The sequence below is a fragment of the Halodesulfurarchaeum sp. genome (assembly GCF_036626455.1).
Classification (GTDB): Archaea; Halobacteriota; Halobacteria; order Halobacteriales; family Halobacteriaceae; genus Halodesulfurarchaeum.
Genome location: NZ_JAZKRK010000004.1, coordinates 54,989 through 100,139, shown reverse-complemented (window position 1 = coordinate 100,139; position 45,151 = coordinate 54,989). Strand labels below are relative to the sequence as shown.

The 45,151-nt window shown below is 62.0% G+C and carries 49 protein-coding genes and 1 tRNA gene (1 of these 50 only partly in view); 26 read left to right on the top strand and 24 right to left on the bottom strand.

The window, feature by feature from the left end:
- Positions 1-215 precede the first annotated feature (215 nt).
- Both arcD and V5A26_RS02640 read left to right on the top strand, forming a co-directional pair.
- Positions 216-1,682: an arginine/ornithine antiporter ArcD gene (gene arcD / locus V5A26_RS02645; protein WP_332320827.1), complete on the top strand. Its 1,467-nt coding sequence runs from the start codon at positions 216-218 to the stop codon at positions 1,680-1,682.
- A 506-nt stretch (positions 1,683-2,188) separates the two neighbouring features.
- Complete coding sequence (locus tag V5A26_RS02640; RefSeq protein WP_332320826.1) at positions 2,189-2,818, top strand: hypothetical protein; 630 nt, start codon at positions 2,189-2,191, stop codon at positions 2,816-2,818.
- Between the two features lie 75 nt (positions 2,819-2,893).
- Here V5A26_RS02640 and V5A26_RS02635 read toward each other — a convergent pair whose 3' ends face one another.
- The 3 genes from V5A26_RS02635 to V5A26_RS02625 form a co-directional block, all read right to left on the bottom strand.
- Positions 2,894-5,194 (bottom strand): heavy metal translocating P-type ATPase, encoded by a 2,301-nt coding sequence (locus V5A26_RS02635; protein WP_332320831.1) that lies wholly within the window; start codon positions 5,192-5,194, stop codon positions 2,894-2,896.
- 100 nt (positions 5,195-5,294) lie between these two features.
- Complete coding sequence (locus V5A26_RS02630; RefSeq protein ID WP_332320825.1) at positions 5,295-6,041, bottom strand: helix-turn-helix domain-containing protein; 747 nt, start codon at positions 6,039-6,041, stop codon at positions 5,295-5,297.
- A gap of 197 nt (positions 6,042-6,238) precedes the next feature.
- On the bottom strand, positions 6,239-7,486 hold the full coding sequence (locus tag V5A26_RS02625) for a tRNA (N(6)-L-threonylcarbamoyladenosine(37)-C(2))-methylthiotransferase (protein ID WP_332320824.1): 1,248 nt from the start codon (positions 7,484-7,486) through the stop codon (positions 6,239-6,241).
- Positions 7,487-7,670: 184 nt separating this feature from the next.
- On the opposite strand from V5A26_RS02625, the gene V5A26_RS02620 reads away from it, so the two are divergent.
- On the top strand, positions 7,671-7,901 hold the full coding sequence (locus V5A26_RS02620; RefSeq protein WP_332320823.1) for a FeoA family protein: 231 nt from the start codon (positions 7,671-7,673) through the stop codon (positions 7,899-7,901).
- Positions 7,898-9,778, top strand: coding sequence for a ferrous iron transport protein B (gene feoB, locus V5A26_RS02615; RefSeq protein WP_332320822.1), 1,881 nt, complete (start codon positions 7,898-7,900; stop codon positions 9,776-9,778). Before V5A26_RS02620 ends, feoB begins: the two co-directional genes overlap by 4 nt.
- 160 nt (positions 9,779-9,938) lie before the next feature.
- Here the strand turns inward: feoB and deoC are convergent, their stop codons facing one another.
- Positions 9,939-10,577: a deoxyribose-phosphate aldolase gene (deoC, locus tag V5A26_RS02610; RefSeq protein WP_332320821.1), complete on the bottom strand. Its 639-nt coding sequence runs from the start codon at positions 10,575-10,577 to the stop codon at positions 9,939-9,941.
- An 87-nt stretch (positions 10,578-10,664) separates the two neighbouring features.
- On the opposite strand from deoC, the gene V5A26_RS02605 reads away from it, so the two are divergent.
- From V5A26_RS02605 to V5A26_RS02585, 5 genes are read left to right on the top strand one after another with little or no spacing between them, the layout of a single operon-like run.
- On the top strand, positions 10,665-11,612 hold the full coding sequence (locus tag V5A26_RS02605) for a ribose 1,5-bisphosphate isomerase (protein ID WP_332320820.1): 948 nt from the start codon (positions 10,665-10,667) through the stop codon (positions 11,610-11,612).
- A gap of 47 nt (positions 11,613-11,659) precedes the next feature.
- A complete protein-coding gene (locus V5A26_RS02600; RefSeq protein ID WP_332320819.1) occupies positions 11,660-12,478 on the top strand; it encodes a DUF63 family protein in 819 nt (272 codons plus the stop codon).
- Between the two features lie 24 nt (positions 12,479-12,502).
- Positions 12,503-13,453 (top strand): carbohydrate kinase family protein, encoded by a 951-nt coding sequence (locus V5A26_RS02595; RefSeq protein WP_332320818.1) that lies wholly within the window; start codon positions 12,503-12,505, stop codon positions 13,451-13,453.
- 39 nt (positions 13,454-13,492) lie between these two features.
- Complete coding sequence (locus tag V5A26_RS02590; RefSeq protein ID WP_332320817.1) at positions 13,493-14,221, top strand: nucleoside phosphorylase; 729 nt, start codon at positions 13,493-13,495, stop codon at positions 14,219-14,221.
- A gap of 49 nt (positions 14,222-14,270) precedes the next feature.
- On the top strand, positions 14,271-14,543 hold the full coding sequence (locus V5A26_RS02585) for a ubiquitin-like small modifier protein 1 (RefSeq protein ID WP_332320816.1): 273 nt from the start codon (positions 14,271-14,273) through the stop codon (positions 14,541-14,543).
- A gap of 8 nt (positions 14,544-14,551) precedes the next feature.
- On the opposite strand, the gene V5A26_RS02580 is transcribed toward V5A26_RS02585, so the two are convergent.
- Genes V5A26_RS02580 through V5A26_RS02570 form a run of 3 tightly spaced genes read right to left on the bottom strand, consistent with a single transcriptional unit; the run spans position 14,552 to position 17,399 of the window.
- A complete protein-coding gene (locus tag V5A26_RS02580; RefSeq protein ID WP_332320815.1) occupies positions 14,552-15,460 on the bottom strand; it encodes a GNAT family N-acetyltransferase in 909 nt (302 codons plus the stop codon).
- The gene (gene gatD / locus V5A26_RS02575) at positions 15,457-16,698 is read right to left on the bottom strand and encodes a Glu-tRNA(Gln) amidotransferase subunit GatD (RefSeq protein ID WP_332320814.1); all 1,242 of its coding nucleotides are present in this window, start codon (positions 16,696-16,698) and stop codon (positions 15,457-15,459) included. Before gatD ends, V5A26_RS02580 begins: the two co-directional genes overlap by 4 nt.
- Before the next feature lie 35 nt (positions 16,699-16,733).
- Positions 16,734-17,399 carry an ArsR family transcriptional regulator gene (locus V5A26_RS02570; protein WP_332320813.1) on the bottom strand — a complete coding sequence of 222 codons (666 nt, stop codon included), beginning with the start codon at positions 17,397-17,399 and terminating at the stop codon, positions 16,734-16,736.
- 88 nt (positions 17,400-17,487) lie between these two features.
- On the opposite strand from V5A26_RS02570, the gene V5A26_RS02565 reads away from it, so the two are divergent.
- A complete protein-coding gene (locus V5A26_RS02565) occupies positions 17,488-17,826 on the top strand; it encodes a DUF5802 family protein (protein WP_332320812.1) in 339 nt (112 codons plus the stop codon).
- Positions 17,827-17,920: 94 nt separating this feature from the next.
- Positions 17,921-18,337: a peptide-methionine (R)-S-oxide reductase MsrB gene (gene msrB / locus V5A26_RS02560; protein WP_332320811.1), complete on the top strand. Its 417-nt coding sequence runs from the start codon at positions 17,921-17,923 to the stop codon at positions 18,335-18,337.
- Positions 18,338-18,597: 260 nt separating this feature from the next.
- On the opposite strand, the gene V5A26_RS02555 is transcribed toward msrB, so the two are convergent.
- Entirely contained in the window at positions 18,598-19,560 is a 963-nt protein-coding gene (locus V5A26_RS02555) for a transcriptional regulator (RefSeq protein ID WP_332320810.1), read from the bottom strand.
- Between the two features lie 133 nt (positions 19,561-19,693).
- Here V5A26_RS02555 and V5A26_RS02550 point away from each other — a divergent pair, with 133 nt between their 5' ends.
- Positions 19,694-20,953, top strand: coding sequence for a tRNA(Ile)(2)-agmatinylcytidine synthase (locus V5A26_RS02550; RefSeq protein ID WP_332320809.1), 1,260 nt, complete (start codon positions 19,694-19,696; stop codon positions 20,951-20,953).
- Between the two features lie 200 nt (positions 20,954-21,153).
- Positions 21,154-21,339, top strand: coding sequence for a DUF7511 domain-containing protein (locus V5A26_RS02545; protein WP_332320808.1), 186 nt, complete (start codon positions 21,154-21,156; stop codon positions 21,337-21,339).
- A 21-nt stretch (positions 21,340-21,360) separates the two neighbouring features.
- Here V5A26_RS02545 and V5A26_RS02540 read toward each other — a convergent pair whose 3' ends face one another.
- From V5A26_RS02540 to V5A26_RS02530, 3 genes are all read right to left on the bottom strand, one after another.
- Complete coding sequence (locus V5A26_RS02540) at positions 21,361-22,446, bottom strand: threonine synthase (protein ID WP_332320807.1); 1,086 nt, start codon at positions 22,444-22,446, stop codon at positions 21,361-21,363.
- Positions 22,446-23,399 (bottom strand): succinylglutamate desuccinylase/aspartoacylase family protein, encoded by a 954-nt coding sequence (locus V5A26_RS02535; protein WP_332322199.1) that lies wholly within the window; start codon positions 23,397-23,399, stop codon positions 22,446-22,448. The genes V5A26_RS02540 and V5A26_RS02535 overlap by 1 nt, the downstream gene beginning before the upstream one ends.
- A gap of 70 nt (positions 23,400-23,469) precedes the next feature.
- Positions 23,470-24,678, bottom strand: coding sequence for a potassium channel family protein (locus V5A26_RS02530; RefSeq protein WP_332320805.1), 1,209 nt, complete (start codon positions 24,676-24,678; stop codon positions 23,470-23,472).
- Between the two features lie 194 nt (positions 24,679-24,872).
- Here V5A26_RS02530 and citZ point away from each other — a divergent pair, with 194 nt between their 5' ends.
- From citZ to thsB, 6 genes are all read left to right on the top strand, one after another.
- Positions 24,873-26,024: a citrate synthase gene (citZ, locus tag V5A26_RS02525; RefSeq protein ID WP_332320804.1), complete on the top strand. Its 1,152-nt coding sequence runs from the start codon at positions 24,873-24,875 to the stop codon at positions 26,022-26,024.
- A gap of 402 nt (positions 26,025-26,426) precedes the next feature.
- The gene (gene ilvA, locus V5A26_RS02520; RefSeq protein WP_332320803.1) at positions 26,427-27,638 is read left to right on the top strand and encodes a threonine ammonia-lyase; all 1,212 of its coding nucleotides are present in this window, start codon (positions 26,427-26,429) and stop codon (positions 27,636-27,638) included.
- Positions 27,639-27,698: 60 nt separating this feature from the next.
- A complete protein-coding gene (locus V5A26_RS02515) occupies positions 27,699-28,076 on the top strand; it encodes a Rid family detoxifying hydrolase (protein WP_332320802.1) in 378 nt (125 codons plus the stop codon).
- Between the two features lie 14 nt (positions 28,077-28,090).
- Positions 28,091-28,294 (top strand): hypothetical protein, encoded by a 204-nt coding sequence (locus V5A26_RS02510; RefSeq protein WP_332320801.1) that lies wholly within the window; start codon positions 28,091-28,093, stop codon positions 28,292-28,294.
- 27 nt (positions 28,295-28,321) lie between these two features.
- A tRNA-Ser gene (locus V5A26_RS02505) sits at positions 28,322-28,403 on the top strand.
- A gap of 146 nt (positions 28,404-28,549) precedes the next feature.
- On the top strand, positions 28,550-30,229 hold the full coding sequence (gene thsB / locus V5A26_RS02500) for a thermosome subunit beta (protein ID WP_332320800.1): 1,680 nt from the start codon (positions 28,550-28,552) through the stop codon (positions 30,227-30,229).
- A gap of 349 nt (positions 30,230-30,578) precedes the next feature.
- On the opposite strand, the gene lrp is transcribed toward thsB, so the two are convergent.
- Positions 30,579-31,043 carry an HTH-type transcriptional regulator Lrp gene (gene lrp, locus V5A26_RS02495; RefSeq protein WP_332320799.1) on the bottom strand — a complete coding sequence of 155 codons (465 nt, stop codon included), beginning with the start codon at positions 31,041-31,043 and terminating at the stop codon, positions 30,579-30,581.
- Positions 31,044-31,167: 124 nt separating this feature from the next.
- On the opposite strand from lrp, the gene glnA reads away from it, so the two are divergent.
- Positions 31,168-32,541: a type I glutamate--ammonia ligase gene (gene glnA / locus V5A26_RS02490; protein WP_332320798.1), complete on the top strand. Its 1,374-nt coding sequence runs from the start codon at positions 31,168-31,170 to the stop codon at positions 32,539-32,541.
- 54 nt (positions 32,542-32,595) lie between these two features.
- Positions 32,596-33,027, top strand: a complete 432-nt coding sequence (locus V5A26_RS02485; RefSeq protein WP_332320797.1) for a DUF5788 family protein — start codon at positions 32,596-32,598, stop codon at positions 33,025-33,027.
- 9 nt (positions 33,028-33,036) lie between these two features.
- On the opposite strand, the gene V5A26_RS02480 is transcribed toward V5A26_RS02485, so the two are convergent.
- The 3 genes from V5A26_RS02480 to V5A26_RS02470 form a co-directional block, all read right to left on the bottom strand.
- Positions 33,037-33,612 carry a phosphatase PAP2 family protein gene (locus tag V5A26_RS02480; RefSeq protein ID WP_332320796.1) on the bottom strand — a complete coding sequence of 192 codons (576 nt, stop codon included), beginning with the start codon at positions 33,610-33,612 and terminating at the stop codon, positions 33,037-33,039.
- Complete coding sequence (locus V5A26_RS02475; RefSeq protein ID WP_332320795.1) at positions 33,609-34,796, bottom strand: YihY/virulence factor BrkB family protein; 1,188 nt, start codon at positions 34,794-34,796, stop codon at positions 33,609-33,611. The genes V5A26_RS02480 and V5A26_RS02475 overlap by 4 nt, the downstream gene beginning before the upstream one ends.
- A gap of 128 nt (positions 34,797-34,924) precedes the next feature.
- Positions 34,925-36,040 carry a tRNA (guanine(26)-N(2))-dimethyltransferase gene (locus tag V5A26_RS02470; RefSeq protein ID WP_332320794.1) on the bottom strand — a complete coding sequence of 372 codons (1,116 nt, stop codon included), beginning with the start codon at positions 36,038-36,040 and terminating at the stop codon, positions 34,925-34,927.
- Positions 36,041-36,119: 79 nt separating this feature from the next.
- On the opposite strand from V5A26_RS02470, the gene V5A26_RS02465 reads away from it, so the two are divergent.
- Positions 36,120-36,467, top strand: coding sequence for a hypothetical protein (locus tag V5A26_RS02465; RefSeq protein ID WP_332320793.1), 348 nt, complete (start codon positions 36,120-36,122; stop codon positions 36,465-36,467).
- Between the two features lie 12 nt (positions 36,468-36,479).
- Here V5A26_RS02465 and hisH read toward each other — a convergent pair whose 3' ends face one another.
- The 4 genes from hisH to V5A26_RS02445 all read right to left on the bottom strand — a co-directional run bounded on the left by hisH (position 36,480) and on the right by V5A26_RS02445 (position 38,623).
- Positions 36,480-37,136 (bottom strand): imidazole glycerol phosphate synthase subunit HisH, encoded by a 657-nt coding sequence (gene hisH, locus V5A26_RS02460; RefSeq protein ID WP_332320792.1) that lies wholly within the window; start codon positions 37,134-37,136, stop codon positions 36,480-36,482.
- Between the two features lie 102 nt (positions 37,137-37,238).
- Positions 37,239-37,796, bottom strand: coding sequence for a uracil-DNA glycosylase (locus V5A26_RS02455; protein ID WP_332320791.1), 558 nt, complete (start codon positions 37,794-37,796; stop codon positions 37,239-37,241).
- Positions 37,797-37,875: 79 nt separating this feature from the next.
- On the bottom strand, positions 37,876-38,442 hold the full coding sequence (locus V5A26_RS02450; RefSeq protein WP_332320790.1) for an endonuclease dU: 567 nt from the start codon (positions 38,440-38,442) through the stop codon (positions 37,876-37,878).
- Between the two features lie 4 nt (positions 38,443-38,446).
- Positions 38,447-38,623 carry a DUF5786 family protein gene (locus tag V5A26_RS02445; protein ID WP_332320789.1) on the bottom strand — a complete coding sequence of 59 codons (177 nt, stop codon included), beginning with the start codon at positions 38,621-38,623 and terminating at the stop codon, positions 38,447-38,449.
- A 95-nt stretch (positions 38,624-38,718) separates the two neighbouring features.
- Here V5A26_RS02445 and V5A26_RS02440 point away from each other — a divergent pair, with 95 nt between their 5' ends.
- Together V5A26_RS02440 and V5A26_RS02435 are read left to right on the top strand one after the other, a co-directional pair.
- Positions 38,719-39,327 (top strand): MBL fold metallo-hydrolase, encoded by a 609-nt coding sequence (locus tag V5A26_RS02440; RefSeq protein ID WP_332320788.1) that lies wholly within the window; start codon positions 38,719-38,721, stop codon positions 39,325-39,327.
- A gap of 73 nt (positions 39,328-39,400) precedes the next feature.
- On the top strand, positions 39,401-39,931 hold the full coding sequence (locus tag V5A26_RS02435) for a GNAT family N-acetyltransferase (protein ID WP_332320787.1): 531 nt from the start codon (positions 39,401-39,403) through the stop codon (positions 39,929-39,931).
- Here V5A26_RS02435 and V5A26_RS02430 read toward each other — a convergent pair whose 3' ends face one another.
- Together V5A26_RS02430 and V5A26_RS02425 are read right to left on the bottom strand one after the other, a co-directional pair.
- On the bottom strand, positions 39,932-40,081 hold the full coding sequence (locus tag V5A26_RS02430; RefSeq protein WP_332320786.1) for a 50S ribosomal protein L40e: 150 nt from the start codon (positions 40,079-40,081) through the stop codon (positions 39,932-39,934).
- A gap of 85 nt (positions 40,082-40,166) precedes the next feature.
- Positions 40,167-40,661, bottom strand: a complete 495-nt coding sequence (locus V5A26_RS02425; RefSeq protein ID WP_332320785.1) for a DUF367 family protein — start codon at positions 40,659-40,661, stop codon at positions 40,167-40,169.
- Positions 40,662-40,754: 93 nt separating this feature from the next.
- Between V5A26_RS02425 and V5A26_RS02420 the strand changes: the two genes are divergently transcribed.
- Entirely contained in the window at positions 40,755-41,108 is a 354-nt protein-coding gene (locus tag V5A26_RS02420) for a nuclear transport factor 2 family protein (protein ID WP_332320784.1), read from the top strand.
- 3 nt (positions 41,109-41,111) lie between these two features.
- On the opposite strand, the gene serS is transcribed toward V5A26_RS02420, so the two are convergent.
- On the bottom strand, positions 41,112-42,494 hold the full coding sequence (gene serS / locus V5A26_RS02415) for a serine--tRNA ligase (protein ID WP_332320783.1): 1,383 nt from the start codon (positions 42,492-42,494) through the stop codon (positions 41,112-41,114).
- A gap of 213 nt (positions 42,495-42,707) precedes the next feature.
- Here serS and V5A26_RS02410 point away from each other — a divergent pair, with 213 nt between their 5' ends.
- Positions 42,708-44,333, top strand: coding sequence for a sensor histidine kinase (locus tag V5A26_RS02410; RefSeq protein ID WP_332320782.1), 1,626 nt, complete (start codon positions 42,708-42,710; stop codon positions 44,331-44,333).
- Here V5A26_RS02410 and V5A26_RS02405 read toward each other — a convergent pair.
- Both V5A26_RS02405 and V5A26_RS02400 read right to left on the bottom strand, forming a co-directional pair.
- Positions 44,327-44,971, bottom strand: a complete 645-nt coding sequence (locus V5A26_RS02405) for a hypothetical protein (RefSeq protein WP_332320781.1) — start codon at positions 44,969-44,971, stop codon at positions 44,327-44,329. The genes V5A26_RS02410 and V5A26_RS02405 overlap by 7 nt on opposite strands.
- A gap of 131 nt (positions 44,972-45,102) precedes the next feature.
- Positions 45,103-45,151: the end of a hypothetical protein gene (locus V5A26_RS02400; RefSeq protein WP_332320780.1), read on the bottom strand. 173 nt of this gene lie beyond the right edge of the window; 49 of the gene's 222 nt are visible here — the last part of the coding sequence; its start codon lies beyond the right edge, outside the window; its stop codon occupies positions 45,103-45,105.

Below are 45,151 nucleotides of genomic sequence, written 5' to 3'. Positions count from 1 at the left end.
GGTGGCCGTGACAGACAACGGCCCGGGTATTCCAGATCCCGAACCGATCCGGCGGCAAATGAAACCGGAATCGGAACCGAAATCCAGCTCCGATTCCCCACTCCGGCGGTGGGAGCAGCAGGGACATAGCCGATCCTCTCGATTGTTATCACCCACCAATACGGATCGATTTCTTAAACCCTATTTAGGGGAGTCTGTATGTCGCAATCGTTCAGATGCCAGTGGAGTTTACGCCGAAGACGTATGCCGAGATGCCCGAGGAGAAGCAACTCAACCTCGTCGAGGCGCTCATTCCCGTCATGGGAATGATCCTGTTCCTCGCCGTGGGAATGATTTACCTGGAGCTCGACCCCCAGATTCCGCTCCTGTGGGGGATCGTCTTTGCGGGGCTGCTGGGCCGCTATTACTTCTCATACACATGGGCGGAACTCCTTGATGGGGTCGGTCGGAGTATCCTGATGGGGTTGCAGGCGATCCTCATTCTCTTCGTCATATACATGGTCATCGCCTCCTGGATCGACGCGGGAACGATCCCAGCGATCATGTATTACGGCCTGGAGTTCCTCTCGCCGCAGGTGTTCCTTCCCTTTACCCTCGTGCTGGCGGCAGTGGTGTCCTTCGCGATCGGGTCCTCATGGACGACTGCCGGGACACTCGGGGTCGCCATGATCGGCATCGGCTCCGGGCTCGGTGTGCCGGCACCGATGACTGCCGGTGCGGTCCTCTCCGGTGCGTATACGGGTGATAAGAACTCGCCGCTGTCGGACACGACCAACCTCGCCGCCGCAGTGACAAACACCGAACTGATGGACCACATCCGGGCGATGCGCCCGGGCACGATGATCGCGTTTGCCATCTCCTTTGTCTTGTTCGTCGTCCTTGGATTGAACGCGAGCGGGTCGATTCCGGTCGATCGGGTGGCCGAAATCCAGGGCGCCATCGCGGGAAGTTACGTCATCTCGCCCCTCGTTTTCCTGCCCATCATCATTACGTTCGCACTGGCCCTCTACGGCTTCCCGGCGCTCCCCTCGCTTGGGGCCGGGATTTTCGCCGGTGTGGGAGTCAGTATGAGCTTTCAAGGGACCGCCTTCGCCGACGCCTGGTCGACTGTCCAGTACGGAACCAGCCCCGAAACGGGCGTTGCGTTGACGAACGACCTGCTGGCCAGTGGCGGACTCGACGGCTCCGTCTGGGTCATCACGATAGTCGTGGCGGCACTCTCGCTCGGAGGTATCCTCCAAGAGACCGGTGTGCTCGCCGCGATCGCCTACTACATCGGTGAAGCCGTTACCAGCGTCGCAGGCCTCACGGCCGGGACCGCAGTCGGCACCTTCTCGATGAACGTCCTCGCGGCCGAACAGTACATGGCCATCGTGGTGCCCGGAATGACCCTCGGCAACCTCTATGAGGAGTACGGACTGGAGAGTCGGAACCTCTCTCGCGCCGTCGAAGCCTCCGGGACGACGACCTCGGCCTTCGTCCCATGGAGTTCCGGTGGGGTCTACATGGCCTCAGTCCTCGGTGTCCCGGTGATCCAATACGCCCCGTACTACTTCTTCGGCTTCATCTCCCCGCTGGTGTTGATCTTCATGGGTGCGACCGGCTGGAAGATGTTCTACAAGCCGGGCTCGGAGCGAGGCGACCCCAGAGACAGATCGGCATCACAGCCAGCCGGGGACTAAGCCCCGGTCCCTGATTTACGAGGAACCCACCTCCTTCTTCGAATTAGGATTGCCGATCCCGCTGTGTCGCCTGTCCAAATAAGTACGCCCCCCCCGAATACCAGGGCCCAGAGCAATGCTGGGCAGAAACGCAGCCGCGAGCCCTACGAGCAGGAGCCCGGTATATCGCAGCGGCCGGTCCTGGTGACCGCGCTGTAATCGCCGCCTCAATTGGTCCTGAGTGGCACCTGTCACACGACTCCACCACTCAAGAATACGACGACCATGGTACTAGAACTCCCCGTTGCAAAGCAGGGATACTGTCGCGGGGGTCCCAACAGTTCACCAGGTCACGACACTCATTCGTCGATACTACCGGGAAACAGGGCACCCCCTCGAATTTTCGCCACATGAACGGTGAGGCGGACGAAGAACGATTAAAAGCGTTTAGAGGCGTTTAAAAACGTTCTAATCGTTCGGTTTCGACCCTTGGGGGGAAGTAGGGGTCCCCCATAGAAAGAGATGTGATGAAACGCACACTAACAATCCTGGTCGTGGGCCTGCTGGTCGCGGTTCTCGCTATCGGCGGAATCGCACCGGGCGTAAGCGCTCACGGTGACACCGACACGGAGCAGACACCGGACGCGGAGCCAACCAACGCTGACAACCAGACTGCGGCCTATGCGGAGGCAATGACCCAATGGATGCAGACCCGAATGGGTCCCGAGGGCGTCGAGGCCTTCGAGGAGGAGACTGGCACGTCCATCAAGACGGTTGCCTACGCGATGGCCGAACAAATGGGGCCACAAACAGGCGCCTGGAACGGTTCGGTCCAGCAGACACCGGACAGTCACGACTGGAACAACGAGTCCCAGGCTCACAGTGGCTACGGGTATCAGGCCCCCGGCAGCAATTACGGCCCGCAGATGCCCCATGGACCGCATATGGCCCCCGGTAGTGGGTACGGTCCCGGGATGTTCGGCGGTGGATACGGCCCAGGCATGTTTGGCGGCAGCTATGGCCCAGGAATGTTCGGCGGTCAGGGTCAGGGCTTCTTCGGCGGCTTCGGTATCGGAGTCGGCCCAGGCGGCTCCGGAGCTGGCGGCCACGGTGGCGGACACGGAATGAGCGGCCACGGCATGGGTGGCGGTCGGTAAGCTCCCGAGTACCGACACCCGGTCCAGCGGCTTTTCTCACGGAGAAACTCGGACTGAGAAGGGTCTCTCAAGTGGCTACTGATATCGTTCTGGGGTGAGCCGCGCCAATCGCATCGCGTTTCCCGTGACGCCCAGGCTCATGCCCATGTCGCCGACGACGACCGCCATGGCCACGGTCACAAATCCCAAGGGAACACCCAGTGCGAGCAACGCTTTCACACCCAGACTCGACCAGATGTTCTGTCGGATGACGCCGTTTGCCGACTTCGAGAGCGCAGAGAGGTAGGGGATCCGGCCGATATCGTCGCCCATTAGCGCAATGTCCGCCGTTTCGAGGGCCGTGTCGGTCCCGGCAGCGCCCATGGCGATCCCGACGGTGGCGGTGGCAAGCGCAGGGGCATCGTTGATCCCATCTCCGACCATCGCCACCTCCCCGCCTGAGGCCTGAAGTGATTCCACGACGCCCACCTTCTCCTCGGGGAGCAAGGAGGCCCGATATTCATCCACGCCGACCTGCTCCGCGATGGTCCGGGCCGTGTTCTCGTTATCGCCGGTCAGCATCACGACATTGTCAATGCCGAGTTCGTGAAGGCGCTTGAGAGCCCCTGATGCATTCGGTCTGACCTCGTCGGCCACAGCAATAGCTCCAAAAATGGTGTCTCCCCGAGCCACCACGACAACCGTTTTGCCCGCCTGTTCCAGGGCAGCGAGGTCGTCCTCAAAGGTCCCGCTTGGACCATGCGAATTCGCGAGGGGTTCCTGCAGCGAGCCGCCGTCAGTCTTCGCGTCCCGGGACAACCCAACCTCCCGATCCGCGAAGAGTGCTGGTTTTCCGACGGTGACCGACTCACCGTCGATTTCGCCCCGAATACCACGGCCCGAGAGGTTTTCGAAGGACTCGGGAGTCGGGAGGTCGATTCCGGATGACTCCGCATGTTCGAGGATGGCCGCTCCGATCGGGTGGGTACTTCGCTGTTCGAGGGCTCCCGCCATCTGTAGAACGCTCGTATTCTCGGTCATACCGACCGTCAGTACGTCCGTCACGCTGAGGTCGCCTTTTGTCAGGGTCCCGGTCTTGTCGAAGGCAATCGTGTCGACCGCGCCCATCGCTTCGAGGTGCTGGCCTCCTTTGACGAGGACACCGTTTTTGGCCGCACTCGTGATCCCCGAAACGACGGAAACGGGCGTCGAGATGACGAATGCACAGGGACAGGCGATTACCAGCAGCGTGAGCCCCCGAATGAACCAGGTTTGCCAGCCGCCGACGAACATGATCGTGACCCCGGCAATGTCGACTGGAATCGGATTGGCGATCAAAAGCGGTGGGAGCGTCGCCGTCACAATCGCCAACACGACCACTATCGGGGTGTAATAGCCCGCGAACCGGTCGACGAACTGTTCGGTCTCAGTCTGTTTTGCCTGGGCGCCCTGGACCATGTCGATAATGCGGGCAAGTGTTGAATCCGCAGCCACCGAGGTGATCTGGATCTCGAGATAGCCCGCTTCGTTGATCGAGCCCGCGTACACCTCCTCGCCCTCGGATTTGTCGATTGGGACGCTCTCGCCTGTGATAGGAGATTCGTTGACCGCGCTCTCGCCGTCAATGACGGTCCCATCCAACGGGATCTTCTCACCTGGGCGAACGGCCACCGTTTGGCCCACCTCGACTGCATCAGCCGGGACTGTTGTCTCGGTTCCGTCCCGAATGACCGTCGCCTCGTCAGGTGATAACGCGAGCAACTCCCGGAGTGAGTCTCGGGCCCGGTCCATCGCGTAGTCCTCGAGGAGTTCCGCGACGCTGTATAGAACCGCCAGCGTCGCAGCTTCGACGAAAAACCCGATCGCTGTTGCAGCGATGATCGCCGTGCCCATCAGCAGGTCGATGTCCAGGCTGTGGTTTCGGGCCGAGTAGTACCCGCTTCGGACCACAGGACTGCCACTGATTGCGATCGCCAGGAAAAACGAGACGGCCCCAAGAGAGATCCGAGCCCCAAAGAACTGGCCTACGGGAGTGTTCCAGCCGGTTACGACGAATTCGAACAGTAACCCCACGACGAGGAACACCGCGCCGATCCAGGTTTTCGTGGCTCGAGAACTGGTCCAGACCTCGCTCGGCGGCGCGACATCGACGCCACGCTCTGAATCGGTTGTTTCAGATGCGACCTCCTCGACTGCGTACCCAGCGTTCTCGATTGCTGTACTGACCGCTGACTCCGTCGTCTGTTCGGGGTCGAAACGAACCGTGGCCGTGCCGGTCGTCGGGTTCAGCGACCGCTCGGTAATGCCCTCGATCCGGTCCAAACTGGTCTCGACTTTGCTCGCACAGGTCGGGCAGTCCATCTCGGGGACGGCGAAACTGGCGGCCTGCTCACGCATATCGGGGTCCGGCGGGCCGGCGTCTTCGTCCGTTTCTGTCACTACCGTCTACGAGGGACGGAACAAAAATAGGCCGTTGGTTGGAATATTCCAAGTGTTCTTAGAGCGCTGAGGATGGTTCGTCCACGCCTCGTTCGTCGACGTGTTGGCCCATCACATAGGCCTCGGCCCGGCGCAGCCTGTAGGTCAAGGTCGATCGCGGAACGTCCAACTGTTCGGCCAGTCCAGCCACGTCGATCCCGCGAGGTGTCTCGTAGTAGCCCTGATTCACAGCGGCCCGCAGCGCTTCCCGTTGTTTGGCCGGGAGCCCATCGATCAACGACGGCGCCTCCGAGGGAGTCTCACTGGCTGCGGTCATGCGATGCATCTCGAGTGTGGCACAGTCCCCGAGGGTCGCTTCCAATCTCTCCATGAAGGTCCTGACGTCGCCGTCCTCCGAATGGATGATGCGCCAGGTGTACTCCCGGCCGCGGTGTTTCGTTTCAAACAGGAGCCCATCACCGAGTGTGTCCCGAGCAATATGGGGGACCGAAATACAGGTCGGGGTCCGCTCCCAGTACGAATAGAGGACGAGGGCCTCCTCCGTGTGTTCGAGCACCTCGGTCGTCTGGGTGGCTCCACACTCATCGGTTGCCAGGCAATCGGCGTAATAATCGGCCATGCGAACGGTCTCTTCGATCGCCGCCAGCGCCTCTGGAGAGCCCGTCGCGTGGTCGACCCGCCAGAGACTCTCCGCAGTCGCATGGAGAGAGAGCGAGCGAATCCGCGCTTCGGGATGGGCCGCGAGCGTCTCGGCGACCGCGTTGCAGCCGTCCTCGTAGTCGATTGCGAAGACGAGCTCGCGCATACCCTGCGTAGGGTTCAAGGCGGTTTAACAGGTCGTGTTCGGGAGTGACCCGCTAAATCGATGCCGGCGCCAAGGTTTATAATCGATTACCGAAGCAGGCCCTGGTGATGGCCTGAAATCCAGCCACCACGCGCTCGCAGGTGTGCGACGTGTCGCGTGGTGAGAGCTGTCTGTCACGTCGCCTGTTCGCTCATGCTCTACACTGGTTCGCCAAACGCGTAGAAGGTGTTGTGGTCCGTGATCTCCACCTCGACGCGATCCCCCAGTTCGACGTCCCCGACCGCCTCGTCAGGAATTACGATCCGGTGATAGGCATCGTCGTATGCCTGGAGCGACGTGCCGGTTCCCGGTTCGACCGCCATGACCTCCCGTCGGGTCCCAAGCAGGTCCTCGTGGACTGCGCCGACGATCCGCTCCTTGCGTTCCGAGAGGTCTCGCGAACGTTTCTTCTTCATGGTGCCTCCCAATCCCTTCAGTTCGGCGGCGTCGGTGCCTGGCCGCTTGGAAAAGCGCGTGACGTTGATCGTCTCGGGCGCCACAGTCTCGAGCAGGTCGACACTCTGCTGGTAGTCGGCCTCGCTTTCGGTGGGGAAGCCAACGACGAAGTCAGTGGCCAGTGTCCACTCCGAAAGCCGTCGATCAAAGGTGTCGACGATGTCGTGGAACTCGCTGACTGAGTGCTGGCGTCGCATGTCCGCGAGCACGTCGTCGGATCCTGACTGGACCGGCAGGTGGATGAAATTGTACAGTTCCTGGCAATCAGCCATGAGCTCGGCAAGTTCCTCGCGAATCGGGTACACACCCCAGGGATTGGCCATCCCGAGTCGGACCCGAAAGTCGCCGTCGATGGCACAAATTCCTCGGAGCAGTTCGGGGAGCCAGTGCTCACCCTCGTCGAGCCCGTATACGCCGGTGTCCTGACCAGTGATCCGGATCTCCCGCGCCCCAGCATCGACCAACTCGCGGGCCCGCTCAATGTTCGTTTCGACTGGCGGCGAGTCGATACGACCGGTCGCGGCCTTCGTAATGCAGTACGAGCAGTCGCTCATACAGCCCCGAGCGATCGGTAAAATTCCGACGACACCCTCCAAAACCGGGTCGATGTCCGGTGTCACTGTCGGACACTCGCCGTTGCTCACGGCATCCGGCACCTCGTCCCAGCCGACGACAGTGGCGTCCACGTTGGCCTCGGCAAACGCCGTTCCCTGGGCAAGTGCCATACAACCGGTAACGATCAACTCGGCTTCGTCTTCCAGCTCTCTGGCCCGGCGAAGCATATTGTTCTCCGTCGTCTCGATGACGGTGCACGTGTTGAGGACGACCGCATCCGCGGCCCCAGGGGACTCCACGGGACGGTGACCCCCATTGCGAAGGCGGCGCTCGATGGCGCGGCTCTCACCCCGATTCGCCGTGCACCCGTAGGTCTCGATGTAATACCGGGCCATTCGGACGACGGGGATAGCGGCCTCGTGGAGAAAAGGGGCCCGGTTGACTCAGCAGGCCGTCGTGGGCGGAAACTCCCTCGAATGTCATTTTCTGGCGCACTTTCTCAGACGCAGATAATGGCCGCCCGCTTTTTGCCCCCCGTTGTTCAACCTTTAGCCAGGACTAAATTAGGTGGCCCAAAAAATGGACAGAACACTTGCGGACGTTTCGGCCGACACGGCCTTCGAGATCGAGGTCGTCAAGGACAATGAACTCCGGGCGAAACTCCGCCGACTTGGATTTCTGGACGGCCGCGTCAACTGTCAACGACGGCTCTCGAAGGGGCCGGTCGTGGTCTCTCGCCGCGGAACGGACTTAGCCCTCGGGGCTGGCGTCGCCAAAACGATCACAATAACGGAGGTCGAGGAGTTGTGAGCGGAGCCGAGGACCCAGGGGAGGGGACCGAGACAGTCGCGCTCGTAGGCGCCCCGAACGTGGGCAAGAGCGTGGTGTTCAACTACCTCGCCGATGAATACGTCGACGTCTCGAATTACCCCGGGACGACCGTCGAGACCACACTCGCCCGCATGGGCGACTACGCGATTACCGATACCCCCGGGGCCTACGGGATCGCCTCGTTCGACGAGGAGGAGCGGATCACCCGCGAGATCGTTCTCGAGGCCAACCGGGTAATCAACGTCGTCGACGCGACCCACCTCGACCGGGACCTGTTCCTCACCCTCCAGCTGTTGGACATGGGTATCCCGACGGTCGTCTGTCTCAACATGATGGACGAAGCGGCGTCCGCGGATATCGACATCGATCCGGACGCCCTCGAAGCCGCGCTCGGGGTGCCAGTGGTGCCGACGGTAGCCGTCTCAGAGGAGGGGCTCGACGAGATCCCCGAGCGACTGTCCGAGGCCGATGCGCCGGCTGAACCGGCGATCGCGGATTACTTCGACGAGATCCCCGAGGACCTCGAAGTCGACAGGCGCGAACGGACCCTTCTCGCAGAGGCCGACGAGACCACCGCACGCGAAGTCGCCGAGCGGGCGCCCTCGATGGCCGACGGCGGGACGCCCTCGTACATCGATCCCGATATGCGAGATGCCATTTACAGCGATCGCCGCGATCGCGTCGGTGAGATCGTGGACCAGGCCCTCTCGGAAATCGAGCGCGGGCGGACCTGGGCCGATCGCGCGAGCGACCTCCTATTGAACCCGCTCACCGGGACCCCGATCGCACTGGGGCTGCTGGGGGTGATCTTCTACGTCATCGGCGTCTTCGTCGCCCAGACCTTCGTCGACTTCACCGAGGGGGTGCTCTTCGGCGAGTATTACAACCCGTTCATCAGCGAACTGGTCGCGGGGCTCATGCCCGCCGCCGGGTGGGCCGAGCCGATCGAGTTCCTGCTGATCAATGGCAACCTGGGCTTGCTGACGATTACACTCCAGTATTTGGTCGGGGTACTGCTGCCCCTTATCGTCGCGTTCTACATCGTCATCGGCGCGCTGGAGGATTCGGGGGTGCTCCCTCGGTTGGCGGTCCTCACGGATCGTGGCCTCTCACGAATGGGCCTCAACGGCCGGGCCATCGTACCGATGATCGTCGGGGTCGGTTGCGTGACGATGGCGGTTATCACCACCCGGATGGTCGGCTCGCGGCGCGAGCGTCTGATCGCCACCGGTCTGCTCGGCCTCGCAATTCCCTGTTCGGCCCAACTAGGGGTCATCCTGGGGCTGCTCGCCGGGTTGGGCCTCGCGTGGTGGTTCGGCTATCTGGCCGTTCTGCTGGTCGTCCTGGGGGTCGTCGGGGTTGTCCTCGACCGCGTCCTCCCGGGCGAGAGCGAGGGTCTCGTGACGGAACTCCCCCGGATGCGGGTGCCCCGACCGAAGAACATCGCCCGGAAGACGTTCAATCGGACGAAAATGTTCTTCCGCGAGGCGGGGCCACTCTTCGGGGCGACGGCAATCGTCGTCTCACTCGCCGATTACACCGGACTGTTAGAGAGTTTCAAACAGCTCCTCGTGCCGGTGACAAGTTTCGTCGGCATGCCAGCCGATTTCGCGCAGGTGCTCGTTCTGGGTCTCATCCGCCGTGACTTCGCTGCGGCCGGCATGACCGACATGGCCCTGTCGGCACCCCAGGTCTTCGTCGGCCTGGTCGTTATCACCTTCTTCGTCCCCTGCATCCTTGCGATGGTGATGATCGGGAAGGAGCGGGACCTCAAATCGGGACTGGCAACCTGGGTCGGTTCCTGGATCGTCGCCTTTGCCGTTGGCGGCGTCCTCGCGGTGGTGTTCGGCCTATGAACTGTGCGACCTGCAACTACGACTACGATCCGACCGACCAGCTCGAGTGCCCGCGCTGCGGATCGAGTCCCAACTGCTCGGGGCTTAGTTGTGCTGACTGCGGCGCGTGTCCGACGATCGAAGGCGGGCTTCGGACGGCGATCGGCAGACTTCGCAGCGACTAATCGGGCGCGCCCTCGAGAATCGCGACACCGGAACTGGCGCCGATACGATCTGCGCCCGCTTCGATCATAGTCATCGCCTCCTGGTAGGTTCCGACCCCACCACTCGCCTTGACCGGAAGATACTCAGCGAGGAGTTCGACATCTTCGACAGTAGCGCCACCCGCAGCAAAGCCAGTCGAAGTCTTCAAGTAATCCGACCCGGCCGCCTTTGCGGCTTCGCTGGCGACGTGTGTCTCAGGCTCGCTCAAGAGGGCCGTCTCCACGATGACCTTGACTGGGATCGAAACCGCTTCGACGATATCAACGAGTTCAGCCGTCACGGACTCGGTTTCGCCGGCTTTCAGCCGGCCGACATTGATGACCACGTCCAGTTCGTCAGCGCCGTCCTCCCAGGCCTGCACGGCGGCCGCTTGTTTCGCCGCGGGGGCGTTCTGGCCGTGGGGAAATCCGATGACGGTCGCGATGGTGGTATCCGAATGGGCGTACTCCCGAGCCGCCGGGACGTAACACGGGGGGACACAGACGTTCATCCCCCAGGATTCGGCGTCGTCGATGACCGTTCGGACGTCCGCGGGCGTGGTTTCCGGACCGAGCACGGTGTGGTCGATCATCGGGGCGAGTTCGTCCTGCTTCATGCCTCCCCGAACGGGTGGAAGGGGGAAAAGTAACCGTGCTCGATATCGTGACACGGCTTTTTGCCCCGGAGGCCCAATGGGGGTGGTATGCCCATTGAGGAGGTCGAGTCCACCGCCGAAGACATCGAGGAGATGGAGATCAGGGGCGCGGCCACTATCGCCGCCGCGGCCGCGGAAGCCTTAGGCGCCCAGGCCGCGGCCAGCGATGCACCCGACCCGGACGCTTTCGAGGCCGAAATGCGGCGAGCGGCCACCGAACTCTATGAAACCCGACCGACGGCAGTGAGTCTCCCGAACGCGCTCCGGTTCGTGCTCCAAGGGATGGAGGGCAAGACGGTCGAGGCGAAACGGGAATCGATTCGGTCGGCAGGCCGGCGGTTCCGAAACGACCTCGAGACCGCCCAGGAGCGCCTGGGCCGGATCGGAGCCAACCGCCTCCGGGACGGGGACGTGATCATGACCCATTGTCACTCGACCGATGCCCTGGCGACGGTCGAACACGCAGTTTCGGACGGCAAACACATCGAAGCCTTCGTGAAAGAGACCCGACCGCGGAACCAGGGCCAGATCACCGCAAGCCAACTTCGCGACATGGGCGTTCCGGTGACGATGATCGTGGACAGCGCCGCCCACCGCTACCTCAACGACGTCGATCACGTGCTGGTCGGAGCTGACAGCATCGCCGCGGACGGCTCAGTGATCAACAAGATCGGGACCAGTGGGCTGGCGGTGAACGCTCGGGACCGGGGCACACCGATCGTGGTCGCCGCCCAGACGCTCAAACTCCACCCAGGGACCCTAACCGGCCACACCGTCGAAATCGAGATGCGGGCGGAGACTGAAGTCATCTCAGCGGACGATCGGGCTGACATCGGCGAGATCACCGTCGAAAACCCGGCCTTCGACGTGACGCCACCCCGGCACATTGACGCGATCATCACGGAACGAGGCCAGTTCCCACCCGAAAGCATCGTCTCGCTCATGCGGGAACTCTACGGCGACATGGACGAGGAGCCCTGGACCGACCCAGAGTGACCGGACCGAAGGGCAACGTTTTCGGCCCCGGCCTGGGGAGGTGAGGTATGGTATTGCCGGCCGGTTCCACACTACCACCGCTGTCATATCTGTTCGGGGTCCTCGGCGGCGCTCTGGCGGTGCTGATTGCGCTCTACCGTCGGCGAGTGGCGCTCAGGACCCGGACAGTCCTCGCATTTGCACCGTGGATGGTAACCGGGTCCGGTCTCTACGTCCTGTACCAGATCGGTGCCGCGCCCGAACCGCTCGCACCCCTCTTCAGTTCCCCGACGGTGTATCTGACGACAGCCGTCCTCGGAGGCGCGACCTGGCTGGTCGCGAGTCGGTTTCAGGCCACCGACCAGTGGTTGGCCGCCATCGGAGTCATTGGAGCGCTCGTTCCGATCGGCGTTGCGGTGACGCTGGCCCACGAAGCGGGGTCACTTTCTGCTGGGTGGCCCCTATTGGGTGCGGTCATTGCGGTCGCGATCAGTCTGTTACTCTGGTTCGGGTTCGCCCGGTATCAGCCAGAACCGACAGCAGCGGTGGGTGCAGCAGGTTGGCTCGCCGTATTTGGTCACGTGCTCGATGGGGTCTCCACGGCCATCGGCGTCGACGTGCTTCAGTTCGGCGAACAAACCCCACTATCGGCACTCCTCCTCGATGTTGGTGCCGCGCTCCCGACCGAGCCGGTTCTGGGTAGCGGCTGGGTCTTCCTGGTCGTCAAGGCGGCACTCGCTCTGGGAGTGGTGTGGATGCTCGCCGACCTGGTCCAGGACGACCCACCGGTTGGAAACGGCTTGCTGCTCATGATCACGGCAGTTGGGCTCGGTCCGGCAACGCACAATCTCCTGCTCTTCACCGTGGCGGGGCCCGCCGGGCTTTAACTCCCCGCGGGCAAAGGAACAGCTATGGGTCGGATTATCGCCGCCGGACATCTCAACTGGGACGTCACCCTTCGAGTCAAATCGTTGCCAGCCCCAGACGGTGAGGCCCAGATCACCGGTCAACACCGGGCCGGCGGTGGGAGCGCGGCGAACGTCGCCAGCGCCCTCGCTGGACTCGACCTCGAATCCGGTTTGGTCGGGAGCGTCGGGGACGACGAACAGGGACGGATGGCGACCCAGGAGCTTGCAGCCCAGGGTGTGGACGTATCAGGAGTGCTCACCGTCGAAAACGGCGAGACGACAGTCAAATTCCTCATCGTGGACGCGGATGGTGAGGTCATGGTCCTGGCAAACGATGGCGTGAACGAGGCCATCGGGCCGCCGGACCTCGAGGAATCAATGCTCGACGGGTCCGATCACGTGCACCTTACGGGACAGAAGCCGGAGACGGCTGCAAAACTGATCGAACTCGCCCAGGCAACAACCCGGACCGTGAGCTTCGATCCAGGTCGACGAATCGAAGAGCGGGCCTTCGAGCCGCTACTCGACCAGGTCGATGTCCTTCTCTTGAACGAATTGGAGGCGAAGGCTGTGTTTCCGGCGGCTCGGGGGACGCCACTCGAACAGGCTGCCGGCCCAGATCGCGTTATCGTGGTCAAGCGAGGGGGCGACGGGGCGTCAGTCTATACTGATTCGGCGGCCGTCCACCACCCAGGGTTTTCCGTCGAAACCGTCGACACGACCGGCGCAGGGGACGCCTTTGCGGCCGGATTTCTGGCTGCGACGGTGGGTGGCCTGTCGCCTGGCGACCAGACAGTCCGGGCCAAAACGACGGAGGTGACGAGCACTGACTTCGAACGAGTTCTAGCAATCGCAAACGCCTGTGGGGCCCTTACCGTCAGACAGCCCGGTGCCAGGACAGCACCAGGGACCAGCGAACTCAAAACGTTTCTCGCCAATCGGGGAGTGGACTGACATCAGTCGCCTTTTTGAGTAGGCGAGAGTGGCATCTCTATGGGCAAGCAGCCACACCTCCAGATCGAGGGCGGTGACATCAACGAAATCGCGTTGCTCCCCGGCGATCCGGGACGGGTCGACCGGATCGCGGGGCAGTGTACGGATACAACAACGGTCGCACAAAACCGCGAGTACAAGGTCGTCAACGCCTCGTACGAGGGGGTCGACCTCACCATCGCGTCGACCGGAATCGGCTCGCCATCTGCCGCCATCGCCGTCGAAGAACTGGAGCGGGTGGGCGTCGAAACCGTCATTCGGGTCGGAACGACCGGCGCCCTTCAGACGAACATCGAGATCGGCGACATGGTCGTGGCGACCGGCGCAGCCAAGGACGAAGGCACCTCGAAACGGTACGAGAACGTCGAATACCCCGCTGTCCCGGATTACGACGTGCTCTCGGCGCTCGTCGACGCCGCCGAGCAAAACGACGAAGCCGTCCACGTCGGCCCGATCGCCACGGACGACGCCTTCTACTCCGAAACCGACGCGTTCGTCGAGAGCTGGGAAGCTGGCGGCCTCCTGGCCGTGGAAATGGAGGCGGCCGCGATTTTCACGCTCGCCCGCCGAAACGGTCTGTCTGCAGGCGCCATCTGTACCGTCGACGGGAACCTCGTCGCCGGGACGCAAAAAGGCGAAGGCGAAGGGGAACTCCCGCCGAAAGCGAAAAACAACGTCGAGCGAGCCATTGGGCTTGCGCTCGACGCCGTCGTGACGCTCGCGGACTGACCGGGTAGCGGACTGAAAGCCTCTTTGCGCGTGACGCCAAACGGCTGATATGGAGTGGAAGCTCTTCGCGGACCTCGCCGAAACGGCCGGCGAGAAGCGGGTCTCGGTGGACCCAGCCATGACCACGACCGTCGATGAGGCACTTGAGGCGCTGTTCGAGACCCATCCCGAACTCCGCGACCGAGTACTAGAGCACGGCGATGTGGTCGAGCACGTCAACCTACTCGTCAATGGAGACGACATAGCGACCAGTGACGGTCTCGATACGAGCGTTGAAGCCGGGGACGAGTTAGCTCTGTTCCCGCCTGTAAGCGGCGGATAAGCAAGTTCTCAGTCTGCAGCGTCCCAGTTGGATCGGGTCAGATCCACCCGCACCACGAAGTCCGGTTCTTCGGCAAGTTCGACTCGATGCGCAGCGACGTCGGTCACGGCTCGTGCGGTCTCCGGAACGAGCACCCTCGTTTTGTCGGCACCCACGCTCGCCGCGTCAGCGGCGATAGCGGCCATCAAGTCTCCAGCAGCGGCCAAATCGGCCCAAGCAGCCACGCCGTACTCCGCCCAGGTCGTCTCCTCGCCCGGACCGCGATCAGAGACTCGTGTTCGAGGCGCCATGGCAACGACACGATCACGTTCGACCGTAAGCACCGTCTCCGTCTGGGCTGTCGCTTCGAAGTCACTCACGGTCAATTCCGAAAGCGCCCAGGGAACCTCGCTGTCGAGTCCAAGACCGCCCACGGCTTCTCGTTCGCCTGACTGCTGCCAGAAACTCCAGGCGCGCCGTGGCGCCGTCCCTGCAGTTGTTTCTACCCCGGTACTGTCCGGTTCCGGATGGGCCCACCGAAACTCCACGCCCGGTTCGAACCCGGCGGCCCGCGTGAGGCCGAGGCCCATCACGTTCCAAGAGAAGACCATCGCTCGACCGACCGTGGCGCCAGCCGATTTGGCCCAGTCGAACGCGGCGTGAATGAGAGTCTCCCCGACGCCTTTGTTCCGATGGGCCGGATCGACGCGAAGCCCCTGGAACCAGGCCTCGTGGTCCGAAAGCAGGACGCTCCGAACCAGGCCAATTGGCGTCCCGTCAGACTCGGCGACAAACGTCTCCTGGTCCGGCCCGGACTGAGCGGCCCATTTCGGGAAGATCTTCGAGATGTAATCGCCGTCCTCGTACCGATCCCAGGTGTCCTGCGTGAACGTGGCGATGTCGGCTGCGTCCGTCTTGCGGGCCGGTCGGATCCTCATGTCCAGGGGACAGAGCGGTCAGTCAATTCCCCCGCAAGGGAGGTCTGCATCGCCTCATCGACGTCGGCCCGGTTTGCCAGGACCCACATAAGTTTGACCTTCGCCGTGCCGGGAAGCATGTCCGCGCCTTCGATGACACCGGCGTCCAAGAGGTCCCGGCCGGTGTCATAGACGCGATCACAGACCCGCCCATCGAGACATTGGCTCGTCATGACGACCGTGGTTCCACGGTCGGTCAGTTGGTCGAGTTTCCCGATCAGATCGGTGTGCACGTGCCCGAGACCGGTACCTTCGATGATGACGCCCTCTTTTTCCCGGACCATGGCCAGGCAGGTTTCGTCCATCCCGGGGGTGAATTTCACGAGTTCGACCTCGGTTTCCAGACCTGGTGCCACTGACAGCTCGACTGCGTCGCGTTCACGATAGGACCGCCGGAATTCCACGTCGCCGGTCTCGTAGTCGACTACTCCGAGCGGTTCGGCCCCGATCGTCTCGAATGCATCTCGTCGGGAGGTGTGGTTTTTGCGCGCGCGGGTGCCACGATGGAGGGCCACTGTGTCGTCCGACGCGGAGGCGTGCATCGCGATCATGACCTCGGCCGCGTCTGATTTGGCCGCCTGGACGGCCCCGACTGCGTTGACTACGTTGTCCGATGAGGGACGATCGGCCGAGCGCTGGCTCCCGGTGAACACGACCGGGACCGGCGTATCAAGCATGAATGACAGCGCGCTTGCGCTGTACTGCATCGTGTCGGTTCCATGCATCACCACGATGCCGTCAGCGCCGGCCTCGATCTCTTCCTGAACGACTTGAGTGAGGTCTTGCCACACGGCCGGGGTCATGTTTTCCGAGAGGATGTTTCGGACCACGCGACCCCGGTAGTTCGCCATCCCGGCCATTTCAGGGACCGCACGAAGTACGTCCTCGGCGTCGAACTGGGCACTCACCGCGCCAGTCCGGTAGTCGACTGTCGAGGCGATGGTCCCGCCAGTGGTGAGCAGTGATATCGTCGGCAAGTCGGGGTCGAAGGTGACCGTCGACGTAGCTGAGGTCTCACCCTCCTCGATGTCGTAGACGTCGGTTTCGAGTATTTCAACTGTGGCCTCGTCTCGATCCACTCCGACGTTGTATCCACTTTCGAGTTTGAGTACAACGTGGTCGGCCGTCGATGAGGGCATCACGATTCCCTCATGGCGCTCGCCGGCTCGTTCGACGCGGACACGATCCCCTGGGTTCATAGCGCGGTGTATTCGGGCTCGACCCTTGAAACCATCTACTCGGGTGTCTGGTCACGGATCCGCCACTTCCCCTCGACCTGCTCGACGACGTCCTCGCGTTCGAGCCGAGAGAGCACTGTCTCGACCAGTTGTTCGGGCACTTCGACGGCTCTGGCCAGGCCGGTGGTCGTGCGGGTCCCACCAGCCAACGATCCCAGGAGTTCGGCTGTTAGATGCCCGCCATCGTTCCCGTCCATCTCCTCGGAGAGTTCCGCCTGAACCTCTGTCAATCGGCCCTGAACCCACCGCTGGGCCATCGAAAGTTCGCGTTCGAGTTCCCTGAGGTCGTCGAGGCGCTGGGCCAACGAGGCCATGTCGTCGAACTCGTCGAATTCAGTGGTTACTTGGAGATGAGAGCAGCGGCCGAGATCTAAATCCGCACTGGCCGGATACGCGCTCTTGGTACCGAAATCGTAGGGGGAAACCCGAACTTCGAGTCGAAGGTTCTGCGCGATATGAAAGTACTTCCGGCGGCGATCGTCGACGTGACTTTCGACCAAACCGGCCTCGTCAAGCCGGCGTAAGTGGTCGATGACCGCCTTGGGGCTGACCTCGATGTACTCGCTGATCTCTGTCACGTAACTGGGTTTGCGAGCGAGCAACCGCAAGATACGCCGACGGTTCTCATTGCCCAGAAGATCGAGAAGCAACCCGGAGTCCATCTAGCCTCAGGTCAGGGACGGGCGGGGAAAAGGATGTCTCCCGTTCCGGCGACGGACTTAAGCCAATACATGGTAATTGTTAGCATGCATGTTCACACCGTTCTCGAGCGGTTACTATCTCGGTCGTCTGTATGTGGCCCCGTCCAAGGGCGAGGACGCCGTACTGCAGGAAACCCAGCACGAGAACGTCAACCGGGAACTGTACGCGGACGGAACAGGTATCGAGCGGCTGGACCAGCCACTCGTGATGAAACTCGAGACCAACCACTTCGCGGTCCACCCTGACAACTCGGTTCCGGAAGGAGCCCTCGGGGTCCCCGAAGAGATCCTGGAAACGACCAACGTCGAGAACCCGCCGGAACTCCGCGAGGTCCTGCTGGCCAAAGCGGACCACGCAGAGCGGTTGATCGAGTTCGGGGCCGTTTGAGACCGGTCGAAATCCTTGCACATCTGGCTCCGAAAAACCGGCGAAACACGGCCAGAGCCCCCAGCCTCTTCCCGGTTCCACTCCTATGCGGAGCATGGATCAACCCGAGGAGCGGACCGAGGAGGAGTGGCGCTCGGTACTGAGCGAGGAGGAGTACCGGGTACTGCGGGAGCGCGGGACCGAACCGAAATTCAGCGGTGACCTGGTCGATGTGAAGGAGTCGGGTGTCTTCCGCTGTGCCGGGTGTGGAACAGTCCTCTTCGAAAGCGAGCAGAAGTTCGGCTCCAATACCGGCTGGCCGAGTTTTTACGATGTCGCAGCGGCAGGACAGGTCGAGACTGAAGTCGACACCAGCCACGGGATGGAGCGTTTGGAAGTCCACTGTGGAACCTGTGGGGGGCATCTGGGCCACATTTTCGAGGACGGTCCCGAGCCCACGGGGAAACGGTACTGTATCAACTCGGTCGCCCTCGATTTCGAACCGAAGTCGGACAAAGAGTCAGATATCTGACTCCCCTTGACATCCTCCCCGCACTGAAGGGGCATGACGAGACGCTACGCGTCTCGTTGCACCCGAAAACGCTTCCCGTTTTCGAGGACGAGGCTTCCACTTGCCATACGTCACTGCCGGAATTTCCCACGGGCGTGGTATCGAGACATAAGCCAATACCAGTCCTTTCTCTGCCGCCCCGATCCTATGACTAAGCCTCTATCCAGAAGGATCGAAACGGCGGTTTTGAATCGCCGCCACTGCTGCGGCCGAAAGAAGCCTTAGCTCTCCGGTGAGCCGCCTCGGGCCCGTATGAGATCGCGGAACTCCGCCGAGTCATCCACGTCTTTGGCTTCATCCCGTTCGATGATCGCAGTGCCTTCGATGGATTCGGATTGTGCCTTATCCACGAAGTACACCGACCTGGTGTGGATGACCTCCCGGAGCGAGCCCATGATCCGGGCTCGCTTGACAGCCGCGTCCGTGAACGCCGAATGGCCCGTAATAAGGGTATCATCGCCCTCAGTTTCCTCGCTCACGGCCTTGAACGGGGCGCGAACGGTCGGATGGACGTCAAACCCGACACGGGTGAGCATCGCGACGATCGGTCGGTCCTCCGGATCGACGTCGGGGTCCTCCGGGGTCGGTTCCGCATCGCGAATGTCCTCGGCCCCGTCGAGGACCGATACCGGACTCGTGAGGTCCTGATCGAAAAGTTCGTCCAGTTGGGCAGCGACTTCCACACTGGCGTTCATCCCGTCCTCGTACTTCGAGACGGTCCGCCGTGAAACGCCCAGTTCGGTCGCGAGGCGTCCCAAACTCCAGCCCCGCTCCTCGCGCTCGTCGGCCAACACGTCCCCTTCAATATTGACATAGAGCCCGCCAGGGGCGGCATAAATCAAGGGTGGGACGCCATGGATGAACAGGTCCATCGCCGTATCGGGGTTGAGGACCGGCACCCCGTGTCTGAAGTAGACGACTCCCGGGTCCAGTTCCTCGTCACGTGTCCGAAGCCCGATGACGACAGGGGTCCCACGGAGGTAGGTGCCCAACCGGCGCATCTCCCGACCCGTCGGCCCGTCGAAGGCGTCAATGTTGCCCAAGATTTTCACCAGGAGGAGATCCTGGTCACGGCGTGCAGCAAGATCGAAGCTCTTCGGACGCGTCGAACACCGGTCGCTCACCGTGAACCCCGCGTCGGATAACATCGCGGTAAGATTGTCGATGAGCGCCGAGCGTGTCATTACGGAACGATAGGGCACTCAACCCCTAAAGGCGTTGTGGGGCGGTAGCCGCCGTTTGCTGGCGGTTTTCCGGGTGGACCACAAACAAGCAAGTCGCGGACCGCTTAAGGGCCCCGGCCACCAATCGCCTGCCGTGACCGTCCTCGGCCTCGACGACACCGACTCCCGCGATCAGGGCATGTGCACGACCTACGTGGCCGCCGAGGTGTCCAAAGCCCTCCACAGATCCGGGGACCGGATCTCGAAGCTGCGGTTGCTCAGGCTCAATCCGGCGGTGAAACACAAGACCCGGGGCAACGCGGCCCTGGCGATTCACACTGATGCGGACCCAGCAACAGCCCTGGAGACAGCCCGTGAGATTATCCAGTCACGTGCCGTTCTCGATGACGAGCGAACGAACCCCGGCATCGTCGCCGCCGCGGAACCCATCGAGCCAGCGGTCCGCGAGTTCGGGAAACGGGCGATCCGAGAAATTCTCGACCGGGACGCGGCCAAACGGCACATCGAGAACGCCGGCTACCGAAGTGCCGGGTTCAAAAACGAACGTGGCAAGATCGGTGCGCTGGCCGCGATCGGTGCCAGCGCCACCCTGGCCGATTGGACCTACGAATATATCGCCTATCGAGAACCCGATCGGTGGGGAACCCCCCGGGACGTAGATCACGAGTCGGTCTTTGCCGCCGCAGATAGGTATTACCCCACAGCATGGGACACCGTGGACCGCGGGGAAGACGAAGCAGTCTGTATCCCGAACGCGCCAGGACCGATCCTGTATGGGATCCGCGGTGACGCTCCCCACGTCGTCGCACGGCTGGCAGCCAAAATCGAGTCCGAACCAGTTCATACCCAGGCGCTTTTCGAAACCAACCAGGGGACCGACGTTCACCTCCGGGGCGCTCCGATTGAGAATGTTAGGGACAATCGCGCCTATACGGTTACGGGTCGGGTAATCGAGCCTCCTGAAACCCGCGCTGGCGGGCATGTCTTTGTGACGATCGCGGATGGAACCGGCAGGCTCCCCTGTGTCGCCTTCGAACCGACCAAACGGTTCCGGGATCGGGTCCGGGCCCTTCGAGTCGGTGATCGAATTACTGTCGCCGGAGAGGTCGGTGACGGGACCCTCAAACTCGAGAAGTTCGCGGTCAGAGAGCTACTTGAGCAGAAGGGGGTTACACCCACCTGCCCGACCTGTGGCCGTCGGATGAAAAGTGCCGGTGCCACCCAGGGCTATCGATGTCGCGACTGTGGGACGGCCACAGACTCGAAATCCGTGGTCGGAATCGATCGGGAACTCGAGGAGGGTTGGTACGAAGTACCTCCGTGTGCCAGACGGCACATTGCAAAGCCGCTGGTGAGGGCTGGGTTCGATGCTCCGACCCATCCTGAACAGTGACTCGGCCGGATGGTCCTCCCGCCACAACGGTGGCAAACCCGGGTATTTGAATGCCGTCAGACGAGTGGCATCCAGCCACCTCAGATGGCCGTTCGTGACCGTTTCACACGGCCTCTAAATACCCGCTATCGTCCCTCGAAATCCCTTTATATGATGATAAAACGGGTACTTACAAACCGGCGCGCTGCATAGTGTTTCATATGTCCCGCTACTCCGGCACCTATGAGGAGGACAGGGACCACGGGGACCTCGCCCACCGTATCGAGGAGTACTCGAGCGGCGCGGAGTGTACACTGTATCCGATGTCCTGTGACGAAGAGGCCCTCATGACACGTTGGATGACGGCCGAGGAAGGGGCGTTCGTCGACCTCGCGGAAATGCGATAGCCGGATCGGATCGGGAACAGGTCACGCACTTTTCAGTCCGCTCCCGGTGAGCGGTACCACGACATCCTGATCGCGATCGAGCCCGTGTGTTCGATAGGCCTCAAGGCCAGCAACCGCCACTGCGCTCGTCGGTTCGACGTGGAACCCAGCCCGGTGGAGCGTGTGCCAGGTAGCGCGGGTTTGTTCCTCCGCGACGGCGATCACCGTCCCGTTGGTCTCTCGAACAGCCCGTGTTATCTGGGCTGCTCTGACCGGTTCAGCGATCTGAATACCGTCGGCGAGTTCGTTTTTGGTTTGGGTCCCCGCTGCCGTTCCGACAGTCTCGGCGATTGGGGCCACCCCAGCAGCCTGGACCCCGAGCAACCGTGGCATCCGGTCGATCCAGCCGGCCGATTCGAGAGCCGCAAAACCCCGGTAGAGGCCCAGAAAGAGCGTCCCGTGACCGATCGGAACGACCATTGCGTCCGGCGCTTCGAACCCACGCTGAACGGCAATCTCATAGGCGGCCGTCATCGTGCCGGCGTAGAATGTGGGGTTCCAGGCGTGGCTTGCGTACCAGCCCTTCCCCGCCGCCACGGCCTCGCGAGCCGCCTGACTCACGTCGGCTCTCGCTCCATCGACCTCCACGACAGTCGCTCCCGTCCCCTCGATCGCAGCTCGCTTCGCTGGTTTGACGCCAGTTGGAACATAGATTTCCCCCGGAATGCCGGCGCGGGCCGCATACAGGGCAATCGAGGCGCCAGCATTACCGGATGAATCCTCGATGACCCGGTTCACGTCGAGTGTCACAGCCCGAGAGAGCGTCGTCGTTGCACCCCGATCCTTGAAACTGCCAGACGGGAACACGTATTCGAGTTTGAATGTGGCGTCCCAGGTCGGGGCGTCCACGAGCGGTGTCCACCCCTCCCCAAGAGTTACCTCGCGGTTGACGGGGAGGAAAGCATCAAAGGCCCAGAGGCCGGCCTCTCGGTCAAACGTTTGTGGTGGGTCACCGAGAGCCGGTTCCATGTTGAGTTCCAACGGAGCTCCACAGGCACACTGCCACGGTTCGTTCGGGCCGGCCTCGTAGGTGCGACCACAGTCTGCACAGACCAGACCCGGCGCCATTACTCCTCGAACCCCGTGCCGACCGAACAGACGTACTCCCCCGTAGCGACCTGGGGCAATCGGCGGGCCCGCCAGAAGATCCCGGACTGGTCGACCGCAACGCGGGTTTTCTCGGCCCCAAACGGGTCCAAAACCGTGAACAGTGGTTCACCTGGCTCGACCCGGTCACCGAGGGTTTGCTGGAACGAAACCAATCCACCGACCGGGGCCCCATACCGGTCAAAGCCACTGGCTCGGATCTGGTCTTTGGGGCTCACCTGGCCGTCGAGGAGATCGTAATAGTTCAATACGCGGGTGACACCCCGAACGCCAACGTCGATACTCGAATCGTCCCAGCCCACGGCTCCACCGAGTTCCGGGTCGATCGTCGGCACCCCGGCGTCGGGCGCGACTCGCGCTAGTTGCCCCTCCGGACCCTGCTGGTCGAGGACGTGGCCGGCGTCGAAAACCCGAGCGAGTTCGAGACACTCCTCGTGCAAGCGATGGTGTCGCCCACAACGCACCCGCGTTTCGTCGATCATCTGGCTCGTCGAGCCCTGATGCAGGTCGATGACGAGATCGGCTTCAGTCGCTGCCTCCAGGGTCGCGTGGGCGATCCGGTCGGAGGAACTTCCCTTCGGGTCCCCCGGATAGGCCCGGTTGAGTTTGGTGTCGTCTATCGGATTGCGGTGTTCGGCGACCTGGAACCCATGAATGTTTGCGATGGCAACGACCGTAATTGTGCCCGAAATCTCCGCGGGGTCAAGTTGGGGAAGCAGCCGTGTAAGTACCCCAAGCCCATTGAGTTCGTCACCGTCGCTGACCGCCTGGAGATGGAGGTGCCGCCCACCCTCGGCTCCATTAATGACGGCGACCGGGAGGCCAAGTTCCGAGCCGTCCCGTCGCTCACCGACGGACAGGTGGCCCGTCGCCTTCGTCCCCGGATCAGCCTCCGCCGTGCCCAACGATTGCATTGTCCGAAAACGCGTCCGCCGGGCCCTTGTAGGGTTCGGTACGCAGTGTCACTGAAACAGCGGGACGGACTCACCGATCAGCGCTCGAGGCGCGTGCGAGGTCTGCAAGAATATCCGCACCGCTGCGGGTCCCGTTCGCAAGCAGCACGTCACCGGCCTGGAGCTCAGTGTCCGGACCTGGTTGAATCTCCCACTCGTCGCCGCCCTCGACCGGTCGACGGACCGCAGTCACGCGCATTCCGGTCTCGGTCTTGACCGCCCGTTCGCCGAGGGTCGTCCCATCGAGGAGGCTTCCCGGCTCCACGGTGACCCGGGTAATGACTTCGTCCGACTCCTCGACGGCTTCCTGCACGACCACGTGGGATCCCAGTCCTCGCAATACACCTTCGCTGATTTCCAGGGCCGCGTCACTGATGACTTCGGTACTCTGTGCGATGTGAACCAACCCGCGCAGGGAAACCGGCTCGGCGGCGCGACTTGCGGCCCGCAAGATCCAGGCCTCGAAGCGGGACTTCAACGCGTCGACCTCGGCCTCGAGTTCGACCACCTCCTCCGCCAACGGGTCGCTATTGTACAGCACACTGCCGTATGCCAGATCGACCGCCAGTTCACTCATATTCTTCATCAGGACCAGCGAAGAGACCGCACGATCGAGGTCTTCGTCCGCGACCGCCGGCGCGGCCGGCTTCTCGTAGGTTTCGCCCGCGGCCCGTTCGTACACTGTTGCAATGCCCGGCTCGGGGCCGCGCAATAACAACACGTTATCGGCTTCGAGCACGGTTTCCGCGGAGGGATTAAGGACCCAATCACCGCCACGCCTGATTGCGATCACTCGGACCCCGGTCTCGGTTTCGAGGTTGATATCGCCCAGCGTTCGGTTGACGTAGGGTGAGTCCGATTGAAGCGTCGACCGCACCAGCGTCTCGACGGCCACCGGAAGCGAGGCACGCATGTCCTCGGGCAACCCGATATCCTCGAGGACGACTTTCGCGATATCCCCAGCCGCGTCACTGATCTTTTCCGCCGCGCCGGTGATCCCAAGGACCGGTGCCAGTGTTTCCGCATCCTCCGGGTTCCGGGCAGCCATCAGGAGGCTCATACGGGCTCGGATCTGGAGTACGTCCATGCGGTCTTCGAGTGCGAGAACCTCCTCAGCAATGGCCTCGCTCTCATGGAGGACTGCCGAGTAGGAGAGGTCGATAAGGAGTTCGGCCGTGTCTTTCATCTCCGCGAGGAGGTCTTTCACGCTCGCGGGTTCGTAGGCAACACGCCCGGCCATGCCAGAGCGTTGGTGCCACCCATCAAAAAGGGTACGGGACGAACCGATCAGCGGCAATATTTCACCACGAGGTTGACAATTGTCTCAAAAACGTTGACTAGGGCTCGTCTTTCGAACGTTTGTGAGTGGGGCGGCGATGCCATCACGAAAGATATACCCCGGGGGATGCCATATCGCGGAAGGTAACGTCATCCATGACAAACGAGCTCAAAAAGGGCCTCGACGGGGTCCTGGTCGCGGAGTCCGCCCTCAGCGACATCGACGGTGATCGGGGCGAACTCTTCTACCGGGGATACCCCATCGACGTGTTGGCGTCCGAGACGACCTACGAGGAGGTGCTTTACCTCCTCTGGAACGAGGATCTCCCAACGGAAGCTGAACTTGAAGCCTTCCAATCCGAGATGCGAGAGGCCCGAGCCGTCCAGCCCGGGATTTACGACCAATTGGAGTTGCTCGCCGACTCGGGGGAGCGCCCGATTTCGGCGCTTCGCTCCTCGGTGTCGATGCTCTCCGCGGAGGATCCCGGCACAGGTTCCGATCCGACTGACCTCGAAGCCGCGAGACATATGGGACGCCGGATCTCGGCGAAGTTTCCGACTGTGCTTGCAGCCTTCGATCGGCTCCGGCGGGGGAAATCACCGGTCGAACCACGCACCGATCTCTCGCTCGCGGCGAATTTCCTCTACATGCTCACTGGGTCGGAGCCAGACCCACTCCACGCCGAAGTGTTCGACAAGGCATTAACACTGCACGCGGACCACGGACTCAACGCGTCGACCTTTACGGCAATGGTCGTGGGCTCGACGCTCGCAGATGTCTACAACAGCGTCACCGCGGCCGTCGCGGCACTTTCGGGCCCGCTTCACGGCGGGGCGAACCAGAAGGTGATGTCGGCCCTACTGGAAATCGACGAAGGTCCGCTCCCGGCGACGGAGTGGACCGAAGACCTTCTCGAAGGGGACGAGCGAGTCCCCGGCTGGGGGCACCGCGTTTACAACGTGCTCGATCCACGGGCCGAGATCCTCAAGTCGGAACTCCGCAGAATCTCCAACCAGACCGAGGATTGTCACTGGCTCGAATATCTCGGCGACATCGAGACCCACCTCACCGAGGATGTCGGACTGCCCGAACGAGGGGTCGCACCGAACGTCGACTTCTATTCGGGTGCGATATACTACCAACTCGGTATCCCGCTAGACATGTTTACCGCGATCTTCGCGATGAGTCGGTCGACCGGGTGGATCGGGCACGTGCTCGAGTATCAGGCCGACAACAAACTTATCCGCCCACGCGGCCGGTACGTCGGACCGACTGAGCGGGAGTTCGTGCCGCTCGAAGAACGGTAGTCCCGGATCACCGGTCGCATTACGGCCGAATGACAGTTGTCAGACAACGACGTTTCAGAGCCTGAGAAACGCCTCAACGGAGTGTTTCACTTTCACCAAGCATGGGAATGAATTATAACCCCTCCCCCCATTACTCCATATGCAGGTCACACGTCCCCTCCGTTCCCCCCCCCCCTTCTTCGGTTGGTCAAATGGCAAGTGACGGCTGTCAGCAGTTGAGTCCCAACCGATCTTGACATCCTCCCCGCCCTGAAGGGGCATACCGAGACGCTACGCGTCTCGTTGCACCCGAAAACGCTTCGCGTTATCGAGGACGAGGCTTCCGCTTGCTATACCTCATCGGTCCCACCCAACTACTGTTCCATCACAAACCGTTAACAACCCCTGTGGCTTAGCCGAACTATGCTCAGTCTCGCCGATATCGAGGCGGCCCGGGACCGCGTCTCCGACGTGGCCCTTCACACGGCTCTGGAGTCGCAGCGAACCTTCTCCAGAATGAGTGGTGCTGACGTGCAGTTGAAGTTCGAAAACACCCAGCGGACCGGTTCGTTCAAGATCCGTGGCGCGACCAACAGGATTCGAACGCTCTCGGCGGCCGAGCGGGACGCCGGCGTCATCACGGCCAGTGCTGGAAATCACGCTCAGGGAGTCGCACTGGCCGCCCAGCGGAGCGACGTGGATGCACTGATCGTCATGCCGGAGTTCGCTCCGATCTCGAAGGTCAACGCAACCGAGAGTTACGGGGCCGAGATTGTCCTCTACGGAGCAGATTTCGCCGACGCCCAGGAGAAGGCCCACGAACTCGCTGCCGAATCCGACCGTACCTACGTCCACCCGTACGAGGATCAAGCGGTCCAGGCCGGGCAAGGGACGATCGGTCTCGAAATTCTCGAGGACTGTCCGGACGTGGATACCGTCGTCGCTCCGATCGGTGGAGGTGGGTTGATCAGCGGTATCGCCACAGCGATTAAGGCAGGAAAACCGGAGACGCGTGTCATCGGTGTCCAGGCCGAGGGGGCCGCAACTGTGGCCAACTCTCTCAATAAAGATGCGACAAACGAGTTAGACTCGGTTGACACGATCGCTGACGGGATCGCGACCGGGGCAGTCGGGGAAAACACCCTTCCGATCATCGAGGACCGAGTCGACGAGATCGTGACCGTCGATGACAGCGAAACCGCGTCCGCGATGGTGCTGCTCCTCGAGCGAGTCAAAACCCTGGTCGAGGGAGCGGGAGCCGTTCCGCTTGCGGCCGTGCTCGAAGAGCGCTTCGAGTACGGCGAGGACGAAACGATCGTCCCGGTGCTGAGCGGGGGGAACATCGACCTCAATCTGCTCACGACGGTTCTCAGTCGCGGCCTGGTCGACCGGGGCCGCTTCGTGAAACTACGAACCGTAATGAAGGACCGGCCCGGTGCGCTCGAGGATTTCCTCAGTATCGTGGCCAATTCGGGGGCCAATATCTACGAGATCAACCACGATCGGGCCCGACAGTCCTTCGCCATCGACGCGACGGAGATCGAGATGGACATCGAAACGCGCGGACATGAGCATGTCGAACAAATCCTAGAAGACGTGCGCGAGGCCGGCTTTCAGGTCGAAGTCCGAACATAAACGCCGGGAGCGCAGTCTGTTTTGGCTGGCTTTAAGGTTCCAGACCGAGAGAGATGAGTCATGAAACGGATCATCAGCACCACCGAAGCACCCGCCGCAGTCGGCGCGTACAGCCAGGCCACCACGGACGGAAACCTCGTGTTTACCGCGGGTCAACTTCCGTTGACCGTCGACGGCGAGTTGCTCGACGAGGAACCGATCGAGGTGCAGACCCGCCAGTCCCTCGAAAACGTCAAAGCCATCCTGGAGGAGGAAGGCCTGACGATGCAGGACGTCCTCAAAATGACAGTGCTCATGGACGACATCGAGGAGTTCGAAGCAATGAATTCGGCCTATCAGGAGTACTTCCAGGACAATCCGCCAGCCCGGAGCGCCTTCGAAGTGAGTGAAGTGCCAAAAGGCGCCAAAATCGAGATCGAAGCGATCGCCTCTCAGTAAGACGCTGACTGGTAATGGAGGACCGGACCAAGTCCAGTTTGCTCTGGGGGATCGCCGGCGGGTTCCTGTTCCTCGTGCTCGCCCAGACGGTCCGACTCGTTTCCGAGATGGCGTTCGGACTTCCCAAACTGATTCCCGTGGCCGGAGGGGTCTTCGTCGCGACGGCAGGACTGGCGTATTTCCTCGAAGATCGACTGGCACGGAAAAGACAGGTTTAATTCGGGCTGTCGGTTAGCACGTGATGGGCCGGGATGGCCGAATGGCAAAGCGCACGCCTGGAAAGCGTGTCCCCGTTAGGGGTTCTGGGTTCAAATCCCAGTCCCGGCGTTTTTCAGTTGTCGAGTCGCCCAACTCAGCACGACGAACCCGAGTCGAAACGCTGGAAATCACCGACAGCAGCCCGGTGGCGAGACTGACCGATCAGGCCGGATACCAAATCCTTTTATAGAAGGACAAACAATCGCCGAGTGACTATGGCAGAGCGACGAATGCAGGGCCAACCCATGATCATCATGGGGGATGACGCCCAGCGGATGAAAGACAAGGATGCACAGGAACACAACATTTCGGCCGCGCGCGCCGTCTCGGACTCCGTCCGGACGACACTGGGCCCGAAAGGAATGGACAAGATGCTCGTCTCCTCGACGGGCGACGTCACCATCACGAACGATGGCGTAACCATCCTCCAGGAGATGGATATCGACGATCCGACAGCCGAGATGATAGTCGAGGTCGCCGAAACCCAGGAGGACGAGGCTGGTGACGGTACCACGACCGCCGTCGCTGTCGCCGGTGAGTTGCTCAAGGAGGCCCAGGACCTCCTCGAGCAGGATATTCACGCGACCGCGATCATCCAGGGGTACAACCTCGCCTCCGAGAAAGCCCGCGAGGAAGTCGACGAGGTCTCCATCGACGTCGATCCCGACGACGAGAGCCTCGTCCGAAGCGTGGCCGAGACCTCGATGACCGGCAAGGGCGCGGAACTGGACAAGGACCTGCTTTCGGGTCTCATCTACCAGGCCCTCCAGACCGTGACCATCGACGCCGAGGACGGATCGACCGTCGTCGACCTGAACGACATCGAACTCGAAACCCAGACCGGTCGGCAGGTCAGTGAGAGCGAACTGCTCTCCGGGGCCGTCGTCGATAAGGACCCCGTCCACGAGAACATGCCTGACTCGGTCGAAGACGCCGACGTCCTGCTGCTCAACGAAGCCATCGAGGTCGAAGAGACCGAAACGGACACCACCGTCTCCGTCGACAGCCCCGATCAGCTCCAGCAGTTCCTCGAGCAGGAGGAAAAACAGCTCCGCGAGAAAGCCGACCACATCGCCGAAATCGGGGCGGACGTGGTCTTTTGCCAGAAGGGCATCGACGACATGGCCCAGCACTTCCTTGCGAAGGAAGGCATCCTCGCGGTCCGTCGCAGCCGCAAGGGCGACATCGAATTCCTCCAGGACGTCCTCGGCGCGTCCATCGTTACCGATCTCGAGTCGGCCACAACCGAGGACCTGGGCACGGGCTCGGTCACCCGGGACGACGCCGACGAACTATTCTACGTTGAGGGCAATGGCGATGGCGCCCACGGCGTCACACTCCTGCTCCGCGGCGCGACCGACCACGTCGTCGATGAAGTAAAGCGCAGTGTCACTGACGCACTGGACGTCGCCTCCCAGTCCCTGACCGACGGTCGAGTGCTCCCAGGTGGCGGGGCCATTGAGGTCGAGTTGGCCGACCGTCTTCGCAGCTACGCCGACGGTGTCGAAGGACGCGAGGCGCTGGCCGTCGAGTCCTTCGCCGACGCGCTCGAACTCGTTCCGCGAGTCCTCGCGAGCAACGCTGGCCTGGACTCCATCGACACGCTCGTCGAATTGCGCGCCGCACACGAACGCGACGAGGAGCGGGCCGGCTTAAACGTGTTCTCCGGCGATATCGAGGACACGTTCGATGCCGGTATCGCCGAACCCGCCCACGCGAAAGAGCAGGCCCTGAGTTCGGCCTCCGAGGCGGCGAACCTCGTCCTGAAGATCGACGACATCATCTCGGCCGGCGACCTTTCCACCGGCGGAGACGAAGAGGAAGGCGGTCCCGGCGGCATGGGCGGCGGTATGGGCGGCATGGGCGGTATGGGGGGTATGGGCGGCGCGATGTAGGAGAGGCGAGCGAAGCGAGTCTCTCCGAACGAACGAGCGGACGAAGTCCGCGAGTTGAGCGGTCGAAGACCGCTCCGAACAGCCGAACGGGCGCGGTTTGCCTGTGAGGCATGAAGGGCGCGAAGCGTCCTTCTGAACTGCCGAGCGGGCCTCGGCCCGCGAGTAAGAGACGCTACGCGTCTCCGAACGAGCGAACGGGTGCGGTTTGCCCGTGAGCCGGGAGACGAGCGGTAGGGAGTCTCTCCGGACAAACGACCCGGCCTCGGCCCGCGAATAAGCCCGGCCACAAAAAACAGTACGCCTTGTACGGGCCAGTAGCCCCTGAAAGGCCCGTCAACCTCTTGGGGTCCTATTCGCTTTCTTCGACCGGCAACGGGAACTGATCACACTCGACCGGAGCGGAAAGCACCACGCTCGTATTGCTCTCCTTGATCTCACGCTCGGCCAACAGTTCCTTAATGATGTCATCCATCGAATCAGTGTCCTCGAACTTGCCGACCGCGATGATGTCGAACTCCCCCGTCACCTCGTAGACAGTCATCATCCGGTCCATGCCCCCCAGTCGGTCGGTGATCTCAGGTAACGCCTCCCCCTCGACTTTGAGCTGGAGGATCGCCGTGACATCGTAGCCAAGCGTGTCATAATCAATGACGGGCACGAAGCCTTTGATCGTTCCTGCGGCTTCGAGATCCCGCAGGTGATTGGAGACTGTCGTCACCGAAACGCCGAGTGACTCACCCACACTCCGGAGGCTCGCCCGACCGTCCGCAAGCAGCTCGTTGATGAGTTCGGCATCCAGGTTCTCGTAGGTCATATAGCATGGACGGAGGGCCGGGGACGTGAAGTTTACGGTTGTTCAATTATTTGCGGAAATGGTTCAATTGATGCAACCGTTAGGCCTTTAAAACATCCCGTATTGGAATAGATTGTCGAACAAAATGACATCTGGAGCATCCACCCCGGACGGCGGATTGACCGATGCGGAACAGGCGGTACTAGATCGGATCGAGAACGAAAACATCGAATTTCTGCGCTTGCAGTTTACGGACATTCTCGGGACGGTCAAACACGTCTCGATCCCCGCGAGTCAGGCCGAAAAGGCCCTGACCGAAGGGATCTACTTTGACGGCTCGTCTATCGAGGGCTTCGTTCGCATCCAGGAATCAGACATGCGTTTGGAGCCGGACCCCGAGACCTTCGCTGTGATCCCCTGGCGGGACAAAAAGAGCGGGGAGGCCGCTCGGCTCATCTGTGACGTGATAGACACCAAAACAGGCGAAGCGTTCGAGGGTGACCCTCGGACGGTACTCAGACGCGCGATCGCTCGCGCGGAGGATATGGGGTATACACTGAACGTGGGCCCCGAACCCGAGTTCTTCGTCTTCGAAAAGAACGGCAACGGACGGGCGACGACCACGACACACGACGCGGGCGGCTACTTCGACCTGGGGCCAAAAGACCTGGCGTCTGACCTCCGTCGGGAGATCATCTTCAACCTCGAGGAGATGGGCTTCGAGACCGAGGCCAGCCACCACGAGGTCGCTGCGGGGCAGCACGAGATCGACTTCAAGTACGACGACGCGCTGACGACCGCGGATAACATCGCGACGTTCCGGTCAGTCGTCCGGGCCACGGCCGAACTCCACGACCTCCACGCGACGTTCATGCCCAAGCCCATCGCGCGGGTTAACGGCAGCGGCATGCACACCCACCTCTCGCTGTTCACCGACGACGGGGAGAACGTCTTCCACGACGGGGACGACGAATTCGGGCTCTCGACGCTGGCCAGGCACTTCCTGGCAGGGGTCCTCGAACACGCACCGGCGATTACAGCGATCGCCAACCCGACTATCAACTCCTACAAGCGCCTGGTGCCGGGCTACGAGGCTCCGGTGTACATCGCCTGGAGTGGTGTCAACCGCACTGCGCTGGTCCGGATCCCCGCTGCCCGTCATCCGGCGGCCTCGCGGATCGAACTCCGTTCACCCGATCCCTCTTCGAACCCCTATCTTGCGATCGCGGTCATGCTCCATGCCGGACTCGACGGGATCGAGAAGGAACTCGAAGCCCCCGGTCCGGTCACCGAGAACATCTACAAGTTCGACGAGGAGACCCGGGAGGAGTACGGCATCGATACCCTGCCCGAGAGCCTCTCGGACGCGGTGGACGCCCTCGAAGAGGACGACGTCATTCAGGACGCTCTCGGATCCCACGTGACGGAGAAATTCATCGAGGCCAAGCGCCAGGAAGCCGCCGAATACAACCTCGAAGTCACCGATTGGGAACTCGACCGATACCTCGAGAAGTTCTAAGCTCGAGTATCACACAGCCGAAACACCTGCATCGGTCGAACCGGTAGCTATCATATGGACGGCTCTGACGGGGCCCCGATCACCGAGTCGCGGCGCAAGGAATTTCTCGAACGAGTCAAACGCCGGTCGGCCACAATCGGCCTTCGGATCCCGGAGACGATCGAAATCGATGGCAAGTCATTTGCTCTGCGTGAGTTCGTCGTGGAAACCAAGACCCAGGGAGCGGTCCCGCCCGAAAAACGGGAATCGGTTCGAACCGTGCGAAACACGCTCAAACAAGAGCGCGAGCGGCGACGCAAGCGGCTGGAGTCGGCCGAGATCTCCGAATCGGAGGCCAGCGAACTCGTTCGAACGATTCTCGGTCTCGAGCGGGCGTTGACCGCACTGGGGAACCTCTCGGAGCCCGACTTTGGAGCCCGGAGTACTGAGGCGTACGTGAACAAAACCAAACAGTGGGTTGACTTTGTCGACCAACTCACCAACTGAACGTCGATTTTAGCAACGGCCCCAGACGAGGAGCGCTATAGCCACGAGTGCAGTTGTCGTCCCGAGCGCCAAGCGAGGTCGCGACCGATGAAAGTGGACCCCAATACGAGCGACGAGGACGCCCACCCCGATCCCGGCGATGACGTCGATCAAGTAATGCACCCCGAGCAAGACGCGAGTTGCTGCGATGAGCGCCACAAACCCCCCGGCACCCACAGAGAGCCAATACGTCTGCCGGTTCGAAATGCCGAGGAGGGCCGTCACCACCCCGGCCGAGGCGGTTGCGTGCCCGCTTGGGAACCCGTGACCGTCCTCCGGAATCGCCATCAGTGACGCTGGAGGCCTGGGCATCGCTAGTCCCGTCTTGAGAAGAATCGAGATCGAGAGCGTGAGGGCAACCGCAACCAGAAACCCGTGTGCCCGAGACGCGTCGATCCAGCCGGTTCTGACTGCCAGAATCGAGCCCCCTGTCGACGCGATGGCGACGAGTTTCGGCCCGCCAAGGGCCGTCAGCACGATCAACAGCGGAATGACCGGCTCCGGTACCTGTGGCGCAAGCGCCTGTGTTACTCCGAGGTCCCTCATGAGCGCCAATTCCGAACCACATCGAGGAGGCGTCCGGGGACCGACGTCGCCTGGAGTCCTAGCCCGAAGATCACGAGCTGGACGTACAGGCCAAGCGTGGAGAGCCACACGACGATCATGGCCAAGATGGCCCACCCACCGGACAGCCAATAAAACGCGCCAAGCGTCATGATCGTCCCGTAGAGCAACACCAAATACGGACCCCACCCCGTAGCTTTGCCCGCCCGCTGGCGTGTGCGGACATACGCCTTCAGCTCGGACTCGAGATTGGAGCGGCTGACAGTCTTCTCGTCCAATTCGTCGCGGAGGCGGTCGACTTCACGCTCGAGTTCGCCGATGTCAGGGGCTGAATCAGCCGCTGAGCGATCTCGCTGGTCACTCTTCGGGCCGTCTCTCCGATCGTCCGAGGGGGCGCCAGCCAACACGGTATTGACTACTGCGCCCACCATGATAATAATCCCCCCGAGATAGAGCCAGGTGACGAGCAGGAGCCCCGCCCCCAAAATACCATACAGGTGGAATGTGCCAAGCGAGGCAGCATATACCGAAAAGCCAGTCGCCAGAAGGGCCCAGCCCACCGCCGCGACAGCCGTTCCTGGCAAGGCTTCCCGGACTGTCACATCCACGTCCGGGAATCGGTAGTACAACGGGAAGAACACGACACCCAATACGAGCAGCAGGGCGAGTCGGCTTAACAGGCCGCTCCCAGGGAGCCACTCGAAAAGCGGGAGCACGACGCCGAACACTCCGCCAGCCACCAGCGCAGCGGGTATAGCTCCAAGAACGATGAGCAGATCAAGGAGCTTCGACGGAATCGAATCACTCTCACTTTTTCCGTAAACCTGAGCGAATGCGATATCAAGCCCCTGAAACACCCGACTTCCGGACCACAAAAGAACTAGAGTCCCGACGACGGTCGCCCCTCCCTGACCCCTCCTATCAGCAAGTGAGCGAGCAACGATGTCGAGCGCTTCGGGCGTCAAGAACTGTTCGCCACCAGACACGATCGGCGCGATTCGATCCATACCCACGAATTGGCCGAGAGCGAGGCCTAACAGCGCAAGCGGGATGATCGAGACGAATGCATAAAACGCGAGTGCCGCCGCAAGAAAGGTGACCTGGCTCTCCCGAATCGTGGCGATAACCGCGAGGGCCAGTTTGCGAGCGTCGAAGTCGCTGAACACAGACCATTTTTCGACCCGCCGGAAGATATAGGCGTTCCTCCCCAATGCTGGTCAGCCGCTCCGATAGTCCGCTGACCGGCCACCCACATAGTGAACTCTGCCGGTCACCAAATGGGAGATCTCGTTCCTCAGTCAAAGCCCATCGCCGCCCCGATTTCTGCCCGGGACGCGTCGGTTTTGAACGTCGTGCCCCCATAATGCGTTCGCGAGGCAGCATGACCCGCTTCGCGGAGTTTCCCGAGGAACTCGTCCATCCCGATCGCCGGTTCACCCCACTGGCGATAGAGCACGTGTTGGTCGTAGTGAGTCGGCGTCTCGAGTTCGTCCCGGAGTCGTGTCAACATCCGTTCGGCGCGAGTGCGCGTCCCCATCGACTTGTCGAGGCTATCGAGCGTGGCCGTGACAAAATCGGCGTCATGAGTCTGCCCGAGCCAGAGTGGCCCGGCCGTAACAAGCGCGTCGCTGCCACAACGCGGGCAGGTCTCCGGTGGATTCGGAATCAACCCCGGCTCTGCTTCCCGATGGAGACAGTTCCGACAGTGATGGACCGAGCCGAGTTCATCGATTGTGGCGTTCGCGTCGGTCGCCCGATGGGAGAGCTCCAGGTAGGTCCGGACATAGTGATCCGACACGTGGCTCAAAATCGGTGTCACGCCAACGTCGTACCGGGCCGCCGTCCGAGCAAGGGTGGAAAGCAAAATGCGGAGCCCCATCTCGGCGTGGTAGTCGGTGTTCCGAGGTACGGCACTGTACCGACGCACTCCGCTCTCGAAATGGGCCCCACACAACGGTGCAGTGTCGGTCGCTGTTACAGCCACCAGGTTTCGGGTATTGGCAAACGCGGCGTCCGCGAACGGAATCGGTGACCCAAACGGGTCCAGATCGACGACATCAAAGAGGGTCTCCGGGTCGTGTAAGAGCACGTTTGCGTCCCGGTGCAGGACCGTTCCATCGAGCCCGTTGCGATCGAGGTTCGCGCTGGCTAACTCGACGGCGGATTCGTCGAGATCCGCAAGTGTCACCTCCCAGCCGTCGGCGGCCGCACGGGCGCCCCGAACCCCGCTTGCGGCCATCGCGTCCAAATACCGTTCGGCCCGGGGCTCACGCTCGCGATAGGCCCGCAACGCGGCGACCGTCACGTCGCGGTTCAACTCCTGGTCCGTGTTGAAAAAGACCGCGTCCGACCGCCCCGCATCTGCCTGTTTCGGGGCCTCGACGGTCACCCGGCCCTCCGTATGCTTCATACACCTACTGTGACCGGGGACAAGAAAAGGCGCCCGGGCCGAACCCACAACCTTTGGTTCCGGGAGGCAAAGCCTGGATGTGGACCCGGAGGTCGATTGGCGGACGGCTCTAGCGGATGCCGGCGAGCTGAGCCCTGAGGTCACCAATGCGATCCTGGAAAATCACGGCGACCGGGGTCAGCGGGCCATCGAAGCGGTCACCGAGTCGCGAGTGAAGCAATACCGAGACTTCACCGTCGTTGTCGGGCATGGGGACGAGTATATCGTCGAAGACGACGGCTGCACCTGTGAGGACGCCACCTACAACCTGGATGACGATGATCCCACCGACTTATGTTGGCATGCCATCGCGGTGGCAATCGCCAAGCGAATCGACGCCGTCGATCATCACGACATGTGGTACGCCGACGTCCGCGAGTTCATCTGAGGAGAGTCCGGCTCAATCGGCCACGAAGTCGACGAAATTTCGCAGCAAACGGAGTCCGGTCTCGCCACTTTTCTCCGGATGGAACTGCGTACCGATGACGTTTTGCCCCTCGTTCGTGATGACTGCCGGGAACTCCACGCCATAATCACTCCTCGCGAGAATCGAATCCGAGTCCTCGGGATCGGCGTAATACGAGTGGACGAAGTAGGCGTACTCGCCGTCGATCCCCTCGATGACCGGGTGAGAACGGGTCAGGTCAAGTTGGTTCCAACCCATATGTGGGATTTTCAGGTCGCCACGGAACTTCACGTTGCGACCTGGCACGAGGTCCAGGCCTTGGACATCACCTTGTCCAGCGCGGTCGGCCTCCTCGCTGCTGGTCAGAAGCATTTGCATCCCGAGACAGATGCCGAGAATCGGGCGGCCCACTGCGGCCGCTTCGAGCAGATCCTCGCGGAACGGTCCCGCGTTCTCCATCCCGTCACCGAACGCACCGACACCGGGCAAAATGACCCCGTCAGCTGCCCAAATGGCCTCTGGATCGTCCTCGATCCGCACTGCTGCGCCGGCCCGTTCCAGGCCCCGGGTGACACTCCTGAGGTTCCCAAGACCGTAATCCAGCACCACGACCTCGGCCTCGGGGGGCTGGGTCCCCCTCGATGTGTCCATATCACGTGTACCGGTACTCATCGAAAAGACCCTTTCCCTTGGGACAGCCGACGATCGTTTTTCTTACCACAGCAGCCAGCCATTCCCCTTCTGACCTTCCGATCAGCCCTCGAGAAGAGCGGCAGCCTCGGCAATAACCGCATCAAACGTGTCTCGCGTGCTTGGGTCGTACAGCGTCGCAGCCGGGTGGATCCCAATCAGCACGCGATAGGTCGCCCCCCGGATAGTCACCTGTTCGCTCGTTCCGGCTTCGGCGGTCACCGCGACAGACCGGTCCAAGAGGTGCTCGGTGGGGACTTTTCCCAGAGTGACGATCACGACCGGGTCGATAGCCTCAAGCTCCCGTTCGAGATAGTCGCGGCAGTTCCGGAGTTCGGTAGTGGTCGGATCGCGGTTCTCGGGCGGCCGGCACTTCACTGCGTTCGTGATTCGAACCGTCTGCCGGTCTAGCTCGTGCTCGGCCAAAACATCGTCGAGAAGGGTCCCACTCCGGCCGACGAAGGGTTCACCCTCCCGGTCCTCCTGCTCGCCGGGGGCTTCCCCGACGAAGACCACGTCTGCGTCGACCGGACCCACACCGTTGACGATCTGGCGTCGTGAGTCCGGGAGGGCCGAACATCGCGTGCAGTCCTCGACGTCGATTGCCGCCCGCTCGTCCATACCTGGCAAACGAGCAGGGGCCCAATCAAGGTCCGGATTCCGCCTCAGAGGTCAAGAGTGTTGGCCGTACCGGTCGCTCTCATTCCGAGTGGTCCTGCTGAGCCCGGAATTGATCGACCCCTCGCGCGGCTAACCGAGCAACTCGGAGGGGTTCAGGCCGGCCGCCTTCGGGTGTGAAGGCCTGAACGACCCGTTCGGCCGGCTCGGTCAGCCCCACGCCTCGAACGAAGCGTGATTCACCGTTCACCGTAATCCGTTCACGGTCGGGTTGGGACTGGTAGCGCTCGAGGCGTCGGTCGAGTTCGGCCCCGTCAAAGGCCTCCCGAAGCGGGGCTTCGAGCCCGGGGCTCTCCTCGAAGGACACTGACAGAACGGGCAGGCCGGTCGTGTCGTGTATCTCCCGAAGATCGAGAACGTTGAACCAAGCGGGCGCGATTCCGGCAATAAAGAGGTACTGGATGTCTTCTCGGTCGAGTCTCGATTCGATCGAAGAAACGGCTCCCGTCCCGTCCAGCCCACCGACTCGGCAGGTCTCGAAGGCAAATCCATCCACGACCCGCGCGGCGGTGACGACCGCGCCTCCCAGAATCGACGTCCCTTCCCGATACGATTCGGCGACGCCCAGGGCCCGAACGCCGGCTTTCACGGCCTTACTCTTTGATGTCCTCGAGTTTGTCGAGCAGTTCGTCGTTCGAGGCTCCGATCTCGAAATCGACCTCCCCCTCGTGGTCGGTTTCGGAGGTGGCGACGCCCTCGTCCCCGTCGAGGTCCTCGGAGTCGACTTCCTGTCGCCCTTGTTCCGATTCGTCGTAGCTGCCAAATCCCATTGTACATAAAAATACTGGGCGAGGACACAAAAGTGGCCCGCCACGCTGGGGCCCGTGCCCCCAGCCTCAAAAGCGATGGCGACGTCGAAACAGGTATGGAGATCACCTGTCTTACAGAGGCGGCCGAGACGTTTACGGCGAACGTCTACCTCGTGGAGGGGCAGCAATCGACACTCGTTGACGCCGGAGCGATGCCAGGAATCGACGACACCGTTTCCAGCCGAGTAGCGACTCTCGATTCGATCGTCCTTACCCATCGTCACGCTGACCACGTGGATCAACTCGACGCGATACAGCGTGCGTTCGAGCCGACGGTGTATGCCGCCGACGCGACTGGGGAGACAGTCCGGATCGAAGACGGTGATGAAGTGCCGATCGGCGGAGAGCCATTCGAGGTGGTCGCGACTCCCGGTCATGCGCCAGATCACCTCGCCTTCGTGGGCAACAGCGTGGTCTTTTCCGGGGATATCGTCGTCTACAGCGACGGGGCCTTCGATAACGGCAGTTTCGGTCGGACAGACATTCCTGGCGCCGACCGGGAGACCCTAGTCGAGAGTCTCGAGGGACTGCTGGAGCGGCTCCCCGATACCGTCGAGTCGCTGTATCCGGGCCACGGCCCAGCGTTCCACGGTGAGGTCCGGGCCGTCATCGAGCGGGGCCGAGAGCGAGCGGCCCGAGGTGAACCAAAATACCAAGAGGATTGAGGGGCCTGCCGCTCAGGGCTTGGACGGGTGTCAAAGCAGAAACGTTTTTCCGGGTGCCCCACTCCTTCAGCCCATGTCAGGCGCCGTCTTTCTCTCCGGCGACCGAGTTGACCTCCGGACCATCGAGAAATCGGATCTGGACTTCCTCCAGGAAGCGATCAACGATCCGTCCGTCAGGCAGCACCTGACTATTCGGTGGCCGATCAACCGGGACCAGGAAGAAGAGTGGTTCGAGGAGCAAGTGACGAGCGATGAGCGGATCAACCTCCTCATCGTCGGGCCGGATGGACCGGCCGGGACCGTCGGATTGGGGCCTGTCGATGACCCAAACGGCACGGCGGAGATCGGTATCTGGCTGCGGGAACGCGAGTGGGGGCAGGGTTACGGGACCGAAGCGAGTCGACTGCTTATCAGTCACGCCTTTGACAGACTCCGAATCCATCGGATCGAGGCGCGGGTCTTCGAAGGGAACGACGCGTCACAAGAACTCTGGGAAACGCTTGACTTCGAACACGAAGCCGTGCATCGGGACGCTGCCTATCTTCACGGCGAGTACAGAGACGTCCACCGCTATGCGGTGCTCGAAACCGAGTGGGAGACCTGATCAGGTCGCGCGGCGTTCCTTGGCCTTCGGTCGGAGGTTGCCATAGCCACACTTTCGACAGCGGTCGGCCCGCTCCGGGTTTCGGGCGTTACAGCGCATGCAGACCTGAGCGCCAAGAAGGCGGTCTTCGATGGAAAGGTGCTGTGTCATACCCCGTCTTTCTTCGAGGAAGGCTAAAAGGTGTTCGACTCGGGACCCGGTTTCGGCGAGCAGCGTCGGTGGCCATACCCGCCGATTAGCGGTCCAAATACTCGTTTTGCACGGAGACGACTTCAGTCGAGTCCTCGCAGCCCGCGTACCGCTCCAGGGGCTCCTCGTTGAGATCGAGAAACGTCTGCCCCCAGCGGAACTTCGAGAGGAGGTGTTCGGCCTGTTCGCGTTCGCCCAGCACGACGAGTGCGCCCGCAAACGCCTCGACCGTCGTCAGTTGATAGGGATTCCCGTAGTTGACCGGGTTCCCCGCGAGCATGAAGGGGAGTGCCCGGTGGATGCCGTCAATAGCGAACTGCTCCGCGGAGGCCGACTCCCAGGAGCTGTCCATCGCGACCAGCGTGTCCGTTCGCTCCCGGTCGGCGGGAGACAGAGCCTTGTCTGCGAACGGGTCGAGAACGAGCCCGTAGGGCACGGCTCGATCGGTCGCGTGCAGTGTGGCGAGGTCGAAGCGCTCGAGCTTCTTTGCCGTACACTTCTGGGGATCGTCGTCGCCCTCGTACCGAACGTGCAGGTCCACACCCGGGGTACACGGGGCTGGCTCAAAAACGTCCCGACCGCCATAACCGAATCCAAACAGCCGACTTTTGTCCATGGAGGGCCGATTACGGCTATGGCCGACTCCGACGAGGTCCCCGCCGGCGACGGACCCGCACTCGCTCGGGAATATTACCGGGCTATCGACGCCGGCGAGATGGATGCCTTGCAGCGCGTCCTTGCCCCTGAATTCGTCCACGAGCGAGGCGACCGGACGCTCTCCGGTCGGGAGTCCTTCTGCACGTTCATGGCCGAGAAACGACCGGAAACGGACACCGAACACGTCATCGAGCAGGTGTACACCGGCCCGGGTGGCGTCGCGGTCCGGGGACGACTCCTCCGGGCCGACGGCTCGCTGTTTTTCGAGTTCGTGGACGTGTTCCGGGTCGAACGGCGGTTGAGCCACCTGCGCACGTTTTCCGCCGTCTGACGGTTACTCCCGGTCGCCGGAGCCCAGCGCACTCTCCCCGACTGGCTCGTGGCCCTCGATGGTTTCCTGGCCGTCGAGATACGGGCGGAGCGCCTCGGGAACTGTCACAGTCCCGTCCTCGTTTTGATAGTACTCGAGGATGGCGACAACGACACGGGGCAGGGCCACCCCGGACCCGTTGAGCGTGTGGACGTACTCCGCGGATTCGTGGCGTTCTGGCCGGTAGCGAATCCCGGCCCGCCGTGCCTGGAAACCTTTGAAGTTCGAAACAGAGGAGACCTCGAGCCAACGGCCGCCACGCTCCGGGCCCTCGGCCATGTCATCGCCTGGTGCCCAGACCTCGAGGTCGTACTTCTTGGCCTGGGTGAAACCCATGTCGCCAGTACACATCTCGAGCACGCGATACGGGAGACCGAGTGTCTGGAGGACTTCCTCTGCCTCACCGAGCAGTCCGTGCAGCCGGTCATCGCTCTGATCCGGTTCGACAAAATTCACCAACTCGACCTTGTTGAACTGGTGAACTCTGACCATCCCCCGGGTTTCGGTGCCGTGTTCGCCGGCCTCCCGACGGAAGTTCGGCGTGTAGGCCTGGTGTTTGAGCGGGAGGTCCTCGGACAACAAGATGTCCTCGGCATACATGTTCGTGACCGGGACCTCGGCAGTTGGAAGCAGCCAGAGGTCATCGTCGTCGTACGCCTCCTCGTTCGACCCACCGATACGGTAGGCGTCCTCGACGAACTTGGGGAACTGACCGGTCCCTCGCATGGATGCAGAGTTGACCGGAATCGGGGGGACCACCTCCTGGTAGCCCTGCTCATAGTGGATGTCCCGCATGAACTGGATGAGCGCATGCTCCAACCGAGCGCCGTCACCCTTGAGGAAGTAAAACCCACCGCCGGCAACTTTGGCCCCGCGTTCGAAATCCAAAATGTCCAGGTCTTCCCCGAGATCGTAGTGGGGCTCCACCGGGTCGGGGAGGTCACGCAACGCATCGAAGCCTTCCCGTCGGGCTTCGACGTTGTCCGACTCGTCGTCCCCGATCGGGACGTCGTCGTCCGGAATCATCGGAATTTCGAGGAGCCGGCGTTCGAGTTCGGTCTCGAGTTCTGCAGCCCGCTCCTCGACTGTCTCCAATTCCTCGTTGAGCTCTGTCGAGCGTTCAATGGCTGCTTCGGCCGCCTCCTCATCACCGGCACGTTTGTGTTCGGCAACCTGTTCACTGACCTCGTTTCGCTCGTGGCGAAGCTCATCGCCTCGTGCCTTGAGTTCGCGCCACTCCTCGTCGATCTCGAGAATGCGGTCCAGCTCGACCCCTTCCACGCCCTTCTGTTCAATGGCGGCGCGGACCGTGTCCGGATTTTCCCGGACAAACTGCCTGCTCAACATAGTATCTCGTATTTCCGGCGGGCGGATAACACTATTGGGTGGCTGGCTGGGAGTTGAGCAGTCTAACCGTTCGAAGGCAGGGGTGTTAGCCTGTCAATCATCGGAAACAACGTTCATGTAAACTGACTGTTTATGGAGACGTATGCAAAAGAAAAGAGTGGGACAAACAGCCCATTCCGGAACGGGCAATTCACCCAGGGGGACGATTAACTGATGGGCTGGGTCGCGGGTGCCCTCGGCAACAACGTCCTTCAGGGACTGTACGTCGGTGCGTTTCTCGTGGCCACGCTGCTCACGTTCGGTAGTCTTGCCCGTATCCGACAGGTCACGGACCCTGAAACCCGGCGAGGACTCGCCGCGCTATTGACCGGGAGCGGGATCTGGGCGGCGAGTCACGTGGGATTTCTCCTCGCTCCGGGAATCACCCTCTCGGTGGCGTTCCGAACAGTCGGATTGGTCGTCGGTTTGGGGACAGTCGGAGCCTGGTTATACTTCACGTCCGCGTACACGGGCAGGACGCTCCACCGCAACAAAACGGTTCGCCGGGTCGCAGTTGGGGCGTTCCTGATTGTCGTCGCAGTGAAGGTGACAAATCCGGTTCATGGCCTCTACTACACTGTTTCGGTCGTTTCGGTCCCATTCGAACACGTCTCCATCGAAAACGGCGTGTTACACTGGACGGTCATGGGCGTCTCGTATACGCTCTCAGGCATCGGCTATTTCATGCTCTACGAGCGCTTCGCGAAGGTGAGTCTCAACACGAAGCCGCTCTTGATCGTCGTCGGCCTCACAGGCTTGCCGATCGTCCTCGACATCGTGGGATTCGCCAGTGACGCCCTCGTCGACATCACCTACGAGCCGCTCGGAGTCGCGGTCTTCGCGAGCGCGTTTTTCTTCCTCTTCTTGGACCAGTTCCAGTCAGTCCGTCTGGCTGGCGAACGAACGGACCCTGTGATTATCCTCAACGAGGACAACCGGGTGCATCAGTACAACCGGGCGGCCGAGGAGGTGTTCGAAGACCGACTCCAGGGGGCCGTTGGCAAGCTGGCCTCCGAAGTGTTCCCAGAGCTTCCGTTGGACGAAGCCGACCAATCGATATTCGCCGTCGGCGATGGCGAGCAGTTCTTCCGTGTGACGACAACACCATTTACCAGCGGGGAGACGGCGATCGGGCGACTCCTCGTCTTTTCAGACGTCACCGACGAGGAACAGGCCAAGCGCGAGCTCAAGCGCCAGAACGAGCGACTCGAACGGTTTACAAGCACCGTCTCCCACGACCTCCGCAACCCGCTGACTGTCGCCACTGGCCGGCTCGAAATCGCCGTCGAAGAGGCCGACTCCGAGCACGTGGATACGGCTCTGGCCGCCCTCGAACGGATGGAGACGATGATCGAAGACCTCCTCGAACTTGCACGACACGGCCAACCGATCGACGAAACGGAACCAACCGCTCTGGAAACGGCCGCTCGGAAGGCCTGGAAGATGGTTCAAACGAAAGACGCGACCCTCGAAGTAACGGGAGACAAGACGTTCGAGGCCGATCCCGATCGGCTGGCCAGCCTCCTCGAGAACCTCTTCAGGAACGCCGTCGAGCACGCCGGCCCAGAGGTGACCGTGACAGTCGAGCCGACGTCGGACGGCTTTGCGGTCGCCGACGACGGCCCGGGAATACCACCCGAGGACCGCGAGACGGTCTTCGAATCAGGCTACACCACTGAAACGGACGGAACCGGGTTCGGCCTGGCTATCGTGGCCGAAGTCGCGACCGCTCACGACTGGTCGGTCAGGGTCGAGGAGAGCGACGCTGGCGGGGCTCGCTTTGTCTTTGCCGGTCAGTGACCCGACTGGATGCGGGCTTTGACCGTCGAGAGCAGCTCCTGGGGTTCCTCGCCGAGTGGTGTTCGGTAGATCTCGATCTCGTCCGTTTCCTCGATGGGTGTGACGACGAGATCGCCGTCCTCGAAGTCAACTGACTCCAGATTGGACCACGGAAACCGAATGACGTTATCAGGTTCGGTTCCGAGCGCAGCCTTCAGGAACATCAGATCGAGGGTCGTTTCGTCGTAAATCCAAACCCCCGTGTCATCAACGCCAACGATCGTCATGTCGACCTGTGACGGTGCTTCGATAAACGGCTGTGTGTCGTCGGGGATTTTGTGCAATATGAACTGGTCGGCATCCTCGTCCATCCCGGCTGCTTCGAGCACGACCGGACCATACTCCTCGACGTCGGCCTCATAGCCCTCCCGAATCGACGCTGCGTGTCGGTTGATATATCTCGCCCCCTGATACCAGATCGGAACGGCAAGAACCAGCCCGGCCATTGCGGCAGGGTTCGTCGCTCGGAAATAGTACCCGATTCCGGCGAAGAGAACCACGACCACCACCGGGCTAACGATCGGGTGCCAGCCGAAGACCCAGCGGAGCAATGAGACCTCGTCTTTCGCGTCTCGAAACCTGGATTGGCGCTCACTCATCGGTGGTGAGGCTGGACTTGACTACTCGAGACTGGCATCGGCACCCGGCCTGAGACACTCGCGGTGAACAGATCACGAAGCAGCATCTACCCAAAATGGGGTGCCCGACGAAAAATACGTTCCGGCGTGGATTACTCGAGACCGAGGTCCGCGAGTGAGTGGGTGTGCTGCCACGCTCCC

Bases quoted from the DNA above. Each gene is read 5' to 3' on its own strand.
- arcD (WP_332320827.1), top strand. From the start codon at position 216: ATGCCAGTGGAGTTTACGCCGAAGACGTATGCCGAGATGCCCGAGGAG.
- V5A26_RS02640 (WP_332320826.1), top strand. From the start codon at position 2,189: ATGAAACGCACACTAACAATCCTGGTCGTGGGCCTGCTGGTCGCGGTT.
- V5A26_RS02635 (WP_332320831.1), bottom strand. From the start codon at position 5,194: ATGCGTGAGCAGGCCGCCAGTTTCGCCGTCCCCGAGATGGACTGCCCG.
- V5A26_RS02630 (WP_332320825.1), bottom strand. From the start codon at position 6,041: ATGCGCGAGCTCGTCTTCGCAATCGACTACGAGGACGGCTGCAACGCG.
- V5A26_RS02625 (WP_332320824.1), bottom strand. From the start codon at position 7,486: ATGGCCCGGTATTACATCGAGACCTACGGGTGCACGGCGAATCGGGGT.
- V5A26_RS02620 (WP_332320823.1), top strand. From the start codon at position 7,671: ATGGACAGAACACTTGCGGACGTTTCGGCCGACACGGCCTTCGAGATC.
- deoC (WP_332320821.1), bottom strand. From the start codon at position 10,577: ATGAAGCAGGACGAACTCGCCCCGATGATCGACCACACCGTGCTCGGT.
- V5A26_RS02605 (WP_332320820.1), top strand. From the start codon at position 10,665: ATGCCCATTGAGGAGGTCGAGTCCACCGCCGAAGACATCGAGGAGATG.
- V5A26_RS02600 (WP_332320819.1), top strand. From the start codon at position 11,660: ATGGTATTGCCGGCCGGTTCCACACTACCACCGCTGTCATATCTGTTC.
- V5A26_RS02595 (WP_332320818.1), top strand. From the start codon at position 12,503: ATGGGTCGGATTATCGCCGCCGGACATCTCAACTGGGACGTCACCCTT.
- V5A26_RS02590 (WP_332320817.1), top strand. From the start codon at position 13,493: ATGGGCAAGCAGCCACACCTCCAGATCGAGGGCGGTGACATCAACGAA.
- V5A26_RS02585 (WP_332320816.1), top strand. From the start codon at position 14,271: ATGGAGTGGAAGCTCTTCGCGGACCTCGCCGAAACGGCCGGCGAGAAG.
- V5A26_RS02580 (WP_332320815.1), bottom strand. From the start codon at position 15,460: ATGAGGATCCGACCGGCCCGCAAGACGGACGCAGCCGACATCGCCACG.
- gatD (WP_332320814.1), bottom strand. From the start codon at position 16,698: ATGAACCCAGGGGATCGTGTCCGCGTCGAACGAGCCGGCGAGCGCCAT.
- V5A26_RS02570 (WP_332320813.1), bottom strand. From the start codon at position 17,399: ATGGACTCCGGGTTGCTTCTCGATCTTCTGGGCAATGAGAACCGTCGG.
- V5A26_RS02565 (WP_332320812.1), top strand. From the start codon at position 17,488: ATGTTCACACCGTTCTCGAGCGGTTACTATCTCGGTCGTCTGTATGTG.
- msrB (WP_332320811.1), top strand. From the start codon at position 17,921: ATGGATCAACCCGAGGAGCGGACCGAGGAGGAGTGGCGCTCGGTACTG.
- V5A26_RS02555 (WP_332320810.1), bottom strand. From the start codon at position 19,560: ATGACACGCTCGGCGCTCATCGACAATCTTACCGCGATGTTATCCGAC.
- V5A26_RS02545 (WP_332320808.1), top strand. From the start codon at position 21,154: ATGTCCCGCTACTCCGGCACCTATGAGGAGGACAGGGACCACGGGGAC.
- V5A26_RS02540 (WP_332320807.1), bottom strand. From the start codon at position 22,446: ATGGCGCCGGGTCTGGTCTGTGCAGACTGTGGTCGCACCTACGAGGCC.
- V5A26_RS02535 (WP_332322199.1), bottom strand. From the start codon at position 23,399: ATGCAATCGTTGGGCACGGCGGAGGCTGATCCGGGGACGAAGGCGACG.
- V5A26_RS02530 (WP_332320805.1), bottom strand. From the start codon at position 24,678: ATGGCCGGGCGTGTTGCCTACGAACCCGCGAGCGTGAAAGACCTCCTC.
- citZ (WP_332320804.1), top strand. From the start codon at position 24,873: ATGACAAACGAGCTCAAAAAGGGCCTCGACGGGGTCCTGGTCGCGGAG.
- ilvA (WP_332320803.1), top strand. From the start codon at position 26,427: ATGCTCAGTCTCGCCGATATCGAGGCGGCCCGGGACCGCGTCTCCGAC.
- V5A26_RS02515 (WP_332320802.1), top strand. From the start codon at position 27,699: ATGAAACGGATCATCAGCACCACCGAAGCACCCGCCGCAGTCGGCGCG.
- V5A26_RS02510 (WP_332320801.1), top strand. From the start codon at position 28,091: ATGGAGGACCGGACCAAGTCCAGTTTGCTCTGGGGGATCGCCGGCGGG.
- thsB (WP_332320800.1), top strand. From the start codon at position 28,550: ATGGCAGAGCGACGAATGCAGGGCCAACCCATGATCATCATGGGGGAT.
- lrp (WP_332320799.1), bottom strand. From the start codon at position 31,043: ATGACCTACGAGAACCTGGATGCCGAACTCATCAACGAGCTGCTTGCG.
- glnA (WP_332320798.1), top strand. From the start codon at position 31,168: ATGACATCTGGAGCATCCACCCCGGACGGCGGATTGACCGATGCGGAA.
- V5A26_RS02485 (WP_332320797.1), top strand. From the start codon at position 32,596: ATGGACGGCTCTGACGGGGCCCCGATCACCGAGTCGCGGCGCAAGGAA.
- V5A26_RS02480 (WP_332320796.1), bottom strand. From the start codon at position 33,612: ATGAGGGACCTCGGAGTAACACAGGCGCTTGCGCCACAGGTACCGGAG.
- V5A26_RS02470 (WP_332320794.1), bottom strand. From the start codon at position 36,040: ATGAAGCATACGGAGGGCCGGGTGACCGTCGAGGCCCCGAAACAGGCA.
- hisH (WP_332320792.1), bottom strand. From the start codon at position 37,136: ATGGACACATCGAGGGGGACCCAGCCCCCCGAGGCCGAGGTCGTGGTG.
- V5A26_RS02455 (WP_332320791.1), bottom strand. From the start codon at position 37,796: ATGGACGAGCGGGCGGCAATCGACGTCGAGGACTGCACGCGATGTTCG.
- V5A26_RS02445 (WP_332320789.1), bottom strand. From the start codon at position 38,623: ATGGGATTTGGCAGCTACGACGAATCGGAACAAGGGCGACAGGAAGTC.
- V5A26_RS02440 (WP_332320788.1), top strand. From the start codon at position 38,719: ATGGAGATCACCTGTCTTACAGAGGCGGCCGAGACGTTTACGGCGAAC.
- V5A26_RS02435 (WP_332320787.1), top strand. From the start codon at position 39,401: ATGTCAGGCGCCGTCTTTCTCTCCGGCGACCGAGTTGACCTCCGGACC.
- V5A26_RS02430 (WP_332320786.1), bottom strand. From the start codon at position 40,081: ATGACACAGCACCTTTCCATCGAAGACCGCCTTCTTGGCGCTCAGGTC.
- V5A26_RS02420 (WP_332320784.1), top strand. From the start codon at position 40,755: ATGGCCGACTCCGACGAGGTCCCCGCCGGCGACGGACCCGCACTCGCT.
- serS (WP_332320783.1), bottom strand. From the start codon at position 42,494: ATGTTGAGCAGGCAGTTTGTCCGGGAAAATCCGGACACGGTCCGCGCC.
- V5A26_RS02410 (WP_332320782.1), top strand. From the start codon at position 42,708: ATGGGCTGGGTCGCGGGTGCCCTCGGCAACAACGTCCTTCAGGGACTG.
- V5A26_RS02405 (WP_332320781.1), bottom strand. From the start codon at position 44,971: ATGAGTGAGCGCCAATCCAGGTTTCGAGACGCGAAAGACGAGGTCTCA.